Origin of the sequence: Clostridium sp. 2218st1_F5_2218SCRN_220325, assembly GCF_039062665.1 — a bacterium.
GTDB lineage: Bacteria > Bacillota > Clostridia > Peptostreptococcales > Peptostreptococcaceae > Intestinibacter.
Window position 1 is genome coordinate 1 of the sequence record NZ_JBCLNH010000007.1, and the last position, 57,671, is coordinate 57,671.

Genomic DNA, 57,671 nt, shown 5'->3' on the forward strand with positions numbered 1-57,671 from the left:
GTTTTTTAACTTTACATATAATTATAATAAACAAATATAATAAATAAAAATATATATATGTTTTGAAAGTCTATAAAATTTAAATTAATTTAAATTAAGGCTTTTTGTAAATTTTCTATCAAAAAGGGGAATGACTTATCATGAGAAAGAAAAAGAAATCTTGTGGGTGCAATAATCAGGGGAATGTTTACAGCAGCAAAAATATGAATTATTGCCCAAAAAAGGAAGATGCATACGAAGATAAATGTAATTGTACTAAACCAACAACTGAATATACTCCAAAAAGCTGTATTCCTGATAAATCAGTAAATGCAATAGATAGCTGTAAACCAACTAAATGTAAACCAAAAATAAAAGAATATACTTGTCCATGTGAAGAATGTGAAATCAAATGTGAAGATAAATGTGCAGACTTAGCACAAAGAGCAGAAGAATTATTCAATAAAGCTGTAAAATATGAAGATAAAGCTATGTGCGCACTTAAAGATGCAAAAGCACTAGAACAAAATGCAAAGAATTTATCTCAAAAATCATGCAACTTAATGCAAAATGCAAAAGATGCAGATAAAGGAGCAAAAAATGCAAATTGTACAGCTCAAGAATTATTAAATAAAGCAGAAGAATTATGTTGTAAAGCTAAATGTCTTTATAAAGAAGCAAAAGATTTAGAACAAGAAGCAGCAGAAAATTGTCAAAATGCAAAATGTGCTTATGAAAAAGCTGAAAACTACAACGCACAAGCAAAATATTTATACAACCAAACGCTAAAATATGAACAAAAAACTTTAGAATGTTACAAAAATGCTGAAGAAAAAATAAAAGAAATGGAAAGTAAATCTAAAAAATGTGAAGACCTAATAAATAAATGTAACACTAAATTAAATAACTGCATGAATAGTTGTGTAAATCCTGAACAAACTAAAAATTCATGTGGATGCAATACAGGAAGCAAACAACAAATGAATAGCTGTAATTATCAACCTCAAGTAGAATCTAATAGCTGTGGATGCCAAACTCAAAAAGACACATGTGAATACTCTGTATATGATTATAGCAACTATGGATGCCAAGACAACAATGATGAAATAATACAGGTAGCTCCAGAACAACAAGATTGTGGATATCAAAATACTTGTGGTTGTATGAATGACTGTGGATATCAATATAGCTATGTAAACCCAATGTATGATATGACTCCAATGCAATATATGGGAAATATGTCAAATCAATATATGACAATGGACACTCCATATATAACGACATCAGACGATTTAGACAATATGAATGATATGTGGAACAATTACTATATGTATATCCAAAAGATGATTCAATCAATGGGTAAATAAAAAACTATAAAATATATCGAGATTATAAATATCTAGTTTAAAATTAGATTATTATTTTAGATATAATGAAAAAGGGGAGGATTTTATCCTCCCTTAAGTAATTAAAAGTGTATTTGGGTTATACTAACCCTCTATTTTAATATTATTTTTAGGCAATTCAACTGTAAAGGATGAACCTTCACCTAATAAACTTTTGACTCTTATTGTACCGCTGCATAAATCGACGATACGTTTTACAAGAGGAAGTCCTAAACCATTACCATTACTTGAATGTGATCTATCTTCTTGATAGAATTTATCAAATATATGATTTAAGCTTTCAGGTTTCATTCCTATACCATTATCTGTGATTTTTACTGTAGCAGTATCTTCAGTATCCATAAGTTGTATAGAAATCTTCCCATTTTCTTTAGTAAATTTTATAGCATTTGAAAGAAGATTTAACCAAACTTGTTGTAGTAATTCTTCATTGCTATAAATCTGAACTTTATCTAAATCTATATCTAAATCTATGTTTTTTTCTGATAAGTCTCTCTGTAAAATAAGTATAGAATGTCTCAGTTGCTCATCAAGATAAAATGATGTTTTATCTGTAATTATTCCCTGTGTTTCAAGTTTAGTAAGTTTTAATATATTGCTAGTTAAATTAGATATTCTAGATGTCTCACTGATAATGATATCTAGATATTCATTTTTATCTTCTTTTGAAAGAGTATCGTCTTTTAATAAATTAGAAAACCCCTGTATAGTTGATATTGGAGTTTTAATTTCATGAGATACGTTGTTTATAAAATCATTTCTAAGTGTTTCTATACTATTTAATTCTCTAACCATAGAGTTAAATTTCGCAGTTAATGACCCCATTTCAAAATCATTTGGAATAGGAAGTTGTATTTTAAAATTACCTTTAGAAACTTCACCAGTTGCATAATTTAAATTTCTGATAGGCATTAAAATTTTCTTACTTAATACGGTAATTATAATTGACATAAATAATAAAGTAGAAGAAATTGATAATACACTATTTATCATTGTATAGAAAAATAAATTATTCTTTGGAGTAGTAGATATAACTACATACTTATCTTCGATTTTTACAATTGTTGTGACTGAATGTAGTAATGGTTTTTCAGAATATATTATATCATTGTCTTTAGTTATATTTTTATAATTTGAAATATCATTAACTACTTTTAATTCGTATTCATTGCTAAAATCAATAGAAATTATTTTCTCAAGTGGAAAATCTGTTTCTTGGTGTAACAACAAAATATTTTCTGCTATTTTTGTTTGATTTTGTTTTATATTGTTTTCTAAACTGCTGCCATAAAAGAAAAAAGACAGTAAAAATGAAAAACAGCCAGCAAATGTTGCTATAAAAATTATAAATAAGATAAGTCTGGTCTGTAAGTTTCTTATCATGAATGTATCACCGCTTTATATCCAAGTCCTCTGACAGTAATTATTTCAAAATCTTTAGAATCTCTGTAGCGTTCTCTAATTCTTTTAATATGTACATCTACAGTTCTTTCATCTGCCATACTTTCCATTCCCCAAATTTCATCTAATAGTTGTCTACGAGTGAATATAGTATCTGGAGATGAAACTAATTTAAATAAAAGATAAAATTCTTTTTTCGGTAAAGTATTACATTCGCCATTATAAGTAACTGATAAGGAATTATAATCTAGGATTGTACTTCCAACAGTTATTTTATGATCATTTACAATTTTTGAACGTCTAAGTATAGCGCCTATTCGTAAAATAAGCTCTTCAAAGTCTATAGGTTTTACCATATAATCATCAGCACCTATAGAAAATCCTTTTTTCTTATCTTCTAATTCTTCTTTAGCCGTTACTATTATTATAGGAATTTCACAATGAGCTTCCCTCAGCGTCTCTGTAAATTCGTACCCATCCATATTAGGCATCATTATATCGCATATTATTAAATCAATATGTGTACTATCTAATACATCAAGACCAACTTCGCCATCTTCAGCTTCAAAAGTTGAGTATCCATTTTGTTTTAGAGTAGCACAAATAAGTTTTCTCATATTTTTGTTATCTTCAATCACTAATATATTAAACATTTAAAACACCTCAAAAATTTTTTATATATCAAGTATAAATTTATATTAACTAAATTATACTATAAAATTATAAATAAGAAATATGAACTTAATGTAAAATTTAATAAAAGATTAATAATTCATATATTATTAACATAATACTCTTATAATAATTAATAAAATATATTAAAATAGTATTATGTCTAAGATTGTTGAAGCATATATATTTAGGAGGCATTATGTTACAACTAAAAAATATTTATAAAAGTTACATAACAGGAGGAAGCAGACAGATTGCTTTAGATGGAATAAATTTAAAGTTTAGAGAAAGTGAATTTGTAACAATACTAGGAGCTAGTGGCTCAGGAAAAACAACACTTCTAAATATAATTGGAGGATTAGAACATTTTGATAAAGGGGATCTAATTATAAATGGGAAATCTACAAAAGAATTTACAGATTCTAATTGGGATTCATATAGAAATACTACAGTAGGTTTTATATTTAAAAATTACAACCTCATACCTCACCTGAGTATATTAGAAAATGTAAAGATGGCAGTATCATTAAGCGATTTATCTAAACAAGAAATCCAAGAAAAATCTATAGAAGCATTAAATAAAGTAGGAATTAAGGACTATATGAAAAAGACATCAGAGTATCTTTCTAAAGACGAGATGCAAAGGGTTGCAATAGCTAGAGCACTTGTAAATGACCCTAAAATAATCCTTGCAGATGAGCCTACTGGAAACTTAGATAGTAGATGTAGCATGGAGATAATGGATTTAATAAAAGATGTTTTTAAAGATAAATTAGTTATTATGGTAACACAAAACCCTCACATATCACAAAAGTATGCAAATAGAATAATTACTGTTAGAGACGGAGAAGTAATAGAAGATACAAACTCTTTAAAAGATGAATTGCATCAAAAGCCAATTAAGCTAAATAAAACAAAGTTAAAAATCTCTACAGGAATTAGGTTGGCAATAAGAGATATTTCAAATAAAAAACTCAGAACATTCTTTTATATATTAATTTCAAGTATAGGTATTATGGGGATTGCATTAATAGTAGCACTAATTGAAGGTTTTAATGAAAAGATAAATAATTATGAAAATGATTCGTTGGCAAACTATCCTATAGTTATAGATAAAGTATATAATAATTCTTATATTTATAAAACAGACTCAGATAAACAAGATACAGAGAATATAGACGATTTAAAATCACATAAAGATGAAAACGTAATTTATCCATATGATTCAGACGAAGATGACTCAAAACATAAAAATCAAATAACTCAAAAATATATACAATATATAAAAAATATGGACAAGAGTTTATTCTCTGCGATATCTTATGAAAGCCAAGTTAATATGAATATACTAAAAAAAGATGAGGATGGAAAGATATCGATTTTAGATACCTCATCTATTAATTTATCATCTTATCCAAAAGATTATGGAGATGGAACATATCTAGAACAAAATTATGATTTATTGTATGGATATTATCCGACAAATCAAAATGAAGTTGTACTAGTTGTAGATGAATATAATCGATTAGACACTGAGATTTTAAATGCCCTTGGTGTAAATTATAACAATAATAAAAAAATAGAATTTGATGAATTAATCGGTAAAGAATATAAAATTATTTTAAATAATGAATTTTATAAGAAAAACAATAATTATTTTTATATAGATAGCAGTGAAGAGAATTTAGACGAATTATATAATTCAAAAAAAGCTATAACTATAAGCATAACTGGGATACTTAGAGCAAAGAAAAGCAACAACTTATATGATTTGCCACAAGGAATATCTTATAGCAATGAGCTTTGCAATTACTATATTGAAAACTGTATAAAATCAGATATAGTAAAAGTACAAGAAAATTCAGATTACAATGTTATAACTGGTCAAAAATTCAAAAATAGCAACGTTAATGAAGGCGTAGTTACTAAAATATCTGGAGTAAATATATTAAATAATATAAATCAATCCGTAACAAAAAATCAAATGTTGAGTTCGCTTGGAGCATCGTTTTTACCTTCATCAATAACTATTTATCCAAAAGACTTTGAAAGTAAGAGTGATATAATAGAGTATTTAGATAATTACAACAAAGATAAACCTAAAGATGAAAAAGTATTATATAAAGATACTTCAACTCCTATAAATAAATTATCTACAAGTATTATGAGGGCAATAACAATAGTCTTGATAGTTTTTGGAAGTTTAGTATTTTTAATATCTCTAATAACTATATTTGTACTGACTTATGCATCAACTCTTGAGCGAAAAAGAGAAGTTAGCATATTGAGAGTATTAGGAAGTAAAAAAAGAGATATTATAAGATTATTTAATATAGAAAATATCATAATAGGATTATTATCTGGAGTTTTTGGCGTATTTATGGCGTATGTATTTATAATGCCTATGAATTTTATATTAGAGAGAATTATAGATTTACCAAACATAGCAGTATTAAAAATAGAAAATACGTTGATTTTAATCGTAATAAGTATATTAATAACTCTTATTGGAGGTTTTATTCCTGCGAAAATAGCATCTAGAAAAGATCCTGTTGAATTTTTAAAGAAAGTATAAATAAAACGGCTGTAATTAGTTTACAGTCGTTTTTTAATCTATATCATCTATAATACTAAACGCTTCTATTAATCTATTTAAATATATAGAAGAAGGAAGTCTAAATCTAATAGAATTTTTGTTAAGTGAGTTAAATGAGCTACAAGAGATTACACTTATTTTTAACTTTGAAAATTCCTTTTGTAAATCGATATCTTTATTTTTGTGAGTCACAAGCATTATAGAAGTTGTTTGTCCTGTTTCTGATATACTTAGATTTTTATAATTTTTTATGAGTTTTTCTTTTATTTTTTTATTGGAATTTTGCATTTTAAGCAAAAATTCATAGTCAAATATAACTTTTGATGAAATATATCTAGTTATAGAACCCATTTCATAAGGTGTATGGACGTTATTCATTATATTAGTTAAGTTTTTATTTTGAATAGAATAACCACCTCTAAGCCCAGCTAAACCATAAGCTTTAGAAAATGTTTTTGAAACGACTAAGTTCTCGTATTTATAAATTAAATTTATAGCTGAATTTTTAGGATTCATATAATCTCCATAAGCTTCATCTATCAATACAACTATATTTTTTGTATAAGCCAAATCTACAATCTTTTTTATATCATCTAAGTTTATTATCTGTCCTGTGGGATTGTTTGGGTTGTCTATATAAATTAATTTTAAATCGTCGTTTATTAAATCTAAAAACTCATCTACAATAAATTTGTAATTATTTTTAGGGTTTAACTTATAAGTATTGAAAATACCACCACACATAAATACATCTGCGCCGTATTCTGGAAATTGTGGTGAAAGTCCTAGAACTTTATCGCCATTTTCTATAAACAATTTATTTATTAAAAATAATGCACCTATAGAACCGTCATATAGCGTAATATTGTTATAATCTAGTTTTGTATTAGTGTATTTATCCCAAAACTTTATTATAGATTCTTGAAGGCATGTTGAATGAGGATAGTCTTGTATTATAGTATAATCGATAGAATTAAAAGCTTCTATTGCTATATTAGAAAATGAAACTAAGTTAATTCCTTCAGAACAATCTATTTCTATATCGTTTAAAATATTTTTATCGCCAGTTGCATAACTTTCTTTTATTTGAGATAAAATAGAGTTTTTTATTCTATATTTCATAAGTTTACCCCCTGTTTAAAATAAAAATTAGTCAAGTCTAATAGTTTTTATTTAAATACTATATTATTACCATCCGTTTATTACAGATAAAGCACTATCAGGTATTTCATTATTTAGTAAAGATTTTATAGATTGTTCAATTATATATATTGCTTTGTCTATTTGTTCATAAGTTATTACAAGAGGAGGCTGGATTCTCAATGTGCATTGCCCTATAGAAATTAAAACTAAACCATGTTGTTGGCAGTAATAGATTACTTTAGTAGTAGATGTTTTGTTGTCTAAATCAACTCCTATTGAAAGACCCATTCCGCGGACGTCTTTTATTATACTGTACTTAGATTTTAAGCTTAGAAGTTTATTTTTAAAATAATCTCCTTTAAGTCTAGACTTTTCTACTAGATTTTCTCTCTCAAAAATTTCTAGCATTTTTAAAGCGGCAACACATACGGTTGAATTGCCGGACATAGTAAATACATGGGCTGGTGCATCTAAGCTATCCATAATTTGAGTTTTACCCATAACTATACCCATTGGAAGACCTCCACCAGATGCTTTACCCATAACTATTAAATCAGGCTCTATATCAAAGTGCTCAATTGAAAAGAATTTGCCACTTCGACCCCAAGCTTGTTGAATTTCATCAACGACAAATAATATATTGTATTTTTGACATAGTGAAAATAAAGCTTGTACATATTTTTTAGGCGGTACAATTATACCTGAGTCTCCAGCTATTGGCTCAAAAAATACTGCGGCTACATCTTCAGGTGGAAGATATAAATTAAATGCATTTTCTATTTCTTTTAGACATTCTAAAGTACATGATGATTCATTTTTTTCATATGGACATTTAATACAAATTGGATAATTAAAGTGATAAATATCTGGCAAGATGGAGCCAATTTTTCTTCTCATATTTAAACTTATTGCAGATATTGATAAAGCACCAAAAGTACTCCCATGATAAGCACCATTAAAAGAAATTATTTTATTTCGACCCGTATAGGCCTTTGATAATTTTATTGCAGCATCTATTGATTCTGAGCCTGTAGTCGAAAATAATACTTTTTTATTATTATCCCCAGGGTATAACTGTATTAATTTTTCTGCATATTCAACAGGCTCTCTACAGGAAAAGTAAACTGTAGAAAATTGAGCTAGTTTAGACATTTGATCTTTGACTGCTTGGGCAATTTCACAATTACCATGTCCAATATTAGCTGAAGATGCACTAGACAATAAATCTATATATTCATTTCCCTCATAATCGTATAAAAGAGCGCCTTTTCCAGATTCAAACGCTATTGGACAATATGGCAGTTTTTGTGTTTTTGCCAAAACTTCGGACTCCCTTTTACAAATTTCTTTGCTAGAAGAAAGTCTTTTTTTATTTGTTTGTAATGAACTCATATTAATCCCCCTTATTTTTAAATAAAGCTATAGTTTTATATAGTCAATCTACTTATAAATGCAGGTTTTAAAATGATAAAATTTTTATTAAAAGAGTTTGTATAAATATCCCTAAAAAAGCAATATTAATAGAGCTTTTTTAGGGAGTCTATATTTAAATAATAAGTCTTAAACAATATAAAATCAACATAGTAGAGGGGAATTTAATAATAATAAAATTTAAACTTAAATGTGATAAATATTATCTTAGAAGTTCTTCTTCAATTGATTTATATATACTTTGCATAAGTAAGTTGAAATTTTGTGTACTTTTAAAGTAATTTTCTACTAGTGGATTTTGAAAAACTTTTGAATATTCTCTATCAAGTTGAGAAACTTTTCGATTGGCTTCGTCTATTTTGTGTTTAGTATAAATTTTATCTTTTTTATTTAAGTAACTATCTAATTGTCGTTTAATATTTTTATTTTTTTCAATTTCTCTCTTATATCTATTCATAGTTTTAAACTCATCTGTAGTTTTTATTAATTTGGCTAATTCTTGAGCTTTTTGATTTATATTCATATAAAAATCCTCCCTTTTTTATATTATGAATAAAAGGCAAGTAGTAAATTATTATTAATTTACATTGATTATGCCATAAAATCTATAATATATTTATATAAAAATAAGGGAGGATGTAGAACTCAATATCTAATTATTTAATGATGTTAAATCATTTAAAAATATTTCAAAAAATACGCCATCATTAGGGTCAGTATCGTATTTGCCTGTATATGAAATACATTTAAATATAAAATCTGAAGCTATTTTTATAGACTCTTTAAAATCATATCCATTAGTTATAAGACCTGAAATTATAGAAGTGAAGATATCTCCAGTACCGCTATATGATTTATTATTATATTTTAATGAATATGAAAATGATTCATCACTTTCTTTATCGTATCCTAAATTTATAATATTATCATCTATTAATATACCTGTTATTATTACTTTTTTGGGACCTAAATTAGCTATTTCCTTTGCTAATTTTAATGTATCTTCTAATGTATAATTTGTGTGATATTTATTATTAGTCAAAAGACATGCTTCTGTTAAATTAGGTGTTACTAAATCAGATACTTTTACTAAATCTTTTATCTTATTACAAATTTCATCATTAAAAGTTTGATAATAATTTCCACCATCGCCCATAACAGGGTCGACAATTACATAGGCATTTTTGTTTTGATTTATAAAATCAGAAACAATGTCTATTTGATCTATAGAACCTAAGAAACCACTATATATAGTATCAAGGCCTACATTTAGTTTCTTCCATGTTTCGCCGTATTCTTTCATATGAGATGTAAAATCTAAATATGTGAATTTTGGATATCCAGTTTGGCTAGATAATATTGCTGTTGGATAAGGACAGCATTGAGTTTTTAAAGCTGATAATATTGGAAGAGCAACGCTAAGAGAGCACTTTCCAATTCCAGACATATCATTTATTGCAGCCACCTTTTTAATCATATATTTTCCTCCGTAAATTAAAGATTGCATAGGTATATTTTACTATTAAATGACTTGATGTGAAAATAATTATTTATAAAATATATAAAAGCAAATTTGTATGAGTACAATTAAAAAATTGATATATATAATTTTTTAATTGTAGTTAATTTTATATACAGTTTCATATTTATTTAATTTCATGTAAAATATGTAAACTAGCTTAATAATTATTTGTTTAATATTTTGGATATACTAATAAAAATTATAAGAAAGTATTTTAACTTAAAATTTAGCTAATATTTTCTTTAAAATATTATTTTATGTGCGCTATAACAAAATATCTACAAATTATTAAGTGGAGGTGAAGTATTTTGATAAGCTATAACAAAATCTTTAAGGCTTTACTAATATTGAGTTTGAGTGTTGGAGGACTTAATTTTATAAACCTTAAAGAAAATAATTATATATATGCACAAAATAAAACAATATATCAAAACGAAGACAAAAAAGAAGAGAAAGGAAGTAAAAAGAATAAAGATAAAGTTAAAAAGCAAGACGATCAAGACAATGATTGCGAAAGTTATGAAACAGATTTAAATACTCAAAATATGCAAGCTGAAGATGGAAATGAAAAAAATAAAGATATGAATAAATCCCAGGATATAAGCAAAGAGTATGAATTATACTTAAAAGACTTATTTGATTATAGAAATAAAGCTATTATGGAGCATAATGAGGAAATACTAAAGGGATTATACGACACTAATATAAAGTTTGGGCTTTGGGCATATGAACATGAAATAAAAAAGATGCAATATCTTAAAAATTGGTCGGATAAACAAGGTGTAGTATTTGATGAAATCGATGCAAAAGTAAAAGTGAATAAAATGAGAGAAAGAGAGAAGAATTTATACGGCATAATTTGTACAGTATGTACTAAATATAAATACTACTATGAAAATCAACCAGATATAAAAAATGAATTCCAAATAGGAACTCAACATTATCTTCATGTAAGAGTAAAAGACGACCAATATGTAATAACTAAAGAATGGTATACAGATCCATTTGCGGATTCACTAAATTTAGAGAATATAAACTCTGCTGAGATAAAAAACTACATCTTAGCACAAAATCCAGTAGAATTAAATTTAAGTGATAAACAAAAAAAAGCAGTAGATTATGCACATAAATACTGTGGAGCCGCTACAAATGCAGATGATAAAATATACCTTATAAATCCAAATTATAAAGATTTCAATGGTGATGGAGGAGACTGTGCAAACTTTGCATCACAAATAATGTATGAAAGCGGAACATTCTCAAAAAATCGTACATGGAATTATGAAAAAGGAGCAGCTACGAGAGAATGGGTAAATGCACAGGGATTTAAAAATTACCTTATCTATAGCGGAAGAGGATATTATTTAGCAAAAGGAAGTTACGAAGAAGTATACAAAGAAGCTTACAAATTGAGACCGGGAGATATTGTGGGATATGAAAAAAACGGAAGAATAACCCATGTATCAACAGTAACAGGATTAGACTCAAAGGGATATCCATTAGTTACTTGTCACAATACCGATAGATTGTTAGTACCTTGGGATTTAGGATGGAGTGATAAAGCTATAAAATTCCATCTGATTAAAGTTAATTACGAGTAATAGATATATAAATATTGTTGAAATTGGATATATTTTTTATTAAATTTAAATTAACATAGAATTTATTGAATTTATTTTAATAAATTCCAGAAAAAAAGTATAAAATTAAATTTAATTGACAAATATAATTATATATGATAAATTAAGTATAAAGCTATTTTAATAGCTAATTAAGTGTGTTTTTAGGAGGATTTATTAATGAAAACAGGTGTAGTAAAATGGTTTAACAATGAAAAAGGATTTGGATTCATATCTGTAGAAGGTGAAGGAGATGTTTTCGTACATTTCTCAGCTATACAATGTGATGGATACAAATCATTAGAAGAAGGACAAAATGTTGAATTCGACGTAGTTGAAGGAGCAAAAGGTCCTCAAGCTGCTAACGTAGTAAGAGTATAATTAGGATTATAACGAGATTCATATATATATTAGTAATGCTAGTGATATGTGAGAAAAAGGCCACTTTGGTGGCTTTTTTTTGTATATAAAATTAAATGAATTATAATGATATATAATGTAAATACTGTTCTTGAAGAGATAGAAAATTTACATACAAACAAATACTTAACTATGATAAAATAATATGAGATAGATTTTTGAAAACAATTGTGGAGGTGTATATAAATATGAATATATTATTTTTTTTAACACCAAAAAGTGAAGTGGCATACATAACAGAAGATTTTACTATTAGACAGACCCTAGACAAAATGAAAGAACATAAATACTCATCTATTCCTATATTAACAAAGGATGGCAAATATGTAGGAACTATAACAGAAGGGGATTTACTTTGGACATTAGAGGACTTAGCTGAAAAAAATGAAATTAGTTTAAAAGATATAGATTTTATGCCCGTAATAGACGTTCCTAGAAGAAAAAACAATACGCCAGTATCTATAAGTGCAAATATGGAATTATTAGTATCAAAAGCTATTAGTCAAAATTTCGTTCCTGTAATAGATGACTCGGAAACTTTTATAGGAATGGTAAAAAGAAGAACTATTGTAGAATATTGTTACGAAAAGATGAAAAAATAAAAAAAATCCATATAAAATAAGTTTTTATATACCTACTCATATACTAACTGTTATAATCTAATTATAGGAGTGTTAAAATTTTCCTAAGAGGAGGTATATTTATGAGAGAAGATTCTTTAGACTTTGACAAATTAGGTATTCATCTAGACAAAACTGACATAAGAATACTAAAATTATTAGCAAATGATAGCAGAATATCATATGCAGAAATTGCTAGAGAAGTACATCTATCACGTATGGCAGTAAGAGAAAGAGTTATGAAAATGCTTGAAGAGGGAATAATTGAAAGATTTACAGTTCAATTAAATTCAAAAAAAGTCGGTTTAAATACTCCTGTATTTTTACAAGTAAAAGCTGTACCAAATAAATTAGATGATGTGGCAAATGCACTTGAAGAGTATTCACAAATAGAAAGTATATACGCTATGACAGGGAAAAATGAGTTATATGCAGATGCTTTTGTCGAAGATATTGAAAGTCTAGAAAAATTTATTTTTGAGAAAATTTATAAAATCGAGGGAATAACTGAAGTAGAATATAATATAATTACTAAAAAATATAAAACAAGAAGATTATTCACATAATATTAATTTTGAGTAATAATTATATGAAAAGGTTATAAATTTAATATGCGTAAATTATAATTGGATGTTAGTCTGGTTTAATTATATGGGTAAAGTAAAAGCTTGTCACAAATAGTATAGGACAAGCTTTTTTAATTTATAAATTTATTTTGATTACATGTAAGATACTATATCTCCAAATTTAGCTTTTACTTCGTCTAATTTGTTTTTGTATACTTCACCTTGTTTTTGGAACATTAAAGTTTTTTCAACTTTATCAGCTATTTCTTCGTAAGCTGGTATAGTTGGTTCGTTTTTAGCTTCTAATTTTATTAAGTGGTAACCGAATTGAGTTTTAACTGGTTCACTTACATCTCCTACGTTCATAGCGAAAGTAGCATCTTCGAATTCTGGAACCATTTGACCTCTACCGAAAGTACCTAAGTCTCCACCTTGATCTTTAGATGGGCAAGTAGAGTTAGCTCTTGCAGCATCTTCGAAAGTAACGTCTCCAGCTTTTATTTGAGCTAATATTTCGTTAGCTTTTTCTTCTGAATCTACTAATATGTGTTTTGCATTAGCAGTTTCTGGGTTAGAGAAGTTAGCTTTGTTAGCTTCATAGAAAGCTTGTTTTTCTTCATCAGTTAATTTTACTTCAGTTAATATTTGGTTTATTACGTATTGTTTTAATACGTTTTTTTCTATTTCAGCCATTTCTTTTCTGAAATCTTCGTTTTCGTCTATTTTATTTTCTTTAGCATACATGTAAAGAAGTTCTTGATTTACTAAGTCTTCTAATACATATTTTCTACCTTCTTCAGTTTGGAATTGTTGTGCTTGATAAGGATCTAAACCTTGTAAAGCGTGATCGATATCTATGTTAGAGATTTCTTTATCTCCAACTTTAGCTAATATTTTCTTTTCCATAAGTTGATTGCTCCTTTTCTTATTTAATTTAATTTTATTTTTGAATTAACTTCTTTATACATAATAACAAAAAAATATTAATATGTCTAACATTTTCCATGAGAATGTATATTTAAGATTTAATAGTATGTAGCAAAGACAAAGATTAATATAGAACCTATTATGCCTACTACACCTTCTTCGTCTTTTAAGTTAACCTTTTTAAAAGATATATAAAAATATAAAAAAATTATAAACGTTTTTATTAAGAGTAATTTAATACTGTTTGAATATAGTAAGAAATACATCATTGAGATTACAAAAGTTATAATTGAGATCAATTTATAATAAAAATCTACTTTATCTCTAATTTCTGTACTTTTGTGTTTTATTTTATTTATTATAGCTAATGTTATATAAATAATTGATAAAACAAAATAAGTATTAAATACATAATAATTAATAATTGGATTGGGTATAAAAACCCAATTAAACAGTAGTGTAATCCAAAACAAAACTGTCAAAGTTCTAAAATAAAATTCTAATATAATCATAAATCTCTCCTAATCTATTTCTATAGATAAATATTAACCAATAACAGTTAATATATACGTGATTTAAAACGAAAGGAAAAAACTTCTATATTAGTTGTTTGAGAATATATACTATAAAATGATTATGAATTCAAAATGACATTGTGAATTAGCTTTATAGAAATTATATTTTTCCCAATATAAAAAAATAACATTAATAATAGTATTTTATCATAAATTTATAAATATAGTGTATTATACAAAGTTAAAATTATGACTTTTAATCACACATAAGAAAGTATATTCATTTTATAAATTAAAATAACTACGATTTATATTGATATATAAGATATGAATGAACAGAAAATATAAGCAAATAAAAATATTTTAAATCTATTTAGAAGAAGTATTTCTTTATATAAGTATTGGGAGGTAAAAAATGTATAGATATTATACAAGTGGTGTATGTGCAAAATTTATCTTATTAGATATAGAAGGTGATACTATATGTGATGTTGTATTTGAAGGGGGATGCGAAGGTGCATTAATAGCTATTAAAAATTTAGTTAGGGGTAAAAATATAGATTATGTTATCGATATGTTGGAACAAGTCCCATGCAAGATGAGAGGGACATCATGTCCAGACCAATTAGCAAATGCACTAAAAATATATAAAGAATTTGTATACAATAATAATAGATATGAAAATAATAGATATGAAGAAGATAATGAATATTAGATAATAAAAATAAGCAGTCGTCGACTGCTTATTTTTATTATAATAAACTACAATTATTATCTAGTAACTAATATTGCAATTTGATATTTAGAGTTGTAACTTATTTGTACTAATTGATTTTTCTTTACATTTTGTAAATCTTCAGCGCCATAAGCTATTTTTAATTTAATAGGTTTTTTACCTTGCTTTAAGATAGCAACGTATTCTTTTTTCCCTTTTTGTTCTAAACTTATTAAGTTACCTACATAAGGTGTAAAGTTTTGGAATTCTTGAGCTTGTTTTCTTATATAGAAGAAAGTAGCAACACATATACCTAAGTTTATTGCAAGGATTATCCATCCGTTAATATGTTGCATAGCACCAACTATGATTAAGATAATCATAGCTACTATAGGTATGATTGCTTTTTTCATTAATAATTTACCCATGATTTCATTTGCTCTTTTTTCAGGTCCACTCATAGTTTTTGACTTAGCATATGATTCGGCAAATCTTTCTTTTAAACCCATATTAATCCTCCTAATTTCAATAGATATTTAGTTTTTATTATTTTAGCCTATGTAATATATATTAAAAGTATAAACCAAATTTAGATTTCAAAGGCAAAATAAAACATATTACTTATTTTATCACAAAATACATAAAAAGAAAATAAATCTATATATTAAATTTTGGCATTATAAAAACGAAATATAAATATAAAAATAAAAACAAAATAAATATAAGAAGTATAATAAGTAATAATATAAAAAAAGTAGTATAATATAAATTAGTGTAAAAAAATTAATAGGTGGTATATGTATGAGCGAGAAAATTTGTATAAGTATAAATAATAAAAAGTTCAATAAAGAAAATGAAAAGACAAAAGAAGCTATAAATAAAGCGTTAAATAAATTATGTGAGACTATTCTTCAGTTTGAGGAAAATGGACAGCCATTTGAAAGAATCTTTAATAATGAATCTATAAAATACGATGTGTTTGAAAATAACTTTTACACTTACAAATTTAGGTATGCCGACAATACCCAACTTAGACTTTTATACCATTTTGTAAGAGATAAAGATAAAATTATCATCGAACTCCATCAATATGCAGTTAAAAGAAGAAATAATAAAAACTATATAGAAGCTTTTGAAAAATACGCTAAAAACTATAAAAAATAAAAGAGATAAATTTATAAAGGGGATAATATTATGAAATATAAACAATCTAGTATATTTTCAAATAATGAAAAAATAGACTGTAGAAATCTATGTCTTTATTTTAATTTTAAGGATGAAAAAACAGAAGATATAATAAAATTAATAAATTTAATAGATATAAATTTAATTCAAAAATTTGAAGATGACTTTGTATTTGATATACAGTTTAATGAAGAAGATATAACATGTAAAGCACTTCACAAAAAAATTAAAACAGTAGGAGAGGTCTTAAGCAAAAATATAAGCTTGATTTACGATGCTATATTAAAAACAGATAAAATTTCTACTAGATCGGAGTATAGAGAATTTGTAACAAGTAAAGTATTTATGCAAAATTGGGATTTAGAAGAATTAGAACTAAAATATGACTTAAATAATATAGACAGTATAAGAAATTACATAGAAAGCAACATAAATAATGAAGATATAAATTATATGTCAATGCCTACACCTCAAGATATAGGTCTTAATTTTAATTGTGAATATGTAAAACAAACAGACGAAAATTCAGATTTTGGATACTATGGCTCTCTTAGCTTCAATATAAGCGGACATATTCTCGATTATAAATTTGATGATTTTATAAATTACTTAAATCAATTTATAAAAGAATCTAGCAAAATATTAAAATCACTGTGTGCAAATATATTTATATCTGAAAAAAATCTTAAGCCTGACTACTATAATTTATTTGAAATGGAAAATATAAATGATATAAGTCAGTATGAAAACTCTGATGATTATATAAATAACAAGTTATACGGCTACTTAAACGGGGTAGAAGGTATCAATTTTATACCAAAAGCTTTATTTTCAAAAATAGATAAAAATTTATTAAAAGACGATATTTTTGAAATTAAAGAAGAGGCAAATGGAGTTTTCATAAATATAAATAAAGACTTAGATAAGGTAAATATACATGATAAGTATAAAGTTAGGGATATATTAAATTCAATTTTGATAAAGGGATATTCTGAACACGACTTAGTTTATTTTATGCAGTTTTTAGGTAGAGTACCTGTATATATGGATGAAATTATTTTAGTAGAATCATTAGAGGAAAAAATAAGACAAGATATTTACAATAAATACTTTGTTATAACTAAAAATCAAGAAATAGAAGATTTAAAATTAGATTCTGAAAAATTTAGATTACATAAATTTAACTGCGCTTAAATTTAAAAAATAAAAGCAATTTATATATCGAAAGTAATATAAAACTTAAAGATATATAAATTGCTTTTTTAATTCTAATTAATTATATATTATCTAATTTGTGTATAATGTATAATTTGAAAATATATTATAATTACTCTACTATAGTCATCTCTTCTTCATTAAATTCTATTAATTTTTGGACATAGACTTTATTTGCAAAAGCGCGAGTTGCTGCAACTAATATTTTATTATGTATATTGTCATCTATTAATTTAGTTTGTTCATCTTTACTTTCATTTAAGAATGTACTTTTTAAAGAGTACTCTAATTCATTACAAAACATATTGTAAAACTCTTCTACTTCATAGTCTTGATTATTTATTATTTTAGATATTTCAGATATACTAAGGACTTTTTTTAATATAGAAATAATAATTAAATAAGCTACATGAAATTTTTTATATCTCTTTTTAAATGGTTTTTCTATAACATTTTGTTTTACATAATTATTTATCATAGATTTTGTAATTATATTTTCGTCATTTTCAGATGAAAATATGATTAATGAATTTTCTATAATATTTAAAACTTGATCCATATATAAATCTATATCTGGAAGTTCATTGAATCTAGGAAGATGAAATTCTAAAATTTCTTTTATGTAGTGAGAATCTTTAAAATCCAAATTTATCAGCTCCTTTTGTCATATATATTAATAACACTTTCAAATAGCTAAGTATTTATCTTAAAAGTTTATCACGTAGTACAAAAATAATCAATAATAACAAATAATAGATTATATAATATTAAATACTACATCAAATAATATCCATTATAAAAAATACTTGACTTGGTAAAGATAAAGATATAATATAGTATTAAATACTACATAATAAAATATATATAAATATATGATATGAAAATTAAAATAAATTTATGAAAGAAAGGTATGATAGATATGAAGAAAATAACTATTTGGGGGGATTCTGTACTTAAAGGAGTAGTATTAGAAGAAGGTAGAGATAGATATTCTTTATTAAAAGATAGTAGTATAGAACTTACTAAAAAAGAATTAGGACTTACAATAAAAAATAATTCTAAATTTGGGCTTACAGTTACAAAAGCTATGAGACTTATGGATAAAAGTTTATCTAAAGGCGATTTACCTAATTATGCATTAGTAGAATTAGGTGGAAATGACTGTGATTATAATTGGAAAGAAATATCTGAAAATCCAGATGGAGAATATCTGCCAAATACACCATTACCTAAATTTATAGAAAGTATCAATACTATTATAGAAAAATTTAGAGCTAATGGAATAGAACCCATACTTACAAATTTACCGCCACTTTCTTCACAAAAATATTTTGATTGGTTTGCCAAAAATGGTTTAAATACAGATAATATAAAGAAGTGGATGGGAAATATAGATAGAATATACAAACACCAAGAAACTTATTCCCTTGCGCTTATGGATATTGCAAATAAGCAAAAATGCGATCTAATAGATATACGTACACCGATAATATTAGAACAAAATGTAGATGATTATATTTGTGAAGATGGTATACATCCAAACGAAAAAGCACATAAGCTAATGGCAAATACATTTATAAATTATATAAATAAAAAGATGGCATATCCATCTTAATTATATAAAATTGTAAAAGAAGAAATAAAAATATCCAACTTAAAATAAATTAAAATTTAATAAATCTTAATAAATAAAAGAGTATAACAGTAGGTAAAATCTGTTATACTCTTTTGTATAGGAAAAATTGTTTATAGGGAGATTTTTAAATGAAAATTGAAATTTTTAAAAATGAAAAAGCAAAGGTCGAGCAGGACTTAAAGTCAATCAAAAGAAAAAGTGATTTGATAAGTTGGATAAGAGTAGCATTATTTATATTAATGGTCGTATTTTTAACTTATGGATATTTTAATAAAAATAATAAATTTTATCTTTTAGTATTAATATCTGCTTTAGTATTTTTAATTCTTGTAAAATACCACAGCAATATAGAAGCTGATGTAAAATATAAACAAAGTAAAATACAAGTATACAATAAATATATAAAAAGGTTAAATGGGACTTGGTACGATTTTAAAGACAAAGGAAGTGAATATCTAGATGAGAATATGCCTTATTTAAAAGATTTAGACATATTTGGAGAAGGATCACTTTATCAATATATTTGTAGTGCAAATACTCTATATGGTAAAAAGTCTTTAGTAAATCATTTAAAACAAACTAAATACAACTTAGAAGACATAATAAAGTATCAAGATGCAGTAAAAGAATTATCATCTATGAAAGAGTTTTCTAATGAAATAGAGACGCTTTCATATTTAATAAAACAAAATAAAAAGAAAAATATAAATAAAGAAATCAAAAAGTTTATCGAAGTATGTGAAGAGAATACACAAAGTCAATCTAAAATAAAGAAAATTCTTATGATAGTATTGCCGGCAATATTTATAGCATTAGCAGTATTATCTTTAATAGGAATAAATCCTATATATGAAAATTTATTAAAATCAGTACTAGTTATAAACTTGATTTTAGCATTTGCCAATATGGCTAAAAGCACAGATATACTATCACCAATAGGAGATTTTTATAAAAACATAAAAGTATACGATAATCTTTTTAAAGAAATAGAAAAGACATCTTTTGAAAGTAAATACTTAAATGAATTGAAAGAAACCTTAAATAAAGATGGCGGCAGTATAAATGCAGTAAAATCACTAAAAAAAATAGGCTCATATATAGAGTTAAGACAAAATTTCTTGGGAAATATAATTTTAAATGGGATATTTTTATGGGACTTTAACTGTATAGATATGTTCGATAAATGGAAAAAATCTTACGGAAAGAATATGAGAAGCTATTTAGAAGTAGTAGGTGAATTTGAAGCACTTATAAGTCTAGCATCTATAACATATATAAGAGATGACTATACTTTTGCCAATATAAATGAATGTAAAAATGAAAAGCCTAATATAGATTTTAAAAATTTAAAACATCCTCTTATAAAAATTGAAGATGCAGTAGGAAATAGCATAGACTTAAAAGGTCAGACATGTGTAATAACAGGTTCTAATATGTCAGGTAAGACTACATTTTTAAGAAGCATAGGTATAAACTTAGTTTTAGCATATGCGGGAGGTCCTGTACTCGCATCTAGCTTCGATACATCTATTATGAAAATACTTACATCTATAAGAGTCGAGGACAATGTAAACAAAGGAATTTCTACTTTTTATGCTGAACTTTTAAGAATAAAAGAAATGACAGAGTACAACAAACATAAAAGACCTATGATATGCTTGATAGATGAGATATTTAAAGGTACAAATTCAGCAGATAGAATAATATGTGCTACTGAATCTATTAAAAAATTATCTCAGCCATGGAGTATAACATTAGTCTCAACTCACGACTTTGAGCTTTGTAATTTAGAAAGTGATAAAAGTATAAATGCTGTAAATTATCATTTTGCTGAGTATTATCAAAACAACGAAATTAAATTTGATTATAATATACAAGAGGGAAGATGTGTTACAACAAATGCAAAAGTTCTTCTTAAGATGGTAGGAATAGTTGATGAGATAAAGTAACTCATAAATTACAGAATAATATCTAAAAACATGATAGATTAAAATATATAAATACAAAATATATATAAACATAAAAATAAAGTGATAGTTAAATCTATCACTTTATTATTTATCATCATTTATGTATTCTAAAATATCGCCAGGCTGGCATTCTAAAACTTCACAAATTTTATCTAGTGTTGTAAAACGAATTGCTTTTGCTTTGCCGTTTTTTAAAATCGAAATATTGGCCATAGTTATACCGACTTTTTCAGAAAGCTCTGTTACGCTCATTTTCTTTTTTGCCAAGACGACATCTAAATTAATTCTTATCATAAGATCACCTCTATATTTTACACAATTTATATTGTAAGATCATTTTCATCTTTTAAATCACAAGCCTTTTGTACAAGATGTGCAAGTACAGCTGTAAATACTGAAATACACATAGCTATAAATATCACAAATAATATTATAATTAAAATACTTAAATGTAGCAAATTAAAATATAATAAAATAAGAGCGCCTACAAAATATAAAAAGCATTCACATAGAGCGTATCTTCTAATTCTATTTAAAGAATCTATGTTTTTCTTAGAAAAAGAATTATCTTTATTTATTTCATTTGAAATTTTCCAGCATTCAAATAACGCTGCATAAAAAGGAATTATTGTAATCCATATAAATATTATAAATGGATAGTATAATGGGAGAAATTGTGGAGTTGATATAGATATATCGCTTGCTAATTTTGGCACAATTACAAATCCACAAATCGCAAGAATTATACAAGTTAATCCTATAAATAATTTTAATGATTTTGCCAATTCATTTTGTTTCATAATAACCTCCAAAATAATTTTTATTTTGTTATAAAATAATAATAACAGAGAAAGAAAAAGTAGTCAATTGTTACTTATCGTTTAACGATAAAAAAATATTGTTTTTTAATATGTAAGGTATTTTGTATAATTGCGAAAAAAGTTGAAAAAACTTGTTTTATGTAGTTTGTTTTGTATACAGAAAAAATATATTGTGATATAATTAGCTAAATAGTTTTAAATAAATAAATGAGGTGACAGACTTGAAAGAATTACAAGAGAAAATACTTAACGAGGGGACTGCTGTAAACGAAACTGTACTGAAAGTTGATGGATTCTTAAATCATCAAGTAGATCCAGTTCTTATGCACAAAATAGGAGAAGATTTTGCAAATTACTTTAAAGATAGAGGAATAACAAAAGTCTTTACTATAGAAAGTTCAGGAATAGCACCGGCTGTTATGGCAGCTATAAAACTAGGTGTGCCAATGGTAATACTAAAGAAACAACAATCTAAAATATTAAACGGAGAAGTTTATCAAACTAAAGTAACATCATTTACAAAGGGGACTAGTTATGAACTTACTTTATCTAAAAAGTACATAGATAAAGATGATAAGATATTATTAATCGACGACTTCTTAGCTAACGGAGAGGCAGCACAAGGTGGAGTTAGATTAATAGAAGAGGCTGGAGCTACTATAGAAGGGATAGGAATAGTTATAGAAAAATCATTCCAACCTGGACGTAAAAAACTTGAAGACAGGGGATTCGATGTATATTCTCTTGCAAGAATATCAAGACTTGCTGAAGGTGTTATTGAATTTGTAGAAGAAATATAAAACAAGAGGGCTGTTCATTTTGAATAGTCCTTTATGATGTTGAAATATATTAATAACGAAAAAGTAAATTTTTATTATATAAGGGAGTGCTACTATGGAATATTGGGATATATATGACAAAGATGGTAATTTTACAGGGAGAAAAAAAGGTAAATACGAAAAATGGGATAAAGATGAATATCATCTAGCTACAGAAGTTTGGGTTATAAATTCTAAAAAACAAATTTTAATTCAACAAAGATCAGAAAAATGTCAGCTACTTCCTGGGATATGGGCTCTTACAACTGGAAGGGTAGTATCTGGTGAGACAACAAGACAAGGCTGTATAAGAGAATTAAAAGAAGAATTAGGCATTGAAGCTAAGGAAGAAGAATGTAATTTAGTAAAGTCATTATTAAAAAATAGACTAGGGATGATTTGGGATATATATTTTTTAAGAAAAGATGTAGAACTTGAAGATGTAACTCTTCAAAAGGAAGAAGTCTCTAGAGTTAAGCTAGTAAACACTGATGAATTTAGAGATATGCTAAAAGAAGGAATTATGTGTGAGTACAGCGAAGTATATGAATTGTTAGACATTATAGATGAATTAGACTAATAATTTACTTAGAATTAAAAAAGGAGCTATAAATTAGCTCCAATTTTATATAAATTTAATAGTTATTTATTTTTCTGTCTATATTAGATATTATAAATGAAACAAAAGAGAAAATAAGTAAAACAACAAATACACTCTTCATACCATAGACAAAACTGCCATATACTATATCTTTTACTTTATAACCTGCTAATTTGCTCATTTGATGATAAAGAATTGATGTAGAGATTGATGTACCAGATGCCATACCTAAATTTCTTATAAGAGAGTTTATACTACCTGTTATTCCGAGATCTTTTGTTGGGACTGTACTCATAACAAGTGTTGTATTAGGTGAATTAAACGTACCACTTGCAAATCCAAAAATAAAAAGTGAACTAACTAAAAATAATCTAGATGTATTTTCATTAAATTGAATCATTAAAAACATAGAACATATTATAATAAAAATACCTGTGAGAGTGACTTTTTTTGGCCCAATTTTATCAGATAAGTATCCGCTTAAAGGGGCGATAAAAAACATCACAAGAGGATTTACTAATATAATTGCTGATATTTCTGCTTGCGAATAATTTAATATATCTGTCAGATAAAACGGTATAATTAAATTTATTGAACTAGATATAAAATAAAAAATAAAAGCACAAACTAAATTAAGACAAAGCGACTTAATTTTAAAAAGACTTGTATTTAACATAGGTTCTTCTAATTTATTTTCAAATCTTATAAATAGAAACAACAATATAAATACTACTAAAAATCCTAGACCTACATATAAATTGTTAAATCCAAAATCCTGACTTAATAAAAGCGATGAAAATAATATAAATATACATACAAAAAATATAAAAGCACCAGATTTATCTAGTTTTATATAAGATGTAGAATTTCTTCCTGGTAAGGTTTTATATCCGACTATAAATGCTATTATTCCTATAGGGATATTTATTAAAAATATAAAATGCCAGCTTAAATAAGTTGTGATAAACCCACCAAGTGCAGGACCTAAGATAGAGCCTAATGCAACAGCAGAACCAGACATTCCAAGAGCTCGCCCTCTTTCGTTGGGAGGAAATACAATAGCAGTAAGCCCTTGATTATTTGCCATAACAATTGATGCGCCAACTCCTTGTATAATTCTAGATATTATCAATACTACTATATTAGGTGATATACTGCATAAAAAAGAGCCAAATATAAATACAATTATTCCATATAAAAAAACTCGACCTTTTCCTTTTAAATCACCAAGTTTTCCAAAAATTATAATCGTAGTTGCAATAGTTACTATATATGATGAGACTATTAAACTTGAAAGAGATAAGTTTATGCCGAGATCTTTTTTAATAGATGGCAAAACTACATTTACAATACTTGCATCGAGAGAACCCATAAAAGGGACAACTATCAATACAAATTGAATAATCCATCTATTTTTATATATTGTTTCTTCATCAAAATTAAAGTTTTTCAAGGTGTGCACCCCCTTTATATTATACGGGATTAAGAAAATTATAGTACTAAAGGATTTGGAAAGTCAAATACAGTAATAAATAATTTACATATTATGGAATATAGTGTAAAATAATATTATTTATGATGAGGAGAAAATATGATATATAAACTAATAATAGAATTTACTTTAGATGATAATTGCAGAAAATCGACTATTTAGAAGGAATTTTAAATAAAATGTAGAATATTATAAGAATACGAACAAAATTAAAATAAGTCACTTCAAAAATATTTAAATATAGACTGTCAAAGTCATAACTACTTTTATTAAGGGAGTAATATTTTCTAAATTATAAAAATAGGTAAATTATTAATAAGGGGGTAATATACATGATACTAGAGAAAAATCCAACACAGACGGATGTTGAAGATGTATCAGAGGGTTCAAAAGAAATTTATTCAAATCAATCTGCCAACCTAGATGATTCCATGAAAATTTATTTAAAAGAAATTGGGAAGATACCATTATTGAGTAAGCAAGAGGAGTTAGAAATAGCTAAAAGAATTTCTGAGGGGGATGAAGAGGCAAAACAAATATTAATAGAGTCAAATCTTAGATTAGTTGTGAGTATAGCGAGAAAATATGCGAGAAAAGAAATGCCTATATTGGATTTAATTCAAGAGGGAACGTTAGGACTTATAAAAGCGGCTGAAAAATTTGATTATACAAAAGGATTTAAATTTAGCACCTATGCTACATGGTGGATTAGACAATCAGTTACAAGAGCAATAGCAGATCAAGGTAGAACTATTCGAGTTCCAGTTCATATGATAGAAAAAATCAATAAAGTATCGAGTGTATCATCATCTCTTTCAAAAAAATTAGGACGAGAACCAAGACCAGAAGAAATATCAAAAGAAATGAATATGCCCCTAAAAAAAGTAATACAAGTTTTGAGAATATCTCAAAAAACGCAGTCAATAGACTCTACAATAGGACAAGAAGATGATACAGAGTTAGAAGAGATAATCGCTGACAAAAAAACACAATCTCCAGAAGAAATCGTCACAACTTCAATGCTTTCAGAACAAATTGAAGAAGTACTAGAGACATTGAGTGATAGAGAAAAAGGAATATTATCGCTTAGATATGGATTAAAAGATGGAGAAAAGAAAACACTAGAAGAAGTAGGAAAGGCTTTTAATGTAACGAGAGAAAGAGCAAGACAAATTGAAAATAGAGCACTTAGAAAATTAGCGCATCCAAGTCGTGCAAATAAGTTAATAGATTATTATTATGATATATGCTAGAAAACACCATAAGTTTTAAACTTGTGGTGATTTTTATGAAAATAAAATATTTATAATATAAGTATATTTTAAAAATAAAAATCGTTACCTAAGCAAAAGACTTAAGTAACGATTTTTTATTTATTATCATATAAAAAAGCTGGGACAGAGTTATAGATATGTTTATCTCCAACTACTAAAAGCAAGTCGCCAGCTAAGAATTCTATATATGGACCAGGAGATATTATAAGTTCTTCGCCTCTTTTTACAGCAACAATTGTTGCACCTGTATTTTGCCAAAACTTAGTTTCGCCTGCTGTTTTACCTATGTATTTACAATCTTCTTCAATAGTAAATTGAACTGGAACTAATGGATTTATAATTTCTAGTCTGTTTGAATAGTCGATTATTTTGTTTAATGTTTCGACAATTTCATTTTCTAATTTAGATTTTTCTCCAAGCAATTTATATAAACTACTTTTGTAAGATGAAATATTAGTGATATCTTGATATTTTTTGATAAATGATAGAGCATTTTTAGAAGATAAGACAATAACGCCTTTTCCTTTAACGCTTTCAACGATTTTAATATCTTCTAGAAGTTTTATTGCACGTCTTATAGTTTCTGGAGAAACATTGTATTTTCCAGCTAAAACAGAACGACCGTATAATGTACTTCCTTCAACTATACTACCTGTATAAATTTTATTAGCTAAATCTAATGCAATTTTTTGATAAATAGGCATAGTATAATTATCTTGCATATTATAACCTCCTTTAATAGTGATTTCAAATAACCTTTATTACTATTTTATAACTATTAGATTAATATGCAATACAAAAAAATAAAAAATTTAAATTATTTTTTCGATAATATAAATTATATTTATTTATACTTTATATTTATAATTAAGTATATAAGATTTATTAATCAATTTATTATTTGACGGATTAAAAAATAAAATATACAATAATAAATTAGGATTGTATTATTAATAAATTGAAAGGGCATATTAATAGAGATATTATATATTAATATCTTATTATGTCGATTTATACAATTTAAATTAATATACATCAAATTTTAAAGGATAGATTATGAGGAGGTGACATTTGCGAAGTTTAAAAATTTAAATTATCGCTTAAAATATGGAAAAAATAATCAAGTCAGACAGAATAAAAGGTATACTGTGTATAATCGCTTCTGCATGTGGTTTTGCGATTATGTCGGCATTTATAAAATTAGCCGGGGATTTACCAAGTTTCCAAAAAACATTCTTTAGAAATTTAGTGGCAGCTGTAATAGCCCTATATTTAATTATAAAACACAAGGGTAGCTTAGTCGGTAAAAAAGAAAACAGAAAAATACTAATCTTAAGATCTACATTTGGTACTATAGGAATTATATGCAATTATTATGCAGTAGACAGATTAGTATTATCAGATGCAAATATGTTAAATAAATTAAGTCCATTCTTAGTTGTTATATTCTGTGCATTATTCTTAAAAGAAAAAATCAACTTAAAACAAATTACAATGGTAAGTGTGGCGTTTATTGGAGCATTATTTATAATAAAACCGAGTTTTAATGTAGAAGTACTACCTTACTTAGTAGGTGTTTTAGGTGCTATAGGAGCAGCTCTTGCATATACTTGTGTTAGAGCTTTAGGAAATAAAGAAGATTACTACACAATAGTATTTTTCTTCTCAGCATTTTCACTTATAGTTATTTTACCTATTTGTGTAGTTGTGTATAAACCTATGACAATGATACAAGTTGTATATCTACTTCTTGCTGGTATATTTGCAAGTATAGGTCAATTCGGTGTTACACTTGCGTATAAATTTGCACCAGCTAAAGAAATATCTATATACGACTACAGTGGTATAATATGTTCAGCAATTTTAGGAATAGCATTCTTTGGAGAACATCCTGATATGATGAGTATAATAGGATATTTAATAGTATTTGCCGCTGCATTTTATATGTTCTTATACAATAAAAAATTAGATAAAATCGAAAATAAAGATAAATCATTAAAACAAATTCAAGAGAAATAAACTTCCCTACAATCTACATAAATATACTATAATTAAACCATACGGAATAATTAGCACTTTAAGAAAAGGGGAATTTAGTATGGAAAAAGTAAAATTAGCTATTATAGGGACAGGTCTTAGAGGTGCATATACGTATGCACCTTTAATAGCAAAATACAAAGATAAGTGTGAAATAGTTGCTTTTGTCGAAAATAAAAAGGGAAGAAGAGATCTATTTTTAGAAAAATATCCAGTAGATAAAGATATGGTATTTGATAATTTAAATGACTTTATAGCTCATGATAAGTTAGCAGATGCTGTTATAATATCTCATTATGACCTTTTGCATTACGACACAGCACAAGTATTATTAGTCAAAGGATACGATGTTCTGGTTGAGACACCTGTAGCAAATAGTTTAGATGGGCTTGTTCATCTAAAAGAATACAGCTTAAAAAACAAAGACAGATTGTTTATGGTGGCCTACAACAATAGATACTCTAGTTTTTATACAAAATTAAAAGAAATAGTAGATGATAAAAAACTAGGCGATTTAATAAATATTTCATATAACGTTGATATAGGATATCAAAACTTTGTCCATAATTATGTTAGAGGTAACTGGAGAATAACAAGCGACACTGCAACAATAATGCTTACAAATAGCTGTCAAGATATAGACATGATGATAAATCTGAGTAAAGGTAAGTGCCAAAAGGTATCTTGTTTTTCTGATTTAAGAATATTTAATTGGGAAAACTTCAACACAAAAATGAGTGAAAATTGTTTTAGATGTTCAGAAGAAGAGTCATGTCCATTTTCAGCTAAAAAAATATATCTACAAGAAGACAAACTTATAAATAATTCAGTACATATAAATCCTACAAAAGACAATCTAGAAGCTATATTAAAGCAAGGACCTTATGGTAAATGTGTATTTTATTGTGATAATGATGTCTGTGATAATTTAACTAGTATATTTAAATTTGACAATAAAGTAACTTCAAACTTCAATATAAATGCATTTACAAAAGAAAGTGATAAAAAAATAAGACTTTTCTTTAAAGAAGGCGAAGTAGAGGCATCATTTAAACAAAAAGAAATAAAAATAAAAAGTTTTTTAAATACTGATGAAAAAATAATAAAAATAGACCAAGAAAATACTGATGAAAAGCTATTTGTAGATTTTATAGATAGAGTAAAAAATAAAAATTATAAATCTTGTATCTCAGATGTGGGAAGTGTTATAGAAAGTCATGTGGCTACATTTGCCGCAGAATTTGCAAATGTAAGTGAAACAGTAGTCGATGTAAAATCATTTTTCGATGATGCAGTAGAAATGACAAGACAAATAGAGAAAATGATGTTTTAATAAATAAAATTTATAAATTTTAGAATAAAAAAATAGGAGGTATGAGTAAAATAGTATATAAATACTTTATTTTCTCCTACCTCTTTTTATATTATAATAAAAATTAAATAAAATTATATATTGTGATTATCAAGGTGTCATCAAAAACATCAAAATAATAAAAACTAATAAAAGTCTAAATGACAAAGTGCACCTCCTAATCTACTAGTATATAATATTGTTTAAATGAAAAAATATAACAAATAATCAATAATTAATTCAAAAAACTATGGTATAATCTTAAAATAATGATTTTCTTTAATACATAGAAAGTCTGATACGGACAGGAGGGATTAAGATGTCAGATGATAGAATAATAGATTTTAATGAATTAAAAAATAAAGTAAAAGAAACTGACATAGACAAATTTGAGAATTATATGTATAATCTTTATTTTTCAGTTGCTGATGGAAGTATGACTATGGCTCAATTTACTTCAAAAATATACGATTATATGAGAGAGAATAATATATCAAATGAAAAGTTTATGAATATGCAAAAGAAATTGCTTGAAAGATATGGGGTAGATGAAGCAGAGATAGAAAGACAGCTTAAAAGCATGGGGATAAATCCAAACGATATAAATAGCTTATCTTCTATGAATATAAACGACATAAGAAATAACAACATACACTCTAACAATCAACCTAAAAAAGAAGAACCAAAAGTAGAATTTGTACCAGTTGATAATATACAAGAGACTATAGTTAAAAATTCTGATTTTTACAACAAATTTGCAAAAAGACTTGAATACGATAGTTATATAACGAGCAAATTAAAAAACGATGTAAACGATCTTAAGATAATAATAAATAAAGAGAGAGTTACTCTTATGAGTGAAGGGGATATAAACTTAGTAGACTCACAATTAAATGAATTTTTATTAGATTACAAAAATATGATAGGCAAGAAAATGAAAGTTACAATTTGTGAGAATTGTAAAGAATACGATTATTAAAATAAAAAAGGCGAACTTAAATAAGTCCGTCTTTTTTTAATTCTAAGGAAATTATATATTATCTGGTTTGTGGATAATATATAATTTCCAACCTATTAACTAAAACAACGGAATCTCCGATTCGTTGGCGCTATGAGCGAAGCGAATTTTAAGCAACGGACAAAATCGTTGGCGACATGAACGTAGTGAATTTTAAGCAACGGACGAAGTCGTTGGCGACATGAACGTAGTGAATTTTTTATAAAAAAATAGATACAAATAAAATTTGTATCTATTTTGAAGTGTGTGTTTTAGTTATTTATAATGAAAATTTTTTAATTAGCTTAACTCCATTTTGAACCATACTATTTAAAAATACTACATTCAAAAGGTCTCCTGGATGAACAAATGGGATATCATATGTATCTACCAAATTCATAGGGACTACGATATTTTTATTAATATTTTTTTCATTAAAATAAGCCTTTAATGTAACTACAAATTGATATATACATATATCTGTGCAGTCACCAACAACCACTACATTATCTATATCGTTTAATGTATTAATATCTATAGCAAAGAATCCATTTGTAGAATTTTTTTGTATAATTTCAAGATTTTTTATATCTAATAATTCATCAACTACCTTACACTCATCGCTATCAGCTAAACAGTGAGCAGGATAGCTTAATAATTCTACAGAATCTTCTTCATGAGTATCGGTAAAGGCTATAATTTTATTTAATTTGTCTTCTAATGGTTTTACAAATTCATAAATAGGATTTATAAGTTCTTTTATCCTATCAGAATATAGAGTACCTTCTTTGGCAAATCCATTGTTAATATCTACAATAAATAAAGCAGTTTTACTTAAGTCATAGTCAGCTAAATTTTCTATTGGTAAATTGTCTAAGTTTTGTTGTAAAACTTCAAATTCTTTAAGTATGTTTTCCATTTGTAACCTCCACGATAATTTAATAAAATTGTATAATTTTATATTAAATATGTCAATAGCTATAAATAATTTAGTATATTAATTGTCTAATATAACATTTATAAATAATTATAAAATTTAAAGATTTTCGTTTACTATAGTATTAATTATTTTTGGATAATTAGTGAAAACGCCGTCTACTTTTAATTTTATAAGTTTTTTCATTATAGTAATTGAATTAACTGTATACACTTGAACTGATATGCCTTTTTTGTGCGCTTCAGTTACTAATTCCTTATTTACAACATCATAAGATGGGTGTATATAGGCACAGTTACATTCTTTACATCTTTTTAATACCTTTTTTAAACTTTTATGTTTAAATGTGAAAGCTCCAACTAAGTAAGCTGTTTTAATTGTCGGGTCTAATCTAAAAATTCTTTTTAAACTTCTATAATTAAAAGAAGATATTAAAACTCTTTCTTCTATATTGTGCTTTTTAACTAAGTTGATTATATCTTCTTCGATTCCTTTATATCTAACTTTGTTGTTTTTTATTTCTATATTTATAGTTAAGTTTGTAGGTTTAATAAGCTCTAAAACTTCTTCAAGAGTAGGTATTTTACAGTCATCTCTAGAAATTAATTCATCGTTATTTAAATTTGAGTCTACTAATTGATCAAATGTCAATTTTTTTATATAACCTTTACCATCAAAAACTCTACCTAAAGTTTCATCGTGGTGAACAACAAGTATTCCGTCTTTTGTCTTTTGTACATCAAGTTCGATACCACAAATATCTAAGTCAAGCGACTTTTTAAAAGCATACATAGTGTTTTCTGGGAAGAAACCACTATTACCTCTGTGAGCGTATATATTCATATTATTCCTCCTCATAAACCTCACTAGTTTTTATTATGTGGCATATTGCCCAAGCTATAATCAATTTTGAAGTGATTAGTTATTACTCCAATTAGATATTTCTTCTGCTAGGTTGTTTAAATACTCCCAGCGCTCATATTTTACTTGTAATTCATCTTCTAGTTTGGTTTTTTCATCCATTATTTCTTGTAGTTTTGTAAAATCTGTTGCAAATTTAGATGTATCTTCTTCTAAACTAGCTATTTTTTCTTCTAATTTTTCTATATCTGCATCTATAGTGTCAAACTCTCTTTGTTCGTTATATGAGAATTTTGGTTTATTTTTTGCCTTTGGCTTTTCTTTTTTAGGTGCTTTAGGCTTTTCTTCTTTGACTTCTTCTTCAAATTCCTCAAACTCTATATTTTCTTCTTCTCTGAAATTTAAGTAATCACTGTAATTTCCTGTATATATGTTTATTTTTCCACGACCTTCATAAGCGAATATTTTATTGCAAACTCTATCTAAGAAATATCTATCATGTGAAACACATATAAGAACACCGTTAAATTCATCTAAATAATCTTCTAAACGGCTTAAAGTATCGATATCTAAGTCATTAGTAGGCTCATCAAGTAAAAGTACGTTAGGAGCCATCATAAGAACTCTAAGAAGTTGAAGTCTTCTTCTCTCACCACCAGATAAATTTTTAATATGAGTGTATTGTAGAGTTCCATTAAATAAGAACTTTTCGCACATTTGTGATGCAGTAATTTTGTGACCATCAGCAGTAGTTATATAGTCGCTTTCTTCTTTTATATAATCTATCGCTCTCATTTCAGGGTGCATCTTAGAAGTATCTTGGTTAAAGCAGCCTATTTTTACTGTTTCACCTATAGAGATTGTTCCGCTATCTGGCTTGATTTCACCATTTAAAAGTCTTATTAAGGTAGATTTACCAAGTCCGTTTTTTCCGACAATACCTATTCTATCTGTACGAGCTAGAGTGTAATCTAAGTCGTCTATAAAAGTCTTTCCATCAAATGATTTAGTTAAGTGTTCTATTTCGATTATTTTTTTACCAAGACGGCTGCTTCCAACAGAGATTTCTAATTTATCTTCTGGAGTAAAGTCGTTTTTATTTGATAATTCATCAAATCTTTGAAGTCTAGCTTTTTGTTTTGTAGTTCTAGCTTTTGCACCTCGTCTTACCCAAGCAAGTTCCTTTTTAAGTAGGTTTTGACGTTTTGCCTCCATAGATTCAGCAAGTTGAAGTCTGTTCATTTTTTTCTCTAAAAATACAGAGTAATTTCCTTCATAACTATATAAAACTCCTTTATCTAGTTCTAATATTCTATTAGTTACACGATCTAAGAAGTATCTATCATGTGTAATCATTAAAATAGAGCCTTTAAAAGAGTTTAAGTAAGATTCTAGCCAATCTATTGTATCGTTGTCTAGGTGGTTTGTAGGTTCGTCCAAAATAAGTAACTCACAAGGTGTAATAAGAGCAGAAGCAAGAGAAACTCTTTTTCTTTGTCCACCTGAAAGTTCTTTGACTTTTTGGTTGAAATCTTTTATTCCAAGCTTAGTTAAGACAGTTTTAGCACTGCTTTCTAAATCCCAAAGATTTAAAGCATCCATTTTTTCTTGTAGATTTAAAAGTTTTTCGTTTAACTTTTCATCATAGGATTTATTTATTTTGTCTAAAATATCTTGATAATCTCCTATAATTTTCATCTCTTCGCAAGTACCTTTGAAAACTTGCTCTAAAACTGTAGCATCTTCATCATAATAAGGATTTTGAGGAAGATATTCTATTCTTACTTTATTGGCTTTTGTAATAGTACCATCATCAGGTATTTCAGCTCCAGCAATTATTTTAAGTAGAGTAGATTTACCAGTACCATTTACACCGATTAATCCTATTTTTTCTTTATCATTTATGCCTAAAGAAATATTTTCAACTAGTTTTTTTTCAGAATAACTTTTGCTAATGTTTTCTAATGTTATTAAATTCATGTATCTCACCTTTATATAAAATTTCAATTTAATAATTATTATTAATTTAGATATAACTAATAATTATTAAATACTTGATGATAATTATTGTAAAGATTATCACCAAAGTATAAAATTTAATTAATAAATATTTATTTTGATTAAAATCTACATTATATTATAACTCATAAACGTGTATTAGACTAACAATATTAATAATAAAAATAAAATATTATGTAGAATATTTATTTAATTTATCTAAAAATAATATTTTATACTTTAAACTTAGAAAGGGGAATGGATTTAAATATGAAAGTGTATATATCACAATTAACAGAAACGGAAAATATTATAGATTTGCTTGAGAAATACGATATAGGTTTAGAAATAGTATTATTTGCAAGCCCTTATTGTCTAGATAAGCAAGATGAATTTATAGAGATTTATAAAAAGGAATTAGGTAGGTTATACGATGCGGTTGAATTTGGAATACATGGGCCCTATGCAGAGCTAAGTGCAGGTAGTCGAGATAATTTAATAACACAAGTTTCTACATATAGGATGCAACAAGCATATGATGTGGCGAAGAAAATGAATGCAAATTATGTAGTATATCACAATGGCTATTATCCAAAGACATATAGTTATATTGAGTGGATGCAGCGTACACCTAAGTATTGGAACAACTTCCTTAAAGATAAAAAAGACGACGATATAAAAATACACCTTGAAAATGTGCATGAAGAAAATTCTTTTTTAATGAATGAACTTATGAAACATATTTATGATGAAAAAACATCTCTTTGCTTAGATATAGGTCATGTAAATGTATATTCAAAAGTAGATATAGAAGATTGGATAAAATCATTTGGGCAATATATGAAACATATGCATATACACAACAATTATGGAGATGAAGATTCACATTTTGCAATAAATAAAGGTACTATGGATGTAATATCTATATTGAATAAATTAAAAGACAAAGATATAACTATATCATTAGAAATAACAGATGTAAATGAACTTAGAGACTCTCTAGATATACTTTATAAAAATGGTTTTATAAAATTAAGAGAATTAGCTAAAAATAATATTTAATTAAATATATTAAAATAATTCATATAATAATAAATTGAAGCTAAAATATAGCATAATGAAAACCTTATAATATTGTTGACATATGACATATATGGTATAATTTTTTAGAGAATTTAAAGTGTTAGAGAGGAGCAAATATGGATTACTTATCTATAGAAGAATTAGTAAATGCCAGCAATGGTGATTTAACAAGTAAGAGTAAAGAAGTTGAAGCTATAAATGATTTAGTTATAGATAGCAGACTTGCAAATAAAAACAATGCATTTTTCGCAATAATAGGAGAGTCTTTAGATGGACATAAATTTATAAACTCTGCGATAGAAAATGGTTGTAAAACAATAATAAAAAATAAAAGCAACGATTTAGAAATAATAGGAGAAGATGTAAATATAATCGAAGTGGAAAACACTGAGTTTGCACTTGGAGATATATCTAGATACTATAAAAATAAATTTGATATACCATTTATAGGAGTTACTGGTAGTGTTGGTAAAACATCTACAAGAGATATGGTTTATGCTGCTGTATCAAGTAAATACAAAACTCTTAAAAATATGGGTAACTTAAACAATCAATTCGGAGTGCCACTAACTCTTACAAATTTAGATAAAAGCTATGAATGTGCTGTAATCGAAATGGGTATGAGTGGATTTAATGAAATTGAATACTTAGTAAATATAGTTAATCCTAAGATAGGTGTTATATCTAATATAGGACTTTCTCATGTTGAAAGACTTGGTTCAAGAGAAGGTATATTTAAAGCTAAGATGGAAATAACTACAAACTTTGATGAGAGTTGCACATTAATAGTAAATGGCGACGACGATATGCTAACAACATTAAAAAACAAAGACTTAAACTACAACTTAAAAACTTTTGGATTTGAAAAAGACAACACAATATATTGTGTAGACTTTGAGATGAATGATAGTGATACAACTTTCAACGTTATGATAGATAACAACATAGAAAAATTCTACATACCGACAGTTGGTGAGCATAACATATACAATGCGATGGCAGCTATACTTGTAGGTCAAACTTTAGGAATAAGTTTAGATCAAATAAGAGAAGGTTTAAGAAACTTAGAAATAACTAAATCTAGAATGGACGTTATAAAAAATGACAACTATACAGTTATAGATTCAGTTTATAATGCAAGTGTAGATTCTATGAGAGCTGCTTTAAAAGTATTAAACAGATACGAAAATAGAAAAGTAGCAGTATTAGGTGATATGTTTGAAATGGGTTCATTTGCAGAAGAAGGTCACAGAGAAGTTGGTAAATGTGCTAGCGAATATGCAGATATACTTATAGCTGTTGGAGATGATGCCAAATTTATGGTAGATGAAGCTATTAAAAATAACATGGATAAAGAAAATACTTACTACTTTAAAACAAAAGAAGAAGCTATAGAAAACTTTGAAAATATTCTACAAAAAGGAGATGCTATATTAGTTAAAGCATCTAGAGGAATGCACTTAGAAGAAGTTGTAGAGTTTTTAAGTAAATAATATATAAGATATATAAGTTAAAATTTTTATTAAGCAATATAAGTTAAAACTTATATGTAAATAAAAAGCTAAATTTAGTGTAAATATTAAATTTAGCTTTTTTTAATGAATTTATTTATTTATTTCATCTATAACCCATTTTAAAAATTCTCTTATAGATTCATCCTCATATCCTATGTCTATTTCTACATTATCTATTTTAAGTATAAAATAAGTTGTAGTTATATAATTATATATATCTTCAAATTTTTTAGATTTCTCGTACATTATAATATAATTAAATAAAATACCTTTATATTCATCTTTATTGATTTCTAATATATCTTTATATATAAATTTACTTAAGTCTCTGTTATTATAAAAAAATTCCATATCATCTCTAAATTCTTCATATAATTTTATTGAATTTCTTATATCTGATATTAGCCAATACGCCTTATATGCATCATCTTCATTGTTAGTCAATAATGACATTTCTAATTTATCTATTATTTTATATATATTTGGGACTTCTTTTATAAATAGTGGGTCTTCAGAGTATTTAGTTAATAATAATATAAAATCTGCATTTTCTTTAAATATATCTCTGTTTTTTGTTCTTGAATTTTTATATGTTTGATATGTTTTATTTATAACTTCTACTAAAAATAATATTGCATCTTTTACTAATTCTTTTTCATTTATAAAATCTTCATATTTAGGTGATAGTATATCAGATGTATATAAGTATAGATAATTATATACATATAATTGTAAATATGCATTCATATAATTGCCGCTTTGACATCGTTTAAATAGTGTAATACAATCATGACAACAATAGCTACAGACATCATCTTTGAAATTATTTGATTTTATAATTTTATTGATATCTTCGTAACGTATTATATCTTTGAAGTATTTATCTTTATTGTCATAAAACCATTTTATATCGTCTTTTCTATTTTCAAAAATATGTATAAATGTGATAGGGAATATGTTGTTATCTCTAATATAGTTTTTATATAAAGTTTCATCATCCTCAATCATACTAATAAGCATATCTACATTGGGTATTTCTTTTCTAAAGAGTTTGTCATCTTTGTATTTTTTTAACCCGATATAATCTTCTTTATAATATTTTATTTCTTTCATTAAATATTCACCCCATTTTTAAATATTATTAAAAAATGAAAAAAGCAGTACATTTTAAAAAGTAGATAATTAAGTTTTATTTATGATATTACTTGTACTTTTATACAACAGATTATTGATATCAATATACAATTTTGTAATTGATTATATTTCTTACTATATATTAACATATTTATGTAGATATAAACAATAAAAAAGATACTATATTGATGAATTATAGTATCTTTTTATAAGACGTGGGAAATTGTCTTTATTTATTTTTATACGCTTTGTTTAATTTCGTCTATAGTCTGTCCGATTATCTTTATACCTTTTTCAATTTCATCTTTTTCTAATCTAGAAAATCCAAGTCTCATAAAATTATTTTGGTTTTTATTTATAAAAAATACATCTCCTGGCATAAAGATAACGCCTTTTTCGTGACATTTTTCAAGGAGATATCTAGTATCTATATCTTTTAATTTAAAGAATAGGTGAAGACCTCCATCACCCAAAACATATTCATAATCTATGTATTTTTGAGAACATTCTAAAGCAAAGTTAAATTTATCGCCATAGTATTTTCTTATTTTCTTCAGATATTTATCGAAGTTGCTGTTTTTTAAATAATCGTATAATATACCTTGATCTAAAAATGATACATGCATATTTATACTTCTTTTTACACTGACTAATTTATCTATTAAGTTTTTATCTCCAAATATCCAGCCAATTCTCATTCCCGGGAATAAAATTTTTGAAAAACTACCTATGTAAATTACTCCGTTATTTTTATTATCTAATGAACAAATCGGAAAAATATGAGAACTAGAGTAGAGTAGCTCCTCATTAAATCCATCTTCAATTATAGCTATATTGTTTTCTTTCATTATATTATAAAACTTAAATCTATCGTTTGGAGATAATACAATGCCAGTTGGATTATTATATGAAGGTGTAATATATACAAATTTAATCTTACCTTTATATTTTTTTAGTGTAGAGTTTATACTTTCAAAGTCTAAGCTATTTTTATTTAAATCCATAGGCAAAATATTTAAGTTAAATGATTTAAATATTTTTAATGATACATTGTGTGTTGGATTTTCACACAAGATATAATCGCCTGGATTAGTAAGCGAGGATATTATTATATTTAATGCCTCTGTAAATCCATTAGTAATTAATATATCTTTATTTGTAGAGTCTACATTTTTTTTATTCATATATTCCATTAAAAATTCAATTAATGGTTTGTAACCTTGTGCATAGCCATAGTTTAATAGTTTATGGCCTTCTAAGTTAAATCTATTTAAAAAAGCGCGTTTTAATTCTTCCATATCGAATTGGTCACCTGCAGGTGATATACTTTTAAACGAAATTAAGTTTGATTTCCACTGGATTTCATTTTTAGAAGAATCCATTTCATTTAAAGCTTTAGTATATTCATTTTCGTATGAAGACCAATCTACATTCCAGCTAGAAGTAGTTATAGAAGATTGTTCTTTTACAAAAGTTCCCTGACCTTTAATAGAGTAGACAAGGCCTTCTGTTTTTAATTCTTCATAAGCGCTTAACACACTATTTCTACTTACATTTAAGATAGAACATAGTTCTCTAGTTGAAGGAAGTTTACTATTTATAGGGAGTAATCCCTTTGTTATTAAATCTTCTATATAGTTTTTAATCTGCATATACACTGGTTCTTCTTTATTTAATTCAAAATTAAAAAATAACAAAATAGGCCTCCTTTATTAGAAATTAAATATATGTATTATTTAATAAATATCTACATAAAAATAAAGACAATTATATTTTAAAATATAATTGTCTATTTATAATTATAACATATATTTATATATCATAGGAAATTATATTGAGTATAGATATCAAATTTCCTATGAATTCAAGAAAGTATATACAAAATATATGTGATGACTTTTTTGATTTTTACTATTTTATAATGAATACTCTATTATTTTATCTATTAATTCGCTATAAGATATACCTTTAGCATTTGCACTTCTAGGTATTAAACTAGTTACTGTCATTCCTGGAAGAGTATTTAACTCAAGAACATAGAATTTACCATTTGATAATATAAAGTCTACTCTTACAAATGCTCTACAGTTAAATGCATCCCAACATTGTTTAGTTCTCATATTTATTTCGTTTTGAAGTGATTCTTCTAAATAAACAACTTCTTCAGTTGCAGCTTTATCACCAGTTGCATATTTTGATTCATAGTCGAAGAATTCATTTGGTGAACTTATTTTTATAGTTGGGAAAACTTCTCCGTTTAATATGAAAGAAGTGTACTCATCTCCTGGAAGATAACCTTCTATCATAACTATATCGTCAACTTCTAGACCTTTTCTTACAGCTTCATAAACATCTTCTTTTCTGTCTACTTTGAAAGTAGCTACACTAGAACCACCGCTATTTGGTTTTATAAAAACAGGATATCCCATTTTTTCTATTGCATCGTAGTCTATTGAATCAACAGATTTTGCAATTATCCATGGAGCAGTAGGTATGTCAGATGCTTTTAATACTTTTTTTGACATATTTTTATCCATGCATATTCCACTAGTTAGAGGATCACATCCTGAATATTTAATTCCCATAGACTCTAACATTGATTGTATAGTTCCATCTTCACCGTATTTACCGTGTAAAATTAATAAAGCGAAATCTACATTTTCAGGCATTTTATTAACAACATCCATTGGGTCATTTATTATTAATTCATGTACGTCATATTTATCTCTATTTATAGCATTAAGTACAGATCTACCAGAATTTAAAGATACTTCACGTTCAGATGAAATACCACCCATTATTACAACAACTTTCTTTTTCATATTTATCTCTCCTAATTAATAAAATTTTAATTCAGTAATAAGTTATATTTATTATTTACGAAGTTTTAGTAAATATAATTTACAATTTAACTTCTATGTAATTTTAAGTTAAAGTAAATACTACCGCAGCAATATTTATTATATATTAATTATATGTATAACAAAAATAAATAGAAAGTACCACGATTGTAGTAAATAATAAAGAGGGTGGTTGTTAATAAAAAAACAAACAAAAGAGAGATAACAAATTTTGTTATCTCTTAAAAATAAAATATTTTTATGTAGATTATAATAAGAAATTACCGATTATAATTCCGCAATAATTTCCTATAACATATCCTAAAGTACCTATAAGCATTATTGGCGCTATTAATTTTGTCCATCCTTTAGAAACTGCCATAGCAGCTGCTGTCGTAGGACCACCTATACATCATTAGAAGCAAGAATTGCATCTTCTAAGTTGAATTTAAATATTTTTGCACATGTAAATGTAACTAACATATTTATAAATACTACTATAAAACAGAATACTAATAATAATGGTGAATTAACTACTATAGATTGTATAGAAGCTGGAACACCTATTACAACGAAGAATATATATATTAAATATGTACCTATTTCTTGAGTGCCTCCAAGATTAGAGAAGAAATCACTAAATACAGATGCACAAATCATTGTAACAGTAGTTATTATTAAGTATTGATTTCCAAGTAAAGTATTTAAAAGTGATAAAAATGCATTACTTGTAGGTATAGTAGATGCTAAAAACTCTGCTATAGTATTTGATACAGCTACTATTACAAATGCACTACCTATAGATAAAGCTATATCTTTTAGCGATATATCTTTACGGCTCCAATAAGAAGAAGCTGTAGTTTCTCCATCTTTAATTTCTTGTTTTTCAAATTCCTCAACATGTGGATGAAGGAAGTGTTTTCTAAAGAAATTGATTGATGGTATAGTTATTAATACAAAGAAATATAATGCCATTAATAAATTGTCAGAAACGACTGCTGCAGAAACAACATCACCAGGAAGTTCAAATGCCGCCGACATAGCAGCAAAGTTAGCACCACCACCGATATAAGAACCAGTCATCATACCAGCAACTTGAGCTAAGAAAGGTATTTTACTAGCTAAGAAGTAAAAACCTACTACGGCACCTGCCATTGTACCTATTGCACTTAACAGATAAATGACAAGCATTTTAACACTTTCTTTCCAAATTTTCTTTATATCACATTGATATAGTAAAAGTGTAATTGCAAGTGGAACAACATAAGTCCAAACGTTATCATATTTATAAATTAAATAAAATAAAAGTACCACGATTATCTATAATCATATATATTGTGGTAGATAATACAAAAACTAGCAAAAAAGTATTAAAAAGTAAAAAAGTAGATAACATATGATATGTTATCTACTTAATATATAGAGATTTTTAGTTTTATAGATAAATAGAAATAAAAAATTTAAAGGACTTGTTGGATAACTCGAAAGGCATTTTTGTATCCTATTTTTTCTATCTCATCTTGTGTATATCCGCGTTTTTGAAGCTCTTTTATTAAATTAGGAGTATCCTTAAACTCTTTTAATCCAAGCACATTAGGATTTGATGTATCTTCTAAAAATGCAGATAAACAGTCTTGGTCTATAAATCCAGAAAAATCAAATCCACAAGAAATATGATCAATACCGACTAAATCGGCCATATAATCTATATGATTTACTAAATCACCTACATCTGCTCTTTGCCAATTTTTATAATCTACAAAGTCTCTGTAGCCATTTATACCGATTATACCGCCACTTTCAGCAATCGCTTTAATCTGATTATCAGTAAGATTTCTTCTATGATCTGATAAAGCTTTTACGTTTGAGTGTGAAGCTATTACAGGTTTTGTGGCGATATTCATAATATCCCAAAATGATTTTTCGTTTGCATGTGATACATCTACTATCATTTTTAATTCTTCGAGCTTTCTAACAGCGTTTTTACCAGAGTCTGTAAGTCCTCTAAGTGGATCTCCTCCAACACCAGTTGCAAGTGCATTTTGTTCATTCCATGTAAGTGATGCATGTCTAGCTCCAACTACATCATAAAAATAATGAAGCATATCTACATCTTCGCCTATATAACTAAGACCTTCCATACCTACTAAAACACTTAATTTATCTTGTTTTAAAGCGACTTCAAAATCAGAAAACTGTTTAATTTGTTTTATAATATCAGAATTTGAATTTATTTCTTCAGTTAAACACTCTACAACTTGTTTAACTCTTTTTTGTGGACATTTATCATAAGGTGGGTCTATCCAAATTACATATATTCCACCGATTAAATTTGCGTTTTTTAATTCATCTAAATAATGATTTTTTATAATGTCTTTTTCACCTTTTAACATTTTTACAGTTACATCAGTGAATAAATCAGAATGACAATCAAATACCATTTTAAAACCTACTTTCTACTTATACTGAAATGTTTAATTATATTATAATTTATTAAAATACAGATAAAATTGCAATAAAAATTTAGTGTTTTTAAATTAAAATTAATGTAAATTCTATTGTTGGGAATTATAATAAAATAGTACAAAGATTAAAAATAGGAGAGTAATTATGAAAGCAGAAATTATAACAGTTGGAACAGAGATTTTATTAGGAGATATATTAAATACTAATAGTAGATATTTAGCTAGAGAGCTTGCAGGTATGGGGATAGAAGTTTACTATCAACTAACTGTAGGAGATAATGAAGAGAGATTATTAAGCACATTAAAAGAAAGTCTAAATAGAAGTGATATTGTTATATGTACTGGAGGTCTTGGGCCGACAGAAGACGATATAACTAAAGAAGTTTGTGCAAAATGCTTTGATTATAAACTTGAGTTACATAAACCATCATTAGAAGCTATGTTAGAGAGATTTAAACATATGAATAGAGTGCCGACTAAAAATAATGAAAAGCAAGCTTATTTCCCAAAAGAAGCATATATACTTAAAAATGACAATGGGACAGCGCCAGGTTGCATTATGGAAAAAGACAATAAAATGATAATTGTACTTCCAGGACCGCCAAAAGAAATGGAAGCTATGTTTGAAAATTATGTAAAACCTTATTTATCAAAACTTACAGATGATGTAATAGAATCAGAAGTACTTAGAATAATAGGTGTTGGAGAGTCTCAAGTCGAAAATGATATAATAGATATAATAGATTCACAAACTAATCCAACTATAGCTACTTATGCAAAAGGTTATGAGTGTACGCTTAGAATTACAGCCAAAGCAAAAAATATAGATGAAGCTAGAAATCTTATAAAACCTATGTCAGATGAGATGAAAAAAAGATTTAAACAGAATTTATATGCTACTGGAGAGACTAGTATAGAAGAAGTTGTATCAAAAATATTAGTAGAACATGATTTAAAAATTGCTGTTGCAGAATCATGCACAGGAGGTATGGTATCAGCAAACCTTATAAATTATCCGGGAATATCTTCTGTGTTTATGGAAGGATGCGTAACTTATTCTAACGAAGCAAAGATGAAATCGCTAGGAGTAAAAAAAGAAACACTAGATATATATGGAGCAGTCAGCAGTGAGTGTGCAAAAGAGATGGCTTGTGGTGTGGCAGCTAGATACAATACAAATGTAGGAATTGCGACAACTGGGATAGCTGGACCTGGTGGAGGAAGTGATGAAAAGCCAGTTGGTCTAGTTTATTTTGGAATTTATATAAATGGAGATGTTATTTCAAAGAAATATGTATTTAATGGAGATAGACAACAAATAAGAGAAAGAGCTACAAAGACTATATTAAATGATTTGAGATTAGAATTATTAAAGAAAATAAAATAATATTAAAATAAGTATATAATAAGTAATTTCATAAATTATTTTTATAAAGTTAAATTTAAGCAAGTGATGTATAAATCACTTGTTTTTCTTTTTTTTAAGAATATAATTTTAGTAAGAAGGGGGAGGGGAAAATGAGACTTAATAATAAAATAATAGAAGTTAGGCAACTTCAAAAATCTTATAAAGATGTAAAAGCTGTCAATGGAATAGATTTTTATGTTGAAGAGGGAGAGTTATTTGCATTTTTAGGATTAAATGGTGCAGGAAAATCGACTACTATAGATATGTTGTGTACGTTTTTAAAACTAGATAGAGGAAGTATAAAAATAAACAACTATGAAGTTGGAAAAGATGATGAAAAAATAAAATCATTAGTAGGAGTAGTATTTCAAGAAAGTGTATTAGATGAACTTTTAACTGTAAAAGAAAACTTAATAACTAGAAGTAAATTATATAACATGTCAAAAGATGAGTTTAATAAAAATTTAGAAGAAATAGCAGATATTACTGGAATAAGAGAAATTATAAATAGACAATATAGAAAACTATCAGGCGGACAGAGAAGAAGAGTAGATATTGCAAGAGCACTTATAAATAAACCTAAGATATTATTTTTGGATGAACCAACTACAGGATTAGATACTAAAACAAGAAAAAACGTATGGGAGATGATAAGAACTTTGCAAAAAGATAATAATATGACGGTATTTCTTACGACTCATTATATGGAGGAGGCATCAAAAGCCGACTATATAGTAGTTATGGACAAAGGGGTTATAGCAGCAAAGGGTACAACTGATGAATTAAAAGAAAAATATGCTAAAGACAAGATGATAATATATTTTGACGATGAGAAAAGTGATTTTATCGAAAACTATCTAAAAGAAAATAATTATGAGTTCTTTATACAAAACAACAATATAACTATAGAGATAAATACAACATTAGATAGTATAAAAATAATAGATGATTGTAGAATTTATATAAACTCTTTTGAAGTAATAAAAGGTAGCATGGACGATGTATTTTTAAATATTACAAAGGGGGATAAATAAGTGATTACTTTTATAAATAGAAATTTAAAGATGTTTTTTAGAGATAAAACAGCAGTATTTTTTTCACTATTAGCAGTATTTATTGTATTGGGATTATATATAGTATTTTTAGGGGATGTATGGGTAGATTCTTTTAAAGAAATAAAAGGTGCAAAAAATCTAATGAATTGCTGGATTATGGCTGGACTTATTGGAGTAACATCAGTAACTGCTAATATAGGAGCGTTTGGAATAATGGTTGAGGATAAAAGTAAAAATAAAATAAAAGATTTTGTTGTATCTCCAATGAAAAATTATAAAATTATGGGAGGATATATATTGAGTTCTTTTATAGTTGGGAGCATAATGTCTATAATCGCTTTAATAATTTCACAAGCATATCTATTATATAGTAAAGCAGAGTTGCTGTCATTTAATCAACTTATAGAAGTCGTAATAATCATACTTTTAACTACATTATCAAATAGCGCGATGATATTATTTATAGTATCTTTATTTAATAGTCAAAAGGCATTTTCAACAGCGAGTTCGATAATTGGAACATTGATAGGATTTATAACTGGGATTTATCTGCCAATTTCTATGTTGCCTAAAAATGTTCAACTAATAGTCAAGTTGTTTCCAACATCACACGGAATAAGCATATTAAGACAGATATTTATGGAAAAGCAAATGAATGAGTCGTTTGCAAATATATCGGGAAGCTATATGGATGAGTTTAAAGAAGCTATGGGTGTAGTATATTATATAGACGATAAGATAATAACAAATACTACAAGTGTATTTATATTAATAGGCTCAGCTTTATTATTTTTTATATTATCGATTTTAGTTATATCTAAAAAGAAAAAATAATAATGTTAAATTTATTATTAGTAGCATTAAAAATAAAAAGTAAAACTTTATATATTTTACATATTTTATTATCAAAAAATATAGAAAATTAAATTAATTAGTTAAAAATTTTTTACTAATGTTAAATTTTTATTATCTTATTATAACTTATTTCTAACACTAATTAATATAAAAGATAATACAATTTAATTAATATAGGTTTTATTATAAGTTAAACAACTAAAAACTAAAAAGGGAGGGACATTATGGAGGATATAATTACTACCATAAATAATATTGTTTGGAGCAATGCATTAGTAGTATTATGTTTTATTTCGGGGATTTATTTTAGCTTTAGAACGAGATTTTCACAAATTAGAAATATTAAAGAAATGGTAGGCCTTTTATTTTCGGGACAATCATCTGAAAAAGGGATATCATCTTTCCAAGGATTTTGTACAGCGCTTGCAGGTCGTATAGGAACTGGTAATATAGCTGGTGTTGCTACTGCTATAGCATGGGGAGGACCTGGAGCATTGTTTTGGATGTGGGCAATAGCTTTCTTGGGAGCAGGCTCAGCATTTGCAGAATCGACCTTAGGTCAACTTTATAAAGAAGAACACGATGGTGAATATCGTGGAGGTCCAGCTTATTACATAGAAAAAGGATTTGGAAGTACAACTTTTTCTAAAGCATATGCAACTTTATTTGCTATAGTTACAGTTATAGCTATAGGAATACTTCTTCCAGGCGTACAATCAAATTCTATAGCAGTATCTATAAACAATGCATTTGGAATAAGTGTAAACGTTACAGCAGTATTTTTAGTTATTTTAACAGGAGTAGTTATATTTGGTGGAATAAAAAGAATAGGTTCAGCAGCAGAATTTATAGTACCGTTTATGGGTGGTGCATATATATTAATGGCAGTTGTAATTATAATTGCCAATATAGGTGATTTACCAGGAGTTATAGCTTTAATATTTAAATCTGCATTTGGAGCAGAGGCGAGTTTTGGTGGAATATTAGGTTCTACAATTGCTTGGGGTGTAAAACGTGGAGTTTACTCAAATGAAGCTGGTCAAGGTACAGGGCCACAAGCATCATCAGCAGCAGAAGTTTCACATCCGGCAAAACAAGGTTTTGTACAAGCCTTTTCAGTTTACGTAGACACATTATTTGTATGCTCAGCAACTGGATTTATGATACTTATGACAGGTTGTTACAACACTTTTAATGAATTTACTAAAAATATAATGGTTGAGAATATGCCGGGATATGCTATAGAAGATATAGGGCCTGTATATACTCAAAATGCAATAAATACGTTGATACCAGGTTTTGGTGGAGCTTTTGTAGCAATAGCACTTTTCTTCTTTGCATTTACTACATTAATGGCGTATTACTATATTGCAGAAGTTAACTTAACATACTTAGTTAAAAAATTTACTGGAGGAAAATCTAGTAAATTATCTATAAATTGTCTTAGAATAGCTTTATTAGCTATGACAGCATTTGGTTGCATTAAGTCTGCAGGATTAGCATGGACTATGGGGGATATTGGTGTAGCTATGATGGCATGGCTAAACTTAATTGCTATTTTGGCATTATCAAAGAAGGCTTTATTGTGTTTTAATGATTATGAATCACAATTAAAGGCAGGGGTTCCAAGAGATGAAATCAGTTTTGATCCAATTAGATTAGGAATAAAAGGTGCTGATTTTTGGGAACAAAAACATCATAACAAAGCTAAATAGTTAAAAACTCTTTCTAATATAATTTTCGGTCTCTTAAATAATTAAGAGGCCATTTTTTTATTCTAGTATTTCAAAAAAATAAAAACTGAATGTATTTAAGCATCCAGTTTCTAGTTATTATTACTTTATTACTACTTATTAACTACAAATTTGCAGTGAATAAGATTTTATAGTGTTTTCCAAAATACAATCTAAAATATAATTAACAACACTATTACACATATAAGTTGAGAAGAATAAATCATTTTCAAAGTCTTCTTTTTCTACATATTGTCTATATAATTTGTTGAAAAATTCTTCGACACTTGTATGACTTAAAGAATCTCTTTCAATTATTTTGTTAAAATTAGTATCTTTAGCTATTAATTGAAGGTCTCTTTCGTAGACTACGTGCTTTTTAAAACTATGGGAAAATTCCCAGCGTTGACTATGTGGTACACAAAAAAAATCACATAAAAAATGGCATATAACGCCTAATTCTTGACTAAACTTACTTACAGAAAAATATTTTTCAATAAAATCAAGTGATAATTTACATAGGGATTTTATTTTTCCGATTATCATATCGAAAGATTCTTTTAAATAATGCTTATGTAAAACGTACTTAGATGTCATATCTGGTTTGATATTGCCATAAATAAAGTTCTTTTCACTTAGAAAAAACGATTTACTAGAATCTATATTTTCTATAAGTGCATTTGAAATTGTTAAATGTGTATTTAAAATCATTAATTGCACCTTCCATATAATAATTATATAATTAAATTATAGTTGTAACTTTTAATTATTTATTATAATAATAACAAGAAAATAAAAATTTTACAACCTAAAAAGTTTTTATATAAAAGGTAAAGGAGACTTAAATATGAAAAAAATATTAGTATTTATAGCTGACGGATTTGAAGAAATTGAAGCGCTATCAGTTGTAGATGTACTTAGAAGAGCGGAGTTAAAATGTGATTTATGCTCTATAAAAGAGGAGTATGTTAGGGGAACTCACAACATAACAGTAAAATCTGATTGTATAATAGATAATATCAATCAAGATGAATACGATGCTATAGTTTTACCAGGGGGATTACCAGGAGCTGATAATTTATTAGATAAAAGAGTAAAAGATATGGCAATTAAATTTAACAATGAAGGAAAAATAGTTGCCGCTATATGTGCAGCACCACAAACTTTAGAAGCATTTGGAATATTAGATGATAGAAAGTGTACATCATATCCAGGTTTTATAAAAGGTAGAGATAAAGTAAATTATTTAGAAGATCAAATAGTTGTAACAGATAAAAATATAATAACTAGTAGAGGACCTGCTACAGCATTAGAATTTGCATTTAGAATATTAGAAGACTTAGGTTATAACGAAAAAGCAAAACAAATAAAACAAGATATGTTAGTTGATTTTTATGTAGAGCATATAAAATAAGAAAACATTACCAAAAGATTGTTTAATAGGAAATTGATATAGTGATTAGAGTGTGGATATTTTGCACTCTAATTCTATTTTTAGGAAAGTATTATAAATTCATAATTGAGGAGGAAATTATGAAAAATAAAATAGGATATTTTTATATTTTATTAGCCGGAATCTTTTGGTCTACCTTAGGATTTTTAGTTAGCAAAATTAGTGATTATAATTTTTCATCTGAAGAAATAGCGTTTTTCAGAATGATAGGCGGATTTATAGCAATTAGTATATATGGAAAGCTAACTATGCCTACAATGTTTAAAATAACAAAAAAGGGAATTTTATATGTACTTGGAATAGGGATAGTATGCCAATTAGTATTTAATATATCTTATATGAGTTCAATCTCTATGGTAGGTGCATCTATGGCAGCAGTTCTACTTTATGTTTCGCCTGTATTTGTAGCGATTTTTTCTAAAATAGTATATAAAGAAAAAATTAATAAAATAAAAATATTATCATTAGTATTTTGTGTAATAGGTGCATACTTAGCAGTAACAGGAGGTAAAATCCAACTAGAAGGTATAAATACAGTTGGTATTTTTGCGGGTATAATGGCAGCGATAACTTACGCAATGCTACCAATTTTCAATAAAAATGCATTAAAAGAAATGGATAATATAACTATGAGTGCTTATGCATTTTTAATAGCTGCGATTTTAATGTGCTTTAGAATAAATCCAGTAGAAACTATTTCAAAAATAGATTCTGTAAAAGTATTTGGATATATTGCTGCTATAGGGATAATACCTACTGCAATGTCTTATATAGTATATTCTAAAGGTATATTAAAAGGTGTAGAACTATCTATAGCAGGTGTAGTTGCATCAATAGAACTTGTTTTATCAGTTATAATAGGATGGACTTTGCTTGGAGAAGATTTCTCTGTTGTTAAATTATTCGGAGTATTATTTATGGTAGTGTCTACTTTTATAGCTGTAAAAGCAATAGAAGATGTTAAGGAAGAAATAGAAGAAGACAAATATCAAACTGAGACTATATCAGAATGTAGTAAGTAAATAAAAAAGACTTCACAAAATATGTGAAGTCTTTTTTATTTTAAGTAATTTATTGAAGTATAATGTTATTTTTTATAGTAAATTCCTTGATAAGTGTCTCTTTCTTTTAAAGTTCTGTCTATATCATTTAAAACTTCCCATTTTTTAAGACTCCACATAGGTCCTACAAGCTCATCACGTTTTCCATCACCTGTAAGTCTATGTATTATCATTTCAGGAGGTAGTATTTCAAGTTGGTCACACACAAGATTTATATATTCATCTCTATCCATAAGTTCAAATTGATTTTTCTCTAATGATCTTGCAAGGGCAGTGTCTTTTATAACGTGAAGTAAATGTATTTTGATTCCATCTACATTCATATCTGCAACTGCTTTTGCAGTCTCCATCATCATGTCGTAGTCTTCTCCTGGAAGTCCATTTATTATATGAACTATAACTTTTATATTTCTATCTTGAAGCTTTTTAAGCCCTTCTAAAAATGTATTATAGTCGTGTCCTCTGTTTATTTTTTTAGATGTAACGTCGTGTATAGTTTGAAGACCTAACTCGACCCATAAATTTGTTCTTTCGTTAAGTTCTGCTAAATAATCAACTACATCATCTTCTAAACAGTCTGGTCTTGTAGAAATTGAAAGACCTATTACATTTTCAAAAGATAGTGCCTCTTCAAATTTATCTTTTAATACATTTAGTGGAGCATAAGTATTAGTATAAGCTTGGAAATAAGCTATATATTTCGCATTAGGCCATTTTTTATGCATCATAGCCTTGATTTCTGCAAATTGCTCGCTTAATGGACTTGCTGGATTTCCAGCAAAATCACCAGAACCACTATTACTACAATAAGTACATCCACCTTTTGAAACTTTACCATCTAAGTTTGGACATGTAAATCCAGCATTTAAAGAGACTTTAAATACTTTTTCACCAAAGTTATTTCTAAGGTAGTAATTCCAAGTATGGTATCTTTTATTATCATCAAATGCATATTTAAATTTTGCCATTTTAATTCACCTTTTCATAAATATTATATTTTAGAGAATAATAAGAAATTATAGATATTAAATAATCATAATTTCTTCACATATATCTCAAAGAAATCTATATACTTAAATGTATTTCGTTAGAATACAGATTTCTTTATGATTTTTATTATATCATTTTAGTATTATATCATATTTAGGTTAAAATAATAAAAGTTTTCTAATTAATATTGTTTTTTGGATTAGATATGATATAATGACATCATGACAACGTATTAAATATGTCTTTAATTTCTTGACCAAAAGTTTTATCAATGGGATAATTATATCATTATTGATTAAAGTATATTTATTAAGAGAGGAAGAAACATGATAGATAAAAATAGTCCATTACCACTATATTTTCAACTACAAAACAAACTTTTAGAAAAGATAAAAGATGGTACATATCCGCAAAATAAAGCTCTACCGACAGAACATGAATTAATACAAAGCTATGGCGTAAGTCGTACAACTGTAAGACAAGCAATCGACAATCTAGTTAAAGAGGGTTATATTGAAAAACGTAGAGGTGTAGGAACTTTTGTTGCTGAAAGAGAAAAGCTAAATTCATGGGATTTGGGAAGTTTAAAAAGCTTTGAAGAAGCATTTAAAGAAAGTAATCATAAGATAAGAACAGAAGCACTTTCAATTAAAGCTATAAAATTAGATTCTAAATTACAACAGATTTTTGGAGATAAAGAAAAGGAAGTCTATGAATTAGAAAGAGTAAGATTTATAGATGAACGCCCAGCGATGAGTATTATAACTTTTGTGCCGGCCTCTATATTTTCCAATATGGACAGATATGATTTTTCATCTGTATCATTATATAAAACAATGTCAGAGGAATATAATATCAATATATGTTATGCAGAAAAGGAATTTAGAGTAGTTGCGGCGGGGAGAGAAGACGCTCAAAAGCTAAAACTTAAAGTTGGAAGTCCACTTCAAGAAGTGAGAACAATTACTTATGATGATAATAATAGAGTAATAGAGTATTCTATATCTAGAGATTCTGGGGACATTAGTACGTACAAAATTAAGTTAAAATACAGAGGTAAATAAAAAGTTGATGAAAATCTGTGAGAAATTACGAGTATTTACAAATTTCGACTTTTTACAAAATTAATATTAAAAAGATAAAGTTTATATCATATTTTATATAAAAAATTATTATATTTTTGTAGAATTTGGAATAATACATGTTATAATGATTATGAAATATGAAAACGTTAAGGAGGATTAAAACATGAGATTTTTTTTAGATACAGCTAATATTGACGAAATAAAAGCAGTGAACGACATGGGAGTAATAGACGGTGTAACAACTAACCCATCTTTAATAGCAAAAGAAGGAAAAGACTTCAAAGAAACTATAAAAGAAATTGCATCAATAGTTGATGGAGCTATAAGCGGAGAAGTTAATAGTGATGATGCAGAAGGTATGATAGTAGAAGGACGTGAAATAGCGGCAATTCATCCAAATATGGTAGTAAAAATACCTATGACAGGTGAAGGTTTAAAAGCTGTAAAAGTTTTAACTAAAGAAGGAATAAAAACTAACGTAACATTAATATTCTCAGCAACTCAAGCATTACTTGCTGCAAGAGCTGGGGCAACATACGTATCACCATTTTTAGGAAGATTAGACGACATATCTACACCAGGTATGGATTTAATAAGAACTATAGCTGAAATATTCGCAGTTCACGAAATAGATACACAAATCATAGCAGCTAGCGTTAGAAATCCAATACACGTTATAGATGCAGCACTTGCTGGAGCTGATATAGCTACTGTTCCTACAAAAGTAATTGAACAAATGTTAAAACATCCTTTAACAGATCAGGGGATAGAAAAGTTCAAAAAAGACTGGGAAGCTACATTTGGTAAATAAAAAAAATTGACCTTAGTTTTATCACAACGTTTTAATTTAATGGAGGAAATATATGAACAATTTAGATGTGAAATGTATTAATGCAATTAGAGTACTAGCAGCTGATGCTATACAAAAATCAAATTCAGGACATCCTGGATTACCACTTGGTGCTGCTAGTATGGCATACACTTTATGGACAAAAATGAATCACAATGGTAAAAATCCTGACTGGAAAAACAGAGATAGATTCGTATTATCTGCAGGTCATGGTTCAATGCTTGAGTATTCATTACTACACTTATTCGGATATGGAATAACTGTAGATGACATAAAGGAATTTAGACAATGGGGAAGTAAAACACCTGGACATCCAGAATACGGTCATACTAAAGGTGTAGAGATAACTACAGGCCCTTTAGGACAAGGTATATGTAATGCTGTAGGTTTTGCAATAGCTGAAGCAAAACTTGCTGATAAATTCAACAGAGATGGATTTAATATAGTAGATCATTATACATACGCTATAACAGGTGATGGATGCCTAATGGAAGGTATATCTTCAGAAGCTTCTTCACTTGCAGGTACATTAGGTCTTGGTAAATTAATATTACTTTACGATTCAAACAACATAACTATAGAAGGGGATACAGATGTAGCATTTACAGAGGATGTTGCTAAACGTTATGAAGCTTATGGATGGCAAGTATTAAATATAGAAGATGGAAACGATATAGATGCTATATCAAAAGCTATAGATGAAGCAAAAGCTGAAACTGAAAAACCTTCTATAATAATCGTAAAAACTCAAATCGGATATGGTTGTCCAGCTAGACAAGGTTCAGCTAAAGCTCATGGTGAGCCACTAGGTGCTGACAACATAAAAGAAATGAAAGAAGTAATGAAATGGGAAGCTGAAGACTTCTTTATACCACAAGATGTTTACACTAATATGGAAACATATATAGCTAACGGTGAAAATGCTGAACAAAACTGGAATGAGTTATTTGCAAAATACGAAGAAGCTTATCCAGAATTAGCAGCAGAATATAAAAAATGGCATGATTTAGATGTTACTGATGAATTATTAAATAGTGAAGAATTCTGGAAATTTGAAAAAGGATGTGCAACTAGACAATCATCAGGAGATGTATTAAATAGATTAACATCATTCATACCAAACTTAATGGGTGGATCTGCTGACTTAGCACCATCTAATAAAAGTGATATGAAAAACACTGGATTCTTCTCAAAAGAAGACAGAAGTGGACAAAATATACACTTTGGTGTAAGAGAGCATGCAATGGCTGCAATATCTAATGCAATAGCTGCTCACGGTGGACTTAAAGCTTATTGTGCGACATTCTTCGTATTTAGCGATTATATGAAAGGTGCAATGAGATTATCTTCTTTAATGAACTTACCAGTGACTTATATATTAACTCACGATAGTATAGGTGTTGGAGAAGATGGACCTACTCATCAACCAATAGAACAATTAGCTGCACTTAGAAGTTTACCAAACATGACAGTATTCAGACCAGCTGACTCAAATGAAACTGCTGCTGCTTGGTTCTACGCTGTAACAAACAAAACTACACCAACTTCATTAGTATTAACAAGACAAAACTTACCACTATACGATATAGATGGAAAAGTTGCTTTAAAAGGAGCTTATATATTAAAAGACTCTCAAAAAGAAACTCCAGATGTAATACTTATGGCATCAGGTTCAGAAGTTGAATTAATAATGGGTGCTGCTGATGAACTTGCTAAAAAAGGTATTGACGCTAGAGTAGTAAGTATGCCATCATTTGAATTATTCGAAGCACAAAGCGCTGAATACAAAGAAAGCGTACTTCCAAACGCTGTTAGAAATAGAGTAGCTGTAGAAGCTGCATCTTCTTTCGGATGGTATAAATACGTTGGTTTAGATGGTGAAGTAATCGCACTTGATCACTTCGGAGCATCTGCACCAGCATCAATATTATTTAAAGAATTCGGATTTACAGTTGAAAACGTAGTTGAAACTGCATTAAGAGTTGTAAATAAATAATTTTAAATAGAAATAAAAGGAGGAAAAATCTAATCTTGATTTTTCCTCCTTTTAAATTTAAAAAATCCTAGGATATGATACCTCTATCATAATCCCAGGATTAAATGTAATTACTATGACCTAATTAATTATAAATAGATTATAGTTAACTAGCATATTAATTAGCTTTTTCTTCTGGATATTGAAGGGCATCTACGCCTTCTTCACCAGTACGTATCTTAACTGCATTTTCTACAGATGATACAAATATCTTACCGTCGCCTATATTACCAGTATATAAAACCTTTTTAGCAGTATCTATAATAGTTTGTACTGGCACTTTTGCGACTACTATCTCAACTAATATCTTAGGATGTAATTCCATTTCTACTGCAACACCTCTATAATATTTAGGAGCACCTTTTTGAGTACCACAACCTAAAACATTAGAAACAGTCATACCCATTATGCCTATATCACTCAAGGCATCTTTTAAATCTTTAAATTTATCTTGATCTGTTATTATTTCAATTTTTGTCAATTTAATATCAGAAGCTACTATATCTGAAGAAGCACTTTTGCTTACTAGTTGTACTGGAACAGCTTTGTCAACAGATACTTTTTCTGCTGCAGTTTTTAATTTTCTAACTGTACTTGCTTTTGCAAAGTCAGCATATGCACTTGATAGACCATGTTCTAATTTATCAAGGCCGACGATTTCTTCTTCTTCACTAACTCTAAGACCTAAAGTAGCATCTATAGCTTTGAATAATATAGTAGTAGTTACTAAAACCCAAGCCATAACAGCTAATACACCTAAACATTGAACTCCTAATAGATGAAAACCTCCGCCATATGCTAGACCACCATCTACTGCAAATACACCTGTAAGAATTGTACCTATTGCACCACATGCACCGTGGACACCTATCGCACCGACTGGGTCATCTATTTTTAATTTTTGATCTAAAAATTCTATTACGACAACTACAGTTAGGCCTGCGACTATACCTATTATACATGCACCAATTGGATTAACTACTGCACATCCTGCTGTTATTGCAACAAGGCCAGCAAGTGAACCATTTAGAGTCATTGAAACATCAGGTTTTTTATATTTAACCCAAGTAAATATCATTGTTGTTACTGTTGCAGCAGCGGCTGCTATATTAGTTGTCACAAATACGCTACCTGCAAGAATTAAATTATCATCACCAGTCATTGAAGTTGTCGAACATCCGTTAAATCCAAACCAACAAAACCATAATATAAATACTCCAAGAGCACCAACTGTTATATTATGTCCTGGTATTGCATTTGCACTGCCGTCTTTGTTGTATTTTCCAATACGAGGTCCTAAAATTTTAGCACCTACTAAGGCTGCTAGACCACCTACCATATGAACTGCAGTAGAACCTGCAAAGTCTATAAATCCTAATTGAGAA

Annotated in this window: 53 protein-coding genes (1 of these 53 running past the window's edge); 28 read left to right on the top strand and 25 right to left on the bottom strand. The window is 27.1% G+C overall.

The annotated features are described in order from the left end of the window. The first annotated feature begins 140 nt into the window (after positions 1-140). Complete coding sequence (locus ABCM86_RS05640) at positions 141-1,346, top strand: hypothetical protein (protein ID WP_343003677.1); 1,206 nt, start codon at positions 141-143, stop codon at positions 1,344-1,346. A 123-nt stretch (positions 1,347-1,469) separates the two neighbouring features. Here ABCM86_RS05640 and ABCM86_RS05645 read toward each other — a convergent pair whose 3' ends face one another. Then, a complete protein-coding gene (locus ABCM86_RS05645) occupies positions 1,470-2,768 on the bottom strand; it encodes a HAMP domain-containing sensor histidine kinase (RefSeq protein WP_195931111.1) in 1,299 nt (432 codons plus the stop codon). Further along, positions 2,765-3,439, bottom strand: coding sequence for a response regulator transcription factor (locus ABCM86_RS05650; RefSeq protein WP_195931110.1), 675 nt, complete (start codon positions 3,437-3,439; stop codon positions 2,765-2,767). Before ABCM86_RS05650 ends, ABCM86_RS05645 begins: the two co-directional genes overlap by 4 nt. 218 nt (positions 3,440-3,657) lie before the next feature. On the opposite strand from ABCM86_RS05650, the gene ABCM86_RS05655 reads away from it, so the two are divergent. Next, positions 3,658-6,033, top strand: a complete 2,376-nt coding sequence (locus tag ABCM86_RS05655) for an ABC transporter ATP-binding protein/permease (RefSeq protein WP_343003678.1) — start codon at positions 3,658-3,660, stop codon at positions 6,031-6,033. Positions 6,034-6,066: 33 nt separating this feature from the next. Here the strand turns inward: ABCM86_RS05655 and ABCM86_RS05660 are convergent, their stop codons facing one another. The 4 genes from ABCM86_RS05660 to ABCM86_RS05675 all read right to left on the bottom strand — a co-directional run bounded on the left by ABCM86_RS05660 (position 6,067) and on the right by ABCM86_RS05675 (position 10,105). After that, the gene (locus ABCM86_RS05660; RefSeq protein ID WP_295732753.1) at positions 6,067-7,176 is read right to left on the bottom strand and encodes an aminotransferase class I/II-fold pyridoxal phosphate-dependent enzyme; all 1,110 of its coding nucleotides are present in this window, start codon (positions 7,174-7,176) and stop codon (positions 6,067-6,069) included. Between the two features lie 66 nt (positions 7,177-7,242). Continuing rightward, on the bottom strand, positions 7,243-8,589 hold the full coding sequence (locus tag ABCM86_RS05665) for an aminotransferase class III-fold pyridoxal phosphate-dependent enzyme (protein ID WP_295574462.1): 1,347 nt from the start codon (positions 8,587-8,589) through the stop codon (positions 7,243-7,245). Positions 8,590-8,830: 241 nt separating this feature from the next. Next, the gene (locus ABCM86_RS05670) at positions 8,831-9,151 is read right to left on the bottom strand and encodes a YlbF family regulator (RefSeq protein ID WP_195931106.1); all 321 of its coding nucleotides are present in this window, start codon (positions 9,149-9,151) and stop codon (positions 8,831-8,833) included. A gap of 129 nt (positions 9,152-9,280) precedes the next feature. Continuing rightward, entirely contained in the window at positions 9,281-10,105 is an 825-nt protein-coding gene (locus tag ABCM86_RS05675; protein WP_295574465.1) for a pyridoxamine kinase, read from the bottom strand. Positions 10,106-10,458: 353 nt separating this feature from the next. Between ABCM86_RS05675 and ABCM86_RS05680 the strand changes: the two genes are divergently transcribed. From ABCM86_RS05680 to ABCM86_RS05695, 4 genes are all read left to right on the top strand, one after another. Next, a complete protein-coding gene (locus ABCM86_RS05680) occupies positions 10,459-11,751 on the top strand; it encodes an amidase domain-containing protein (protein ID WP_295574468.1) in 1,293 nt (430 codons plus the stop codon). A gap of 198 nt (positions 11,752-11,949) precedes the next feature. Continuing rightward, positions 11,950-12,150, top strand: coding sequence for a cold-shock protein (locus ABCM86_RS05685; protein ID WP_195931581.1), 201 nt, complete (start codon positions 11,950-11,952; stop codon positions 12,148-12,150). A 227-nt stretch (positions 12,151-12,377) separates the two neighbouring features. After that, a complete protein-coding gene (locus tag ABCM86_RS05690; protein WP_195931580.1) occupies positions 12,378-12,791 on the top strand; it encodes a CBS domain-containing protein in 414 nt (137 codons plus the stop codon). Between the two features lie 101 nt (positions 12,792-12,892). Continuing rightward, positions 12,893-13,375 (top strand): Lrp/AsnC family transcriptional regulator, encoded by a 483-nt coding sequence (locus ABCM86_RS05695; protein ID WP_195931579.1) that lies wholly within the window; start codon positions 12,893-12,895, stop codon positions 13,373-13,375. 153 nt (positions 13,376-13,528) lie between these two features. Here the strand turns inward: ABCM86_RS05695 and ABCM86_RS05700 are convergent, their stop codons facing one another. Next, positions 13,529-14,281: a peptidylprolyl isomerase gene (locus tag ABCM86_RS05700; RefSeq protein ID WP_195931578.1), complete on the bottom strand. Its 753-nt coding sequence runs from the start codon at positions 14,279-14,281 to the stop codon at positions 13,529-13,531. 951 nt (positions 14,282-15,232) lie between these two features. Between ABCM86_RS05700 and ABCM86_RS05705 the strand changes: the two genes are divergently transcribed. Beyond that, the gene (locus ABCM86_RS05705) at positions 15,233-15,532 is read left to right on the top strand and encodes a TIGR03905 family TSCPD domain-containing protein (protein WP_195931577.1); all 300 of its coding nucleotides are present in this window, start codon (positions 15,233-15,235) and stop codon (positions 15,530-15,532) included. Between the two features lie 56 nt (positions 15,533-15,588). Here the strand turns inward: ABCM86_RS05705 and ABCM86_RS05710 are convergent, their stop codons facing one another. Beyond that, positions 15,589-16,041, bottom strand: a complete 453-nt coding sequence (locus ABCM86_RS05710; RefSeq protein WP_195931576.1) for a hypothetical protein — start codon at positions 16,039-16,041, stop codon at positions 15,589-15,591. 292 nt (positions 16,042-16,333) lie between these two features. On the opposite strand from ABCM86_RS05710, the gene ABCM86_RS05715 reads away from it, so the two are divergent. Together ABCM86_RS05715 and ABCM86_RS05720 are read left to right on the top strand one after the other, a co-directional pair. Then, positions 16,334-16,696 (top strand): hypothetical protein, encoded by a 363-nt coding sequence (locus tag ABCM86_RS05715; RefSeq protein ID WP_195931575.1) that lies wholly within the window; start codon positions 16,334-16,336, stop codon positions 16,694-16,696. A gap of 30 nt (positions 16,697-16,726) precedes the next feature. After that, positions 16,727-17,911, top strand: coding sequence for a hypothetical protein (locus ABCM86_RS05720; RefSeq protein WP_295574477.1), 1,185 nt, complete (start codon positions 16,727-16,729; stop codon positions 17,909-17,911). A 133-nt stretch (positions 17,912-18,044) separates the two neighbouring features. Here the strand turns inward: ABCM86_RS05720 and ABCM86_RS05725 are convergent, their stop codons facing one another. Further along, the gene (locus tag ABCM86_RS05725; RefSeq protein ID WP_195931123.1) at positions 18,045-18,578 is read right to left on the bottom strand and encodes a DUF1836 domain-containing protein; all 534 of its coding nucleotides are present in this window, start codon (positions 18,576-18,578) and stop codon (positions 18,045-18,047) included. A 273-nt stretch (positions 18,579-18,851) separates the two neighbouring features. Between ABCM86_RS05725 and ABCM86_RS05730 the strand changes: the two genes are divergently transcribed. Continuing rightward, the gene (locus tag ABCM86_RS05730) at positions 18,852-19,547 is read left to right on the top strand and encodes an SGNH/GDSL hydrolase family protein (protein WP_195931122.1); all 696 of its coding nucleotides are present in this window, start codon (positions 18,852-18,854) and stop codon (positions 19,545-19,547) included. A gap of 149 nt (positions 19,548-19,696) precedes the next feature. Then, positions 19,697-21,517 (top strand): mannonate oxidoreductase, encoded by a 1,821-nt coding sequence (locus tag ABCM86_RS05735; RefSeq protein WP_295574483.1) that lies wholly within the window; start codon positions 19,697-19,699, stop codon positions 21,515-21,517. A 105-nt stretch (positions 21,518-21,622) separates the two neighbouring features. Here the strand turns inward: ABCM86_RS05735 and ABCM86_RS05740 are convergent, their stop codons facing one another. Continuing rightward, positions 21,623-21,832 (bottom strand): helix-turn-helix transcriptional regulator, encoded by a 210-nt coding sequence (locus ABCM86_RS05740; protein WP_195931120.1) that lies wholly within the window; start codon positions 21,830-21,832, stop codon positions 21,623-21,625. Positions 21,833-21,858: 26 nt separating this feature from the next. Further along, complete coding sequence (locus ABCM86_RS05745) at positions 21,859-22,338, bottom strand: DUF2975 domain-containing protein (RefSeq protein WP_295574486.1); 480 nt, start codon at positions 22,336-22,338, stop codon at positions 21,859-21,861. A gap of 242 nt (positions 22,339-22,580) precedes the next feature. Between ABCM86_RS05745 and ABCM86_RS05750 the strand changes: the two genes are divergently transcribed. Together ABCM86_RS05750 and ABCM86_RS05755 are read left to right on the top strand one after the other, a co-directional pair. Further along, positions 22,581-23,159 (top strand): xanthine phosphoribosyltransferase, encoded by a 579-nt coding sequence (locus ABCM86_RS05750; RefSeq protein ID WP_295574487.1) that lies wholly within the window; start codon positions 22,581-22,583, stop codon positions 23,157-23,159. Positions 23,160-23,253: 94 nt separating this feature from the next. Next, positions 23,254-23,757 carry an NUDIX domain-containing protein gene (locus ABCM86_RS05755; RefSeq protein WP_195931117.1) on the top strand — a complete coding sequence of 168 codons (504 nt, stop codon included), beginning with the start codon at positions 23,254-23,256 and terminating at the stop codon, positions 23,755-23,757. Positions 23,758-23,812: 55 nt separating this feature from the next. On the opposite strand, the gene ABCM86_RS05760 is transcribed toward ABCM86_RS05755, so the two are convergent. Then, on the bottom strand, positions 23,813-25,231 hold the full coding sequence (locus ABCM86_RS05760; RefSeq protein ID WP_330593241.1) for an MFS transporter: 1,419 nt from the start codon (positions 25,229-25,231) through the stop codon (positions 23,813-23,815). Between the two features lie 371 nt (positions 25,232-25,602). On the opposite strand from ABCM86_RS05760, the gene ABCM86_RS05765 reads away from it, so the two are divergent. Continuing rightward, on the top strand, positions 25,603-26,523 hold the full coding sequence (locus ABCM86_RS05765) for a sigma-70 family RNA polymerase sigma factor (protein WP_195931115.1): 921 nt from the start codon (positions 25,603-25,605) through the stop codon (positions 26,521-26,523). Positions 26,524-26,639: 116 nt separating this feature from the next. Here ABCM86_RS05765 and ABCM86_RS05770 read toward each other — a convergent pair whose 3' ends face one another. After that, a complete protein-coding gene (locus tag ABCM86_RS05770; RefSeq protein WP_195931114.1) occupies positions 26,640-27,266 on the bottom strand; it encodes a TrkA C-terminal domain-containing protein in 627 nt (208 codons plus the stop codon). Between the two features lie 385 nt (positions 27,267-27,651). Here ABCM86_RS05770 and ABCM86_RS05775 point away from each other — a divergent pair, with 385 nt between their 5' ends. From ABCM86_RS05775 to ABCM86_RS05785, 3 genes are all read left to right on the top strand, one after another. Next, positions 27,652-28,563 (top strand): DMT family transporter, encoded by a 912-nt coding sequence (locus ABCM86_RS05775; RefSeq protein ID WP_195931511.1) that lies wholly within the window; start codon positions 27,652-27,654, stop codon positions 28,561-28,563. 79 nt (positions 28,564-28,642) lie between these two features. Beyond that, positions 28,643-29,914, top strand: a complete 1,272-nt coding sequence (locus ABCM86_RS05780) for a Gfo/Idh/MocA family oxidoreductase (RefSeq protein ID WP_195931512.1) — start codon at positions 28,643-28,645, stop codon at positions 29,912-29,914. A gap of 337 nt (positions 29,915-30,251) precedes the next feature. Beyond that, entirely contained in the window at positions 30,252-30,911 is a 660-nt protein-coding gene (locus ABCM86_RS05785) for a DUF3867 domain-containing protein (protein WP_195931513.1), read from the top strand. A 298-nt stretch (positions 30,912-31,209) separates the two neighbouring features. Here ABCM86_RS05785 and ABCM86_RS05790 read toward each other — a convergent pair whose 3' ends face one another. The 3 genes from ABCM86_RS05790 to ABCM86_RS05800 form a co-directional block, all read right to left on the bottom strand. Beyond that, positions 31,210-31,848, bottom strand: a complete 639-nt coding sequence (locus ABCM86_RS05790) for an isochorismatase family cysteine hydrolase (protein WP_195931514.1) — start codon at positions 31,846-31,848, stop codon at positions 31,210-31,212. Positions 31,849-31,965: 117 nt separating this feature from the next. Next, positions 31,966-32,709, bottom strand: a complete 744-nt coding sequence (locus tag ABCM86_RS05795) for a glycerophosphodiester phosphodiesterase (RefSeq protein ID WP_195931515.1) — start codon at positions 32,707-32,709, stop codon at positions 31,966-31,968. Positions 32,710-32,784: 75 nt separating this feature from the next. After that, entirely contained in the window at positions 32,785-34,707 is a 1,923-nt protein-coding gene (locus ABCM86_RS05800; protein WP_195931516.1) for an ABC-F family ATP-binding cassette domain-containing protein, read from the bottom strand. A gap of 288 nt (positions 34,708-34,995) precedes the next feature. Between ABCM86_RS05800 and ABCM86_RS05805 the strand changes: the two genes are divergently transcribed. Beyond that, complete coding sequence (locus ABCM86_RS05805) at positions 34,996-35,787, top strand: sugar phosphate isomerase/epimerase (RefSeq protein WP_195931849.1); 792 nt, start codon at positions 34,996-34,998, stop codon at positions 35,785-35,787. A gap of 137 nt (positions 35,788-35,924) precedes the next feature. Next, positions 35,925-37,301 (top strand): UDP-N-acetylmuramoyl-tripeptide--D-alanyl-D-alanine ligase, encoded by a 1,377-nt coding sequence (gene murF / locus ABCM86_RS05810; RefSeq protein WP_195931850.1) that lies wholly within the window; start codon positions 35,925-35,927, stop codon positions 37,299-37,301. A 111-nt stretch (positions 37,302-37,412) separates the two neighbouring features. Here the strand turns inward: murF and ABCM86_RS05815 are convergent, their stop codons facing one another. From ABCM86_RS05815 to ABCM86_RS05840, 6 genes are all read right to left on the bottom strand, one after another. Beyond that, on the bottom strand, positions 37,413-38,435 hold the full coding sequence (locus ABCM86_RS05815; RefSeq protein WP_295574509.1) for a hypothetical protein: 1,023 nt from the start codon (positions 38,433-38,435) through the stop codon (positions 37,413-37,415). A gap of 260 nt (positions 38,436-38,695) precedes the next feature. Continuing rightward, on the bottom strand, positions 38,696-40,108 hold the full coding sequence (locus ABCM86_RS05820; protein WP_343003693.1) for a PLP-dependent aminotransferase family protein: 1,413 nt from the start codon (positions 40,106-40,108) through the stop codon (positions 38,696-38,698). Between the two features lie 264 nt (positions 40,109-40,372). Beyond that, positions 40,373-41,278: a D-alanine--D-alanine ligase gene (locus tag ABCM86_RS05825; protein WP_195931536.1), complete on the bottom strand. Its 906-nt coding sequence runs from the start codon at positions 41,276-41,278 to the stop codon at positions 40,373-40,375. A gap of 286 nt (positions 41,279-41,564) precedes the next feature. Further along, positions 41,565-41,678, bottom strand: coding sequence for a DUF819 family protein (locus tag ABCM86_RS05830; protein ID WP_279325563.1), 114 nt, complete (start codon positions 41,676-41,678; stop codon positions 41,565-41,567). A gap of 23 nt (positions 41,679-41,701) precedes the next feature. Continuing rightward, complete coding sequence (locus ABCM86_RS05835) at positions 41,702-42,610, bottom strand: DUF819 family protein (protein WP_337814252.1); 909 nt, start codon at positions 42,608-42,610, stop codon at positions 41,702-41,704. Between the two features lie 146 nt (positions 42,611-42,756). Continuing rightward, positions 42,757-43,737 (bottom strand): dipeptidase, encoded by a 981-nt coding sequence (locus ABCM86_RS05840; RefSeq protein ID WP_195931537.1) that lies wholly within the window; start codon positions 43,735-43,737, stop codon positions 42,757-42,759. Between the two features lie 169 nt (positions 43,738-43,906). Here ABCM86_RS05840 and ABCM86_RS05845 point away from each other — a divergent pair, with 169 nt between their 5' ends. From ABCM86_RS05845 to ABCM86_RS05860, 4 genes are all read left to right on the top strand, one after another. Continuing rightward, complete coding sequence (locus ABCM86_RS05845; protein WP_195931538.1) at positions 43,907-45,148, top strand: competence/damage-inducible protein A; 1,242 nt, start codon at positions 43,907-43,909, stop codon at positions 45,146-45,148. A gap of 131 nt (positions 45,149-45,279) precedes the next feature. Next, positions 45,280-46,203 carry an ABC transporter ATP-binding protein gene (locus tag ABCM86_RS05850; RefSeq protein ID WP_195931539.1) on the top strand — a complete coding sequence of 308 codons (924 nt, stop codon included), beginning with the start codon at positions 45,280-45,282 and terminating at the stop codon, positions 46,201-46,203. Further along, entirely contained in the window at positions 46,204-47,058 is an 855-nt protein-coding gene (locus ABCM86_RS05855) for an ABC transporter permease (protein ID WP_295574522.1), read from the top strand. Positions 47,059-47,303: 245 nt separating this feature from the next. Next, on the top strand, positions 47,304-48,794 hold the full coding sequence (locus ABCM86_RS05860) for an alanine/glycine:cation symporter family protein (protein ID WP_195930874.1): 1,491 nt from the start codon (positions 47,304-47,306) through the stop codon (positions 48,792-48,794). 138 nt (positions 48,795-48,932) lie between these two features. Here the strand turns inward: ABCM86_RS05860 and ABCM86_RS05865 are convergent, their stop codons facing one another. After that, positions 48,933-49,523, bottom strand: coding sequence for a zinc dependent phospholipase C family protein (locus ABCM86_RS05865; protein WP_195930873.1), 591 nt, complete (start codon positions 49,521-49,523; stop codon positions 48,933-48,935). 136 nt (positions 49,524-49,659) lie between these two features. On the opposite strand from ABCM86_RS05865, the gene ABCM86_RS05870 reads away from it, so the two are divergent. Together ABCM86_RS05870 and ABCM86_RS05875 are read left to right on the top strand one after the other, a co-directional pair. Further along, on the top strand, positions 49,660-50,226 hold the full coding sequence (locus ABCM86_RS05870) for a DJ-1 family glyoxalase III (RefSeq protein WP_195930872.1): 567 nt from the start codon (positions 49,660-49,662) through the stop codon (positions 50,224-50,226). A 119-nt stretch (positions 50,227-50,345) separates the two neighbouring features. Beyond that, positions 50,346-51,287: a DMT family transporter gene (locus ABCM86_RS05875; protein ID WP_195930871.1), complete on the top strand. Its 942-nt coding sequence runs from the start codon at positions 50,346-50,348 to the stop codon at positions 51,285-51,287. 65 nt (positions 51,288-51,352) lie between these two features. On the opposite strand, the gene ABCM86_RS05880 is transcribed toward ABCM86_RS05875, so the two are convergent. Then, positions 51,353-52,294 carry a TIGR01212 family radical SAM protein gene (locus tag ABCM86_RS05880; protein WP_195930870.1) on the bottom strand — a complete coding sequence of 314 codons (942 nt, stop codon included), beginning with the start codon at positions 52,292-52,294 and terminating at the stop codon, positions 51,353-51,355. Between the two features lie 348 nt (positions 52,295-52,642). On the opposite strand from ABCM86_RS05880, the gene ABCM86_RS05885 reads away from it, so the two are divergent. The 3 genes from ABCM86_RS05885 to tkt all read left to right on the top strand — a co-directional run bounded on the left by ABCM86_RS05885 (position 52,643) and on the right by tkt (position 56,247). After that, the gene (locus ABCM86_RS05885) at positions 52,643-53,380 is read left to right on the top strand and encodes a GntR family transcriptional regulator (protein WP_195930869.1); all 738 of its coding nucleotides are present in this window, start codon (positions 52,643-52,645) and stop codon (positions 53,378-53,380) included. 184 nt (positions 53,381-53,564) lie between these two features. Further along, positions 53,565-54,212, top strand: a complete 648-nt coding sequence (gene fsa, locus ABCM86_RS05890; RefSeq protein WP_195930868.1) for a fructose-6-phosphate aldolase — start codon at positions 53,565-53,567, stop codon at positions 54,210-54,212. A gap of 52 nt (positions 54,213-54,264) precedes the next feature. After that, positions 54,265-56,247: a transketolase gene (tkt, locus tag ABCM86_RS05895; RefSeq protein WP_295574533.1), complete on the top strand. Its 1,983-nt coding sequence runs from the start codon at positions 54,265-54,267 to the stop codon at positions 56,245-56,247. 157 nt (positions 56,248-56,404) lie between these two features. Here tkt and ABCM86_RS05900 read toward each other — a convergent pair whose 3' ends face one another. Next, a protein-coding gene (locus ABCM86_RS05900) for an ammonium transporter (RefSeq protein WP_295676366.1) crosses the window boundary here: on the bottom strand, positions 56,405-57,671 show its 3' portion. The gene runs 437 nt beyond the window's last position; the window shows 1,267 of its 1,704 coding nt (coding positions 438-1,704); its start codon lies beyond the right edge, outside the window; it ends in the stop codon at positions 56,405-56,407.

Coding starts and splice junctions, on each gene's coding strand:
- ABCM86_RS05765 (WP_195931115.1), top strand. CDS start 25,603: ATGATACTAGAGAAAAATCCAACACAGACGGATGTTGAAGATGTATCA.
- ABCM86_RS05675 (WP_295574465.1), bottom strand. CDS start 10,105: ATGATTAAAAAGGTGGCTGCAATAAATGATATGTCTGGAATTGGAAAG.
- ABCM86_RS05780 (WP_195931512.1), top strand. CDS start 28,643: ATGGAAAAAGTAAAATTAGCTATTATAGGGACAGGTCTTAGAGGTGCA.
- ABCM86_RS05690 (WP_195931580.1), top strand. CDS start 12,378: ATGAATATATTATTTTTTTTAACACCAAAAAGTGAAGTGGCATACATA.
- ABCM86_RS05850 (WP_195931539.1), top strand. CDS start 45,280: ATGAGACTTAATAATAAAATAATAGAAGTTAGGCAACTTCAAAAATCT.
- ABCM86_RS05790 (WP_195931514.1), bottom strand. CDS start 31,848: ATGGAAAACATACTTAAAGAATTTGAAGTTTTACAACAAAACTTAGAC.
- ABCM86_RS05805 (WP_195931849.1), top strand. CDS start 34,996: ATGAAAGTGTATATATCACAATTAACAGAAACGGAAAATATTATAGAT.
- ABCM86_RS05650 (WP_195931110.1), bottom strand. CDS start 3,439: ATGTTTAATATATTAGTGATTGAAGATAACAAAAATATGAGAAAACTT.
- ABCM86_RS05875 (WP_195930871.1), top strand. CDS start 50,346: ATGAAAAATAAAATAGGATATTTTTATATTTTATTAGCCGGAATCTTT.
- ABCM86_RS05740 (WP_195931120.1), bottom strand. CDS start 21,832: ATGATAAGAATTAATTTAGATGTCGTCTTGGCAAAAAAGAAAATGAGC.
- fsa (WP_195930868.1), top strand. CDS start 53,565: ATGAGATTTTTTTTAGATACAGCTAATATTGACGAAATAAAAGCAGTG.
- ABCM86_RS05880 (WP_195930870.1), bottom strand. CDS start 52,294: ATGGCAAAATTTAAATATGCATTTGATGATAATAAAAGATACCATACT.
- ABCM86_RS05820 (WP_343003693.1), bottom strand. CDS start 40,108: ATGCAGATTAAAAACTATATAGAAGATTTAATAACAAAGGGATTACTC.
- murF (WP_195931850.1), top strand. CDS start 35,925: ATGGATTACTTATCTATAGAAGAATTAGTAAATGCCAGCAATGGTGAT.
- ABCM86_RS05645 (WP_195931111.1), bottom strand. CDS start 2,768: ATGATAAGAAACTTACAGACCAGACTTATCTTATTTATAATTTTTATA.
- ABCM86_RS05705 (WP_195931577.1), top strand. CDS start 15,233: ATGTATAGATATTATACAAGTGGTGTATGTGCAAAATTTATCTTATTA.
- ABCM86_RS05860 (WP_195930874.1), top strand. CDS start 47,304: ATGGAGGATATAATTACTACCATAAATAATATTGTTTGGAGCAATGCA.
- ABCM86_RS05710 (WP_195931576.1), bottom strand. CDS start 16,041: ATGGGTTTAAAAGAAAGATTTGCCGAATCATATGCTAAGTCAAAAACT.
- ABCM86_RS05865 (WP_195930873.1), bottom strand. CDS start 49,523: ATGATTTTAAATACACATTTAACAATTTCAAATGCACTTATAGAAAAT.
- ABCM86_RS05670 (WP_195931106.1), bottom strand. CDS start 9,151: ATGAATATAAATCAAAAAGCTCAAGAATTAGCCAAATTAATAAAAACT.
- ABCM86_RS05720 (WP_295574477.1), top strand. CDS start 16,727: ATGAAATATAAACAATCTAGTATATTTTCAAATAATGAAAAAATAGAC.
- tkt (WP_295574533.1), top strand. CDS start 54,265: ATGAACAATTTAGATGTGAAATGTATTAATGCAATTAGAGTACTAGCA.
- ABCM86_RS05775 (WP_195931511.1), top strand. CDS start 27,652: ATGGAAAAAATAATCAAGTCAGACAGAATAAAAGGTATACTGTGTATA.
- ABCM86_RS05840 (WP_195931537.1), bottom strand. CDS start 43,737: ATGGTATTTGATTGTCATTCTGATTTATTCACTGATGTAACTGTAAAA.
- ABCM86_RS05870 (WP_195930872.1), top strand. CDS start 49,660: ATGAAAAAAATATTAGTATTTATAGCTGACGGATTTGAAGAAATTGAA.
- ABCM86_RS05885 (WP_195930869.1), top strand. CDS start 52,643: ATGATAGATAAAAATAGTCCATTACCACTATATTTTCAACTACAAAAC.
- ABCM86_RS05695 (WP_195931579.1), top strand. CDS start 12,893: ATGAGAGAAGATTCTTTAGACTTTGACAAATTAGGTATTCATCTAGAC.
- ABCM86_RS05830 (WP_279325563.1), bottom strand. CDS start 41,678: ATGGCAGTTTCTAAAGGATGGACAAAATTAATAGCGCCAATAATGCTT.
- ABCM86_RS05825 (WP_195931536.1), bottom strand. CDS start 41,278: ATGAAAAAGAAAGTTGTTGTAATAATGGGTGGTATTTCATCTGAACGT.
- ABCM86_RS05745 (WP_295574486.1), bottom strand. CDS start 22,338: ATGAAACAAAATGAATTGGCAAAATCATTAAAATTATTTATAGGATTA.
- ABCM86_RS05735 (WP_295574483.1), top strand. CDS start 19,697: ATGAAAATTGAAATTTTTAAAAATGAAAAAGCAAAGGTCGAGCAGGAC.
- ABCM86_RS05640 (WP_343003677.1), top strand. CDS start 141: ATGAGAAAGAAAAAGAAATCTTGTGGGTGCAATAATCAGGGGAATGTT.
- ABCM86_RS05715 (WP_195931575.1), top strand. CDS start 16,334: ATGAGCGAGAAAATTTGTATAAGTATAAATAATAAAAAGTTCAATAAA.
- ABCM86_RS05660 (WP_295732753.1), bottom strand. CDS start 7,176: ATGAAATATAGAATAAAAAACTCTATTTTATCTCAAATAAAAGAAAGT.
- ABCM86_RS05755 (WP_195931117.1), top strand. CDS start 23,254: ATGGAATATTGGGATATATATGACAAAGATGGTAATTTTACAGGGAGA.
- ABCM86_RS05800 (WP_195931516.1), bottom strand. CDS start 34,707: ATGAATTTAATAACATTAGAAAACATTAGCAAAAGTTATTCTGAAAAA.
- ABCM86_RS05665 (WP_295574462.1), bottom strand. CDS start 8,589: ATGAGTTCATTACAAACAAATAAAAAAAGACTTTCTTCTAGCAAAGAA.
- ABCM86_RS05815 (WP_295574509.1), bottom strand. CDS start 38,435: ATGAAAGAAATAAAATATTATAAAGAAGATTATATCGGGTTAAAAAAA.
- ABCM86_RS05795 (WP_195931515.1), bottom strand. CDS start 32,709: ATGAATATATACGCTCACAGAGGTAATAGTGGTTTCTTCCCAGAAAAC.
- ABCM86_RS05655 (WP_343003678.1), top strand. CDS start 3,658: ATGTTACAACTAAAAAATATTTATAAAAGTTACATAACAGGAGGAAGC.
- ABCM86_RS05770 (WP_195931114.1), bottom strand. CDS start 27,266: ATGCAAGATAATTATACTATGCCTATTTATCAAAAAATTGCATTAGAT.
- ABCM86_RS05785 (WP_195931513.1), top strand. CDS start 30,252: ATGTCAGATGATAGAATAATAGATTTTAATGAATTAAAAAATAAAGTA.
- ABCM86_RS05700 (WP_195931578.1), bottom strand. CDS start 14,281: ATGGAAAAGAAAATATTAGCTAAAGTTGGAGATAAAGAAATCTCTAAC.
- ABCM86_RS05730 (WP_195931122.1), top strand. CDS start 18,852: ATGAAGAAAATAACTATTTGGGGGGATTCTGTACTTAAAGGAGTAGTA.
- ABCM86_RS05685 (WP_195931581.1), top strand. CDS start 11,950: ATGAAAACAGGTGTAGTAAAATGGTTTAACAATGAAAAAGGATTTGGA.
- ABCM86_RS05845 (WP_195931538.1), top strand. CDS start 43,907: ATGAAAGCAGAAATTATAACAGTTGGAACAGAGATTTTATTAGGAGAT.